At 69.8% G+C, this 55,598-nt stretch carries 60 protein-coding genes and 1 other RNA gene (1 of these 61 only partly in view); 17 read left to right on the forward strand and 44 right to left on the reverse strand.

The genetic code is table 11. The features are described 5' to 3' along the window. Positions 1-146: 146 nt before the first annotated feature. From ACGFNU_RS24325 to ACGFNU_RS24350, 6 genes are all read left to right on the forward strand, one after another. Positions 147-431: a hypothetical protein gene (locus ACGFNU_RS24325; RefSeq protein ID WP_392597038.1), complete on the forward strand. Its 285-nt coding sequence runs from the start codon at positions 147-149 to the stop codon at positions 429-431. After that, positions 428-724 carry a hypothetical protein gene (locus tag ACGFNU_RS24330; protein ID WP_392597039.1) on the forward strand — a complete coding sequence of 99 codons (297 nt, stop codon included), beginning with the start codon at positions 428-430 and terminating at the stop codon, positions 722-724. Before ACGFNU_RS24325 ends, ACGFNU_RS24330 begins: the two co-directional genes overlap by 4 nt. Positions 725-756: 32 nt before the next feature. Beyond that, positions 757-1,023, forward strand: a complete 267-nt coding sequence (locus ACGFNU_RS24335; protein WP_392597041.1) for a hypothetical protein — start codon at positions 757-759, stop codon at positions 1,021-1,023. A 146-nt stretch (positions 1,024-1,169) separates the two neighbouring features. Next, positions 1,170-1,634 carry a hypothetical protein gene (locus ACGFNU_RS24340; RefSeq protein ID WP_392597043.1) on the forward strand — a complete coding sequence of 155 codons (465 nt, stop codon included), beginning with the start codon at positions 1,170-1,172 and terminating at the stop codon, positions 1,632-1,634. Between the two features lie 56 nt (positions 1,635-1,690). Next, positions 1,691-2,500 carry a phosphotransferase gene (locus ACGFNU_RS24345; protein ID WP_392597044.1) on the forward strand — a complete coding sequence of 270 codons (810 nt, stop codon included), beginning with the start codon at positions 1,691-1,693 and terminating at the stop codon, positions 2,498-2,500. 165 nt (positions 2,501-2,665) lie between these two features. Continuing rightward, a complete protein-coding gene (locus ACGFNU_RS24350) occupies positions 2,666-3,094 on the forward strand; it encodes an STAS domain-containing protein (RefSeq protein WP_392597046.1) in 429 nt (142 codons plus the stop codon). A 103-nt stretch (positions 3,095-3,197) separates the two neighbouring features. On the opposite strand, the gene ACGFNU_RS24355 is transcribed toward ACGFNU_RS24350, so the two are convergent. The 21 genes from ACGFNU_RS24355 to ACGFNU_RS24455 form a co-directional block, all read right to left on the reverse strand. Further along, a complete protein-coding gene (locus ACGFNU_RS24355) occupies positions 3,198-3,470 on the reverse strand; it encodes a hypothetical protein (protein ID WP_392597048.1) in 273 nt (90 codons plus the stop codon). Between the two features lie 48 nt (positions 3,471-3,518). Further along, positions 3,519-4,262: a peptidoglycan-binding protein gene (locus tag ACGFNU_RS24360; RefSeq protein WP_392597049.1), complete on the reverse strand. Its 744-nt coding sequence runs from the start codon at positions 4,260-4,262 to the stop codon at positions 3,519-3,521. Then, positions 4,262-4,384: a hypothetical protein gene (locus tag ACGFNU_RS24365; RefSeq protein ID WP_392597051.1), complete on the reverse strand. Its 123-nt coding sequence runs from the start codon at positions 4,382-4,384 to the stop codon at positions 4,262-4,264. The genes ACGFNU_RS24360 and ACGFNU_RS24365 overlap by 1 nt, the downstream gene beginning before the upstream one ends. A 15-nt stretch (positions 4,385-4,399) precedes the next feature. Further along, positions 4,400-4,759 carry a hypothetical protein gene (locus ACGFNU_RS24370; RefSeq protein WP_392597052.1) on the reverse strand — a complete coding sequence of 120 codons (360 nt, stop codon included), beginning with the start codon at positions 4,757-4,759 and terminating at the stop codon, positions 4,400-4,402. Continuing rightward, positions 4,744-5,256, reverse strand: coding sequence for a hypothetical protein (locus ACGFNU_RS24375; RefSeq protein WP_392597054.1), 513 nt, complete (start codon positions 5,254-5,256; stop codon positions 4,744-4,746). The genes ACGFNU_RS24370 and ACGFNU_RS24375 overlap by 16 nt, the downstream gene beginning before the upstream one ends. Positions 5,257-5,266: 10 nt before the next feature. After that, on the reverse strand, positions 5,267-8,596 hold the full coding sequence (locus ACGFNU_RS24380) for a hypothetical protein (protein WP_392597056.1): 3,330 nt from the start codon (positions 8,594-8,596) through the stop codon (positions 5,267-5,269). A 1-nt stretch (position 8,597) separates the two neighbouring features. Further along, entirely contained in the window at positions 8,598-10,370 is a 1,773-nt protein-coding gene (locus ACGFNU_RS24385) for a hypothetical protein (protein ID WP_392597058.1), read from the reverse strand. Positions 10,371-10,563: 193 nt separating this feature from the next. Beyond that, positions 10,564-10,977, reverse strand: coding sequence for a hypothetical protein (locus ACGFNU_RS24390; RefSeq protein WP_392597059.1), 414 nt, complete (start codon positions 10,975-10,977; stop codon positions 10,564-10,566). 29 nt (positions 10,978-11,006) lie between these two features. Next, positions 11,007-11,510, reverse strand: coding sequence for a hypothetical protein (locus ACGFNU_RS24395; RefSeq protein ID WP_392597061.1), 504 nt, complete (start codon positions 11,508-11,510; stop codon positions 11,007-11,009). 12 nt (positions 11,511-11,522) lie between these two features. Next, complete coding sequence (locus ACGFNU_RS24400) at positions 11,523-11,933, reverse strand: hypothetical protein (protein WP_392597063.1); 411 nt, start codon at positions 11,931-11,933, stop codon at positions 11,523-11,525. Positions 11,934-11,939: 6 nt separating this feature from the next. Beyond that, on the reverse strand, positions 11,940-12,677 hold the full coding sequence (locus ACGFNU_RS24405; protein WP_392597064.1) for a hypothetical protein: 738 nt from the start codon (positions 12,675-12,677) through the stop codon (positions 11,940-11,942). A 1-nt stretch (position 12,678) separates the two neighbouring features. Beyond that, positions 12,679-13,125: a hypothetical protein gene (locus ACGFNU_RS24410; protein ID WP_392597066.1), complete on the reverse strand. Its 447-nt coding sequence runs from the start codon at positions 13,123-13,125 to the stop codon at positions 12,679-12,681. An 8-nt stretch (positions 13,126-13,133) separates the two neighbouring features. After that, complete coding sequence (locus ACGFNU_RS24415; protein ID WP_392597067.1) at positions 13,134-13,736, reverse strand: hypothetical protein; 603 nt, start codon at positions 13,734-13,736, stop codon at positions 13,134-13,136. Positions 13,737-13,745: 9 nt separating this feature from the next. Next, positions 13,746-14,021 carry a hypothetical protein gene (locus ACGFNU_RS24420; RefSeq protein WP_392597069.1) on the reverse strand — a complete coding sequence of 92 codons (276 nt, stop codon included), beginning with the start codon at positions 14,019-14,021 and terminating at the stop codon, positions 13,746-13,748. A gap of 78 nt (positions 14,022-14,099) precedes the next feature. After that, positions 14,100-15,500, reverse strand: a complete 1,401-nt coding sequence (locus ACGFNU_RS24425) for a phage major capsid protein (protein ID WP_392597071.1) — start codon at positions 15,498-15,500, stop codon at positions 14,100-14,102. Between the two features lie 170 nt (positions 15,501-15,670). Continuing rightward, positions 15,671-16,339, reverse strand: coding sequence for an HK97 family phage prohead protease (locus tag ACGFNU_RS24430; protein ID WP_392597072.1), 669 nt, complete (start codon positions 16,337-16,339; stop codon positions 15,671-15,673). Beyond that, positions 16,336-17,550, reverse strand: coding sequence for a phage portal protein (locus ACGFNU_RS24435; protein WP_392597074.1), 1,215 nt, complete (start codon positions 17,548-17,550; stop codon positions 16,336-16,338). The genes ACGFNU_RS24430 and ACGFNU_RS24435 overlap by 4 nt, the downstream gene beginning before the upstream one ends. Positions 17,551-17,561: 11 nt before the next feature. Then, on the reverse strand, positions 17,562-19,097 hold the full coding sequence (locus ACGFNU_RS24440; RefSeq protein ID WP_392597076.1) for a hypothetical protein: 1,536 nt from the start codon (positions 19,095-19,097) through the stop codon (positions 17,562-17,564). Then, positions 19,063-19,320, reverse strand: a complete 258-nt coding sequence (locus tag ACGFNU_RS24445) for a hypothetical protein (protein ID WP_392597077.1) — start codon at positions 19,318-19,320, stop codon at positions 19,063-19,065. Before ACGFNU_RS24445 ends, ACGFNU_RS24440 begins: the two co-directional genes overlap by 35 nt. Positions 19,321-20,055: 735 nt before the next feature. Beyond that, the gene (locus tag ACGFNU_RS24450) at positions 20,056-20,346 is read right to left on the reverse strand and encodes a hypothetical protein (RefSeq protein WP_392597079.1); all 291 of its coding nucleotides are present in this window, start codon (positions 20,344-20,346) and stop codon (positions 20,056-20,058) included. A 281-nt stretch (positions 20,347-20,627) separates the two neighbouring features. Then, a complete protein-coding gene (locus ACGFNU_RS24455; protein ID WP_392597081.1) occupies positions 20,628-20,993 on the reverse strand; it encodes a hypothetical protein in 366 nt (121 codons plus the stop codon). Positions 20,994-21,238: 245 nt separating this feature from the next. Here ACGFNU_RS24455 and ACGFNU_RS24460 point away from each other — a divergent pair, with 245 nt between their 5' ends. The 3 genes from ACGFNU_RS24460 (at position 21,239) to ACGFNU_RS24470 (ending at position 22,543) form a co-directional block, all read left to right on the forward strand. Continuing rightward, positions 21,239-21,763 carry a hypothetical protein gene (locus ACGFNU_RS24460; protein WP_392597082.1) on the forward strand — a complete coding sequence of 175 codons (525 nt, stop codon included), beginning with the start codon at positions 21,239-21,241 and terminating at the stop codon, positions 21,761-21,763. A 130-nt stretch (positions 21,764-21,893) separates the two neighbouring features. Next, positions 21,894-22,154 (forward strand): hypothetical protein, encoded by a 261-nt coding sequence (locus ACGFNU_RS24465; RefSeq protein WP_392597084.1) that lies wholly within the window; start codon positions 21,894-21,896, stop codon positions 22,152-22,154. Positions 22,155-22,171: 17 nt separating this feature from the next. After that, the gene (locus tag ACGFNU_RS24470; RefSeq protein WP_392597086.1) at positions 22,172-22,543 is read left to right on the forward strand and encodes a helix-turn-helix transcriptional regulator; all 372 of its coding nucleotides are present in this window, start codon (positions 22,172-22,174) and stop codon (positions 22,541-22,543) included. Here the strand turns inward: ACGFNU_RS24470 and ACGFNU_RS24475 are convergent. The 8 genes from ACGFNU_RS24475 to ACGFNU_RS24510 all read right to left on the reverse strand — a co-directional run bounded on the left by ACGFNU_RS24475 (position 22,540) and on the right by ACGFNU_RS24510 (position 27,367). Next, positions 22,540-22,761: a hypothetical protein gene (locus ACGFNU_RS24475; protein ID WP_392597087.1), complete on the reverse strand. Its 222-nt coding sequence runs from the start codon at positions 22,759-22,761 to the stop codon at positions 22,540-22,542. The two genes, ACGFNU_RS24470 and ACGFNU_RS24475, sit on opposite strands and share 4 nt — an antisense overlap. Then, positions 22,758-23,456 carry a hypothetical protein gene (locus tag ACGFNU_RS24480; RefSeq protein WP_392597088.1) on the reverse strand — a complete coding sequence of 233 codons (699 nt, stop codon included), beginning with the start codon at positions 23,454-23,456 and terminating at the stop codon, positions 22,758-22,760. The genes ACGFNU_RS24475 and ACGFNU_RS24480 overlap by 4 nt, the downstream gene beginning before the upstream one ends. A 68-nt stretch (positions 23,457-23,524) precedes the next feature. Continuing rightward, positions 23,525-23,698 carry a hypothetical protein gene (locus ACGFNU_RS24485; protein WP_392597089.1) on the reverse strand — a complete coding sequence of 58 codons (174 nt, stop codon included), beginning with the start codon at positions 23,696-23,698 and terminating at the stop codon, positions 23,525-23,527. Between the two features lie 229 nt (positions 23,699-23,927). Next, on the reverse strand, positions 23,928-25,502 hold the full coding sequence (locus tag ACGFNU_RS24490; protein ID WP_392597090.1) for a YfjI family protein: 1,575 nt from the start codon (positions 25,500-25,502) through the stop codon (positions 23,928-23,930). Continuing rightward, positions 25,499-26,428: a bifunctional DNA primase/polymerase gene (locus ACGFNU_RS24495; RefSeq protein WP_392597091.1), complete on the reverse strand. Its 930-nt coding sequence runs from the start codon at positions 26,426-26,428 to the stop codon at positions 25,499-25,501. The genes ACGFNU_RS24490 and ACGFNU_RS24495 overlap by 4 nt, the downstream gene beginning before the upstream one ends. Beyond that, on the reverse strand, positions 26,425-26,652 hold the full coding sequence (locus tag ACGFNU_RS24500) for a hypothetical protein (protein WP_392597093.1): 228 nt from the start codon (positions 26,650-26,652) through the stop codon (positions 26,425-26,427). The genes ACGFNU_RS24495 and ACGFNU_RS24500 overlap by 4 nt, the downstream gene beginning before the upstream one ends. Before the next feature lie 125 nt (positions 26,653-26,777). Beyond that, complete coding sequence (locus ACGFNU_RS24505; protein ID WP_392597094.1) at positions 26,778-27,089, reverse strand: hypothetical protein; 312 nt, start codon at positions 27,087-27,089, stop codon at positions 26,778-26,780. Next, positions 27,086-27,367, reverse strand: a complete 282-nt coding sequence (locus tag ACGFNU_RS24510; protein ID WP_392597096.1) for a helix-turn-helix transcriptional regulator — start codon at positions 27,365-27,367, stop codon at positions 27,086-27,088. The genes ACGFNU_RS24505 and ACGFNU_RS24510 overlap by 4 nt, the downstream gene beginning before the upstream one ends. Before the next feature lie 569 nt (positions 27,368-27,936). Between ACGFNU_RS24510 and ACGFNU_RS24515 the strand changes: the two genes are divergently transcribed. Then, complete coding sequence (locus ACGFNU_RS24515) at positions 27,937-28,695, forward strand: helix-turn-helix transcriptional regulator (RefSeq protein WP_392597097.1); 759 nt, start codon at positions 27,937-27,939, stop codon at positions 28,693-28,695. Between the two features lie 2 nt (positions 28,696-28,697). Then, positions 28,698-29,906 carry a tyrosine-type recombinase/integrase gene (locus tag ACGFNU_RS24520; protein WP_392597099.1) on the forward strand — a complete coding sequence of 403 codons (1,209 nt, stop codon included), beginning with the start codon at positions 28,698-28,700 and terminating at the stop codon, positions 29,904-29,906. A 72-nt stretch (positions 29,907-29,978) separates the two neighbouring features. Here ACGFNU_RS24520 and ssrA read toward each other — a convergent pair. From ssrA to ftsE, 6 genes are all read right to left on the reverse strand, one after another. Beyond that, positions 29,979-30,351, reverse strand: a transfer-messenger RNA (tmRNA) gene (gene ssrA, locus ACGFNU_RS24525). Between the two features lie 346 nt (positions 30,352-30,697). After that, the gene (locus ACGFNU_RS24530) at positions 30,698-32,647 is read right to left on the reverse strand and encodes a penicillin-binding transpeptidase domain-containing protein (protein WP_392597100.1); all 1,950 of its coding nucleotides are present in this window, start codon (positions 32,645-32,647) and stop codon (positions 30,698-30,700) included. 9 nt (positions 32,648-32,656) lie between these two features. Then, complete coding sequence (smpB, locus tag ACGFNU_RS24535) at positions 32,657-33,130, reverse strand: SsrA-binding protein SmpB (protein ID WP_392597101.1); 474 nt, start codon at positions 33,128-33,130, stop codon at positions 32,657-32,659. 4 nt (positions 33,131-33,134) lie between these two features. After that, a complete protein-coding gene (locus ACGFNU_RS24540; protein WP_392597103.1) occupies positions 33,135-34,343 on the reverse strand; it encodes a S41 family peptidase in 1,209 nt (402 codons plus the stop codon). Between the two features lie 111 nt (positions 34,344-34,454). Next, positions 34,455-35,360, reverse strand: coding sequence for a permease-like cell division protein FtsX (gene ftsX / locus ACGFNU_RS24545; protein WP_392597104.1), 906 nt, complete (start codon positions 35,358-35,360; stop codon positions 34,455-34,457). Between the two features lie 60 nt (positions 35,361-35,420). Continuing rightward, positions 35,421-36,110 (reverse strand): cell division ATP-binding protein FtsE, encoded by a 690-nt coding sequence (ftsE, locus tag ACGFNU_RS24550; RefSeq protein ID WP_344546665.1) that lies wholly within the window; start codon positions 36,108-36,110, stop codon positions 35,421-35,423. 393 nt (positions 36,111-36,503) lie between these two features. On the opposite strand from ftsE, the gene ACGFNU_RS24555 reads away from it, so the two are divergent. After that, the gene (locus ACGFNU_RS24555) at positions 36,504-36,647 is read left to right on the forward strand and encodes a hypothetical protein (protein WP_392597106.1); all 144 of its coding nucleotides are present in this window, start codon (positions 36,504-36,506) and stop codon (positions 36,645-36,647) included. An 8-nt stretch (positions 36,648-36,655) separates the two neighbouring features. On the opposite strand, the gene ACGFNU_RS24560 is transcribed toward ACGFNU_RS24555, so the two are convergent. Continuing rightward, positions 36,656-37,702, reverse strand: a complete 1,047-nt coding sequence (locus ACGFNU_RS24560; protein ID WP_392597107.1) for a hypothetical protein — start codon at positions 37,700-37,702, stop codon at positions 36,656-36,658. A gap of 114 nt (positions 37,703-37,816) precedes the next feature. Here ACGFNU_RS24560 and prfB point away from each other — a divergent pair, with 114 nt between their 5' ends. Together prfB and ACGFNU_RS24570 are read left to right on the forward strand one after the other, a co-directional pair. Further along, the gene (prfB, locus tag ACGFNU_RS24565; protein ID WP_392597109.1) at positions 37,817-38,932 is read left to right on the forward strand and encodes a peptide chain release factor 2; all 1,116 of its coding nucleotides are present in this window, start codon (positions 37,817-37,819) and stop codon (positions 38,930-38,932) included. A 426-nt stretch (positions 38,933-39,358) separates the two neighbouring features. Next, complete coding sequence (locus ACGFNU_RS24570) at positions 39,359-40,255, forward strand: hypothetical protein (RefSeq protein WP_392597111.1); 897 nt, start codon at positions 39,359-39,361, stop codon at positions 40,253-40,255. A 260-nt stretch (positions 40,256-40,515) separates the two neighbouring features. On the opposite strand, the gene ACGFNU_RS24575 is transcribed toward ACGFNU_RS24570, so the two are convergent. Continuing rightward, on the reverse strand, positions 40,516-45,360 hold the full coding sequence (locus ACGFNU_RS24575; protein ID WP_392597112.1) for an NAD-glutamate dehydrogenase: 4,845 nt from the start codon (positions 45,358-45,360) through the stop codon (positions 40,516-40,518). A gap of 205 nt (positions 45,361-45,565) precedes the next feature. Further along, positions 45,566-47,224, reverse strand: coding sequence for a serine/threonine-protein kinase (locus ACGFNU_RS24580; RefSeq protein ID WP_392597114.1), 1,659 nt, complete (start codon positions 47,222-47,224; stop codon positions 45,566-45,568). A 342-nt stretch (positions 47,225-47,566) separates the two neighbouring features. Between ACGFNU_RS24580 and ACGFNU_RS24585 the strand changes: the two genes are divergently transcribed. From ACGFNU_RS24585 to ACGFNU_RS24595, 3 genes are all read left to right on the forward strand, one after another. Then, positions 47,567-48,379, forward strand: a complete 813-nt coding sequence (locus tag ACGFNU_RS24585; protein WP_392597116.1) for a C40 family peptidase — start codon at positions 47,567-47,569, stop codon at positions 48,377-48,379. Between the two features lie 54 nt (positions 48,380-48,433). After that, complete coding sequence (locus ACGFNU_RS24590) at positions 48,434-49,033, forward strand: hypothetical protein (protein ID WP_392597117.1); 600 nt, start codon at positions 48,434-48,436, stop codon at positions 49,031-49,033. Between the two features lie 79 nt (positions 49,034-49,112). After that, a complete protein-coding gene (locus ACGFNU_RS24595) occupies positions 49,113-49,637 on the forward strand; it encodes a PepSY domain-containing protein (protein ID WP_392597119.1) in 525 nt (174 codons plus the stop codon). Here the strand turns inward: ACGFNU_RS24595 and ACGFNU_RS24600 are convergent. From ACGFNU_RS24600 to ACGFNU_RS24625, 6 genes are all read right to left on the reverse strand, one after another. Then, on the reverse strand, positions 49,630-50,043 hold the full coding sequence (locus ACGFNU_RS24600; RefSeq protein WP_392597120.1) for a nuclear transport factor 2 family protein: 414 nt from the start codon (positions 50,041-50,043) through the stop codon (positions 49,630-49,632). The genes ACGFNU_RS24595 and ACGFNU_RS24600 overlap by 8 nt on opposite strands. 50 nt (positions 50,044-50,093) lie before the next feature. After that, positions 50,094-52,061 (reverse strand): acetoacetate--CoA ligase, encoded by a 1,968-nt coding sequence (locus ACGFNU_RS24605; protein WP_392597122.1) that lies wholly within the window; start codon positions 52,059-52,061, stop codon positions 50,094-50,096. Between the two features lie 190 nt (positions 52,062-52,251). Next, positions 52,252-52,977, reverse strand: coding sequence for an HAD family hydrolase (locus ACGFNU_RS24610; RefSeq protein WP_392597123.1), 726 nt, complete (start codon positions 52,975-52,977; stop codon positions 52,252-52,254). 263 nt (positions 52,978-53,240) lie between these two features. After that, positions 53,241-54,869, reverse strand: a complete 1,629-nt coding sequence (gene pruA, locus ACGFNU_RS24615; protein ID WP_392597125.1) for an L-glutamate gamma-semialdehyde dehydrogenase — start codon at positions 54,867-54,869, stop codon at positions 53,241-53,243. Positions 54,870-55,028: 159 nt separating this feature from the next. Then, positions 55,029-55,538 carry a DUF6912 family protein gene (locus ACGFNU_RS24620; protein ID WP_392597126.1) on the reverse strand — a complete coding sequence of 170 codons (510 nt, stop codon included), beginning with the start codon at positions 55,536-55,538 and terminating at the stop codon, positions 55,029-55,031. 38 nt (positions 55,539-55,576) lie between these two features. Continuing rightward, on the reverse strand, positions 55,577-55,598 hold the 3' end of the coding sequence (locus ACGFNU_RS24625; RefSeq protein ID WP_392597128.1) for an HAD family hydrolase. It continues 614 nt past the right edge of the window; only the last 22 of its 636 coding nucleotides appear in the window; its start codon lies beyond the right edge, outside the window — the gene reads right to left on this strand; the stop codon is at positions 55,577-55,579.

A 55,598-nucleotide genomic window follows, 5' to 3' on the forward strand; every position in this document is an offset into this window, starting at 1 on the left:
GGGGGGGTGTGGCGCCCCCCCGGGGGGCCGCCCCCGGGGGGGGGGGGGGGGGGGGGGCGGGGGGGGGGGGGGGGGGCGGCCCCGCGGGGGGGGGGGGGGGGGCCCCCCCCGGCCCCCCCCCCCCCGCCCCCAGCAAAGGCAGCGCCATGACCACTGAGACCACCAGTTCGTATGTCGGTGAGCCCCGGTATGCGTGGGACGTTCACTTGGTCGATCAGGCCGACCGGTCCGAGGCGGGCGTGAGCCGGAGTCAGGCTGAGGCGGTAGCTCACGTCCAGAAGGCATTGCGTCGGGCTGCGGCTGGCGCCTTCGGCAAGGTCCGGAAGGTCGCCGTCAACGGTGCGGGAAACGGCCCCTACGTCGATCTTGAGGTCATCGGCGAAGCCGAGCAGACCGGGACCGGAGTCGCATGGCGGGGGGCGGGGCGATGAGTCCGGACACGCGCCCGGTCAGGGACGCCGATGGCGGCTGGCGTCTGCCGATCCCCTACAACCCGAGGCGGTTGTACTGGACGCTGTTGGAGGTGTCGGATCCGGTGCGGGTGCTGGACCGGACGAGCGAGTCGGAGATCGAGCCGGTTTACGAGTTGGCGACGCGCCGCGGGGTGTATCTGATCCGGCGCACCAGCCATCCCGGTTGGCCGTGGGTGCATGAGACGCCCCCGACCAGCCACAAGATCGCGCTGAAGTGGTGGCGTGAGATCTTGGCCGGGAGGGCGCGGTGATGGCCCATTTTTCCGCGGAGCCGCCTAAACCGGTGCTGCTGCCGATCGAGGAGGTCAACCGGAGGCGGCGGCTGGTGCGGCTGCTGACCGACGAGCTGAGGGCGCGTGGTCGGCACGTGTCCGACCGCGGCACCGCGATATGGGCCGCAAAGCAATTCCTGGGGCCTGGACGCGAGATCACTGTCATCGGCGGCGACTTCGTCTGGCAGCAGGGGAGCTACATCGGGGCGCCGATCGCACCTGTGAAAGACGTGCCGCATGCGGCGGACTTGATCGACAAGGAGCTTTCCGCCATGTAGACCCCCGCGATCTCGGGCGAACTTCCCCGTCCCCGAGGTCGCGGGCAAGGCGTGTGCCAGTCGCGGGTTCGTCCCCAACAGACCGCGACCTCCGCACCCGCCCCCAACAAGAAGGGACCACCCGGTTCCGTGAGGAGGAGTCTCACATGACCATCGCCCCTGAACGGGTGACCACCGACCAGAAGAAAGGCCGGGATCTGGTCACCCCCGAACTGTTCGAGACGCTCTCCGCCTACGTGGAGAAGCACCAGGCCATCACCCGCCCGTACGCCGAGAGCGTGATCGAGCAGACGCTCGTCTGGCTCAACGCGTGCGCCGAGTACCCCACCGTCCGGCTGGGAATGAGTGAGTCGGTCGACCCTGGCTGGCATGCGTTCATCCTGCACAGCCAGGAGTACACGGCGTTCTGCCAGGAGCGGTTCGGCTGCTACTTCCACCACGTCCCGCCCGCGCCCGGGAACGTCATGGACGCCGAAACGATCGCGCGCACGCTCCCGGCCCTGCACGCCACCGGCTACGAGGTCGAGGAGTCGTTCTGGACCGGGGCCCTGTACCCCTGCTGTCCGCCCGACCCGTGTCTCGCCGCCACCCAAGAGGAGGACGTCAGCTAGGACACGGAGCGTTGTACGTGCCTGGTGAATCACGATCGGATGGCAGGCTCTCCCACATGGACCGAATCGAGTGGGGGAGCCTGCCGCCGACGCTGCACGATGCGGTACAAGACCACATCGGCCCAGTGATCAAGGCCGAGCCCAGCCCTGAAGGGCGGCGGTCAGCCCTCGCTGCCACCGTCCACACCCGAGCCGGACAGCGCCTGTTCCTGAAGGGCGCTCCGATCGACAATGCGCGGTCGGTCGGGGACCTGGACCGCGAGGCCGCCATCGCTCCGTATGTGACCGCTATCGCGCCCGAGCTGGTGTGTGACGTCACCGCAGCGGGCTGGCGGCTTCTGGCCTTCGACTACGTTGAGGGGCGGCGCGCGAACTACGCGCCAGGCTCCCCGGACCTGCCTGCGGTAGTAGAAGCGGTTACGGCCTTGGACACTTTGTCGTGCCCGGATGAGGTCCCGTTGAAGTGGTTCGACGCCCGCTGGTCGACCTATGCAGCCGACCCCCGCCAACTTGCGGTCCTGGCCGGCACCGCCGTCTTGCACACCGACCTCAACCCCGGCAATCTCCTCGTCGGCCCGCAGACCGTCACCGTGGTCGACTGGGCCATGGCCAGCCGCGGCGCGGCCTTTGTCAACCCCGCCGACCTCGTGCTCAACCTGATCGCCTGCGGACACGCACCGGCCGAAGCCGAGGCCGTAGTTCACGAAGTGGCCGCGTGGCGTGACGCCGAACCGGAAGCCGTTGACCACTACGCCCGGACGGTCGCGGTCGCGTGGCTGCAAGCCTTCTGGTCCTACACCCACCCATGGGCCCGAGCAGTCGTACGGGCTGCCCAGCACTGGGCCCTCTACCGGATGGCGCGCTGAACGACGAAGACGGCCCGCTCTCCCCGAAGGAGGAGGGCCGGTTTCGGTTGCGGAGTCTTATCGAGCCTATGGTCAGGGTCGGGAACAGGAAGAGCGGAGATCTGCCTGAACTCGATCTGATTAGATGGTTAGGCCAGTGACCGCAAACGGGTGACGGGATCGGGTATGGCGTCGCGGTGCGTGGTGCAGTGCGAGGACCACGGCTCGTTCACGGTGATCGCGCTGGTCGGGGAGCTGTGGCTGCCCACGGTGGAACAGGCCGAGCTCGACATCATGGCCCGGCCGGTTAAGCACGGCGAGTACCTGATCTTGGATCTGGCGTTCCTGACGTTCCTGGACTCGGTAGGGCTGAATCTGCTGCTCAAGGTGTACCTGAGCGCCGAAGCCCGAGGTGGCAGCGCGTGCCTGTCCGGCCCGCTGGCCCTCAACGTCGCCCGCGTCTTGCGCATCACCAACCTGGATCAGCGCCTGACCATCCACCTCACCATGAAAGAGGCCCTGCAAACACGGCCGCCACCCCCCGCCCGACCCCCAGCGCCACACCCGACGCCCCGCGACGGTGGTATCGAGACCGGCCAGCCGGCACCGGAATGACGAAACGGCCCGCCCTCCCAAAGGAGGACGAGCCGCTCCGGCCAAGACCGCGAAGTCATGGCGGCTCGCCGGTCGGGCTTCCCCACCCGCCGACGATCACAGGTTACCGGCGGACGTACACCGGCGTGCCCTTGGCCATCCCTAGCGACAGCACGACCTTTCCCGCCGTGGGGAACCGCTGCTCGATGACGCGGCCGAGCACGTAGTACGCGACCTCGACGAGGCCGACCACCGCGGCGGCCAGGACGACGGTGAGCATCTCGGTCAGGTGGGCGGGGACGACGACGCCGACCGCGAGGGCCAGGCCGAGCAGCGCACCGACGACCTTCGAGACCACGGTACGGATGATCGAGTTGAGCATCATGCCTCCAGACATGCGAAAGCCCCGGACCGATCGGCCGGGGCGACAGGGGGTTGGAGCGGGTCAGGTGATGCGGGCGGTCCAGGCCGCGGCCCAGGTAGCCGGGCCGACGACGCCGTCCACGGTGAGGCCCTTCTCGGCCTGGAAAGCACGGCACACAGCCTCGGAGTCCGGGCCATACGCGCCGTCGGCTGTGAGGCGCCAGCCGCGTTTGCGCATCTGCGTCTGCCACGTGCGGACGTCTGAGCCCGTCATGGTGGGTGGCTGGGTGATGTTGCGGCCCGGCCAGCGCGGCGCCTTGTCCGCGGGCTTGGGCGGTTTGCTCGGCATCGGCGCGTTGTCGTAGGCGGGCCGGCCGTATCCGGCGATCGAGCTGGCGGAGCGGACGCGGCGGCGGCACGAGTCGCTGGTGTTGCCTTCGATGGTCTGGACCCGGCCGTCGGGCAGCACCCTCTCGACGATGCCGACGTGGTCGATCGCGTCGAGTTGGTTGGTGGCTCCCCAGTCGAAGAACACGATGTCGCCGGGCCGGCACTTGGCGACGTTCGCGGCGGTGCCGCCGTACCAGCGCCTGGCCTTGCGGAAGTCCTCGGCGTGCCAGACGGTGTACGCGCGGTCTCCGACGGGGAGCACGGCGTCGGCGTTGCCGGAGCGGCGGGCCCATTCGGTGACCGCGATGTCGCACCAGGCGGCGCGGAGGAACGCGTCGCCGTGGCGTGACGCGTATGCACGGGTGAGTGCGTTGGGCCGGCCGGAGGTGCCCAGCCACTTACGAGCCTCGGCGATCATCGCCGCAGCGGTGCCCATCAGGCACCGTCCCCGCGGAATACACCGTCCTCGTTCGGCTCGCCGTAGAGCTCGACGAGGACCTGGTCCTCGTCGAGCTCGGTCGCGGGCGCCTCGGGGTCGGGGAGGTGGATTGAGGCCATAGAGGGGTCTCCGATCTAGTTGGCGATGATCGAGATGACGGCGATGCCTGCGGTCAGGGCGCCGAACACGATCGTCAGGACGATGGCCGTGATGGTCAGGCGGCGGCGGGCCTGCTCGTCGAGCCGCTCCTGGAGGCGTTTGTCGCGCTCGTCGAGCTCGTCGCGGGTGATGGTGATGCGTTCGAGGTTGTCGAGGCGTCCGTCGAGGCCGTCGACCTTGTTGTCGAGGGCGTCGGCGCGTCGGTCGCCGGTCTCGGCGCGCTGGAGGAGGAGACGCACGTCGCCCTCGATGCGGGCCAGGCCGATGCCGACCTCGCGCCGGAACTCGCTCAGTGCCAGGGCGGCGTCGGGGTCGGGCATCAGGCGGTCCGCCACAGTGTCAGGTTCGAGTTGGCCAGCACGGTGGCGTTGGTGCCGGCCGCGGCCGTGCCTTGGGCGAAGCGGAGCTGCAGGTTGCCGCTCACGCCTGGGGTGATCAGGATGTTTTCGATGGCGACGCGGTGGACTGCGTCGGCGCCGCCGAGGGTGAATTCGGTGGCGAACGACCCGGATACGCGCGATTGCGCGGCGATCAGGCTTACGCCGACGCCTGAAGTCGGATCCGGGCCGATCAGCCCGCGGCGGCCGATCGTGCCGGCGGGCACGGCCCAGGCATAGTCGAGGTCGCCGGTGTCCTCGGCGGAGTAGTAGAGGACCAGCCGGCCGCGGTAGCTCGCGCCGCCCACCAACGGCAGCGCAAGCTGGGTGTCGTCCACCAGGACCACGCTGTTGGTGACGACCTGGTCCGAAGTCTTGATCGCCTCCAGCGGCTGCATCGCGGCGAGCAGGGCGGCGGTGAGGCGCTGACCGGCGGTGAATGTGGGGTAGGGCAAGGGTCGCCTCCTACAGGGCCACGATCGTGGGGTGAGCCAGACGCACGTCGGCGTCGGTGAGGTGCGCTTTGGCGATGCCGTTGACCGACCGGGTGACCGTGAGACGCTGCGGGTTGTGCAAGCGCACTTCGGTGATCTGGAAGGTGACCGGGAACGCGTTGGTGTTGGCTGCCGGCACGTAGCAGTGCAGCCCGGCCATCCCGGCGGCGTAGGTCGTGTCGTAGGCGCGCATCTGCCAGTCCGGCTCAGCCGAGGGCGCCGACCACACTTTGGCTGACACCCATCCGTCCTGCACGGCCAGACGCATCCTGTACGTCGTCCCGGCGCCGACGGTCAGCCCCGGGATCACCATGTCGGCGGCGAGTACGGTGATGGCTGGGTCGCGGCGCTCGATCTGGAGGCTGATCGTGCCTGTGGTGCGCAGCACGGCGCGGCATGTGTAGTAGTTGGAGATGGTCGGACTGACGCACGCCATCAGCAGCACGTACAGGTGATCGCCGGTGATGGTGGCCGCGGGCGAGGTGAACGCGATCTCGATGTCCTGGCTTTCCCAGCCGCTGGGCAGGTGGGCGAACCCTGCCGCGTCCCGCGCCGATATGGCTATGCGCCCGGCGTCGGACGATACAGAGGTCGCAGCACTCGACCCGAAAGTCGTCCAGGCCAAGCCCTCGGGGGTGCTGCCCCAGCCGGACGCGACGGTCCGGGCGAACCCGTCGACCACTCCGTCTGCGACGCCGGTGACTGTGCACTTTTCCCCGCCGATCTGGATGTCGAAGGGGACGTCGGCAGGGTCAGCACTCCAGTACCCGCCAGCGGTCGTGGACACCAGCAGGGTCGTGTCATCGGTGTCGACGGTCGCTGCGAGGTGGCTACCGCCGGTGTCCAGTCGGCCGAGCAAGGGATCGTCCAGGACCCCGATCGTCCACGGCCCAGCGGGGACGGTGTTGTAGGCGATAGTCCACTCGTGCATGCCCAGGACCTCGGTGTAGCCGTCGACCAGCAGGTCGACGTCACCGGGCGGCATCCCGGCGGGCAGGCCGGTCACCCGGATCGGTGACCGGATGTCAACCGCAGTAGCGGGCTCGATGAGGTCAGGGTCGCGATGCAGCCAGACGCCAACGACGGGGTAACGCAGCTCGTCCCAGGTGCCCAGGTGCACCCGCCACCCGGCGTGGTCACGCAGCACCGAGTCATCGGCCAGGTTGAGAGTGAGCGCCTCGTCGTACTTGCCGACGCCGGCGGGCGGAGGCTGGATCGACAGCGGCCCGTCCTCCCGGACCACCTGGGCCGACGACCCACCCTCGCGGCTGATCGTCATGTCGTTGCGGACGGTCTGGTCATCGTCGTCCGGCTCGAACGGCGCGGCCAGGTTGGTGAGGAAGTCCAGCGTGAGCAGCGGGACGCGGTTGTAGTCGCTGGCGCGGGACCGGTACCGCAACGCGGGCCAGTCTCGTTGCTCGTGCAGCGTGCCGCCGTCGGCGTCGCCGGACTCCTCCAGCAGGTCCAGTACCGGCCGGGGCCGCTGCGGCCCGAGCAGCGCGGTGTCGCTGGCGGTTCCGATGAGGCCGACGGTGATGCCCTCCTCGCGCGCCAGGCGGCTGATCCGGGTGGCGGTCTGCTCGGCGGTGTAGCCGCGCCCGGCAGCGACGTGGCCGAGGATGGCGTTCTCGCGCGAGCGCGGCGCGACGATCAGGTGCGTGACGATCCCTGCTTGGTCGAATCCGGCCGAGGACGTCGACATGTTGATGCCGGCGGCGGTGATGGGGGCGATGGTGTCGCCGGCCGAGGCCGCGGAGAAGTCGTTGACGCCGTCGACCTTGACCGTGGCGACCACGTCGGCACCGACTTGGGCGCCGCTGACCAGTACCTGGACGGGGCCGCGGCCGCGCAGGTCGGTGTTGCCGCCCGCGCTGATGACGATGCCGCCGCCGACCTGGCCCGACTCCAGCAGCAGTCTGCCGTTGATGGCGGTGCCGGTGTAGATGGACCAGGCCACCGAACCGGGGCTGCCCGGCGTCCGCCATTGCAGCACCGGGCTCAGTCCGTTGGCGCCCATGTCGGCGGGCAGGTCCAGCCACACCGCGATGGTCCACTCGGTCATCCCCGTGCTGGGCACGGCGCCGAACAGCCTGCCGGTCTCGCCCACCGAGATGCCGGTGCCGATCGCGCCGGTCAGCTCCTGCCCGAAGTTGACCTCGCCGACCATGCGCATCGGTGCCAAGCGGGGGTAGCCGGGCGCGGCCTGGGTCGCCTCGGCGGCGTCCTCCAGCGGCCACCACGCCGAGTAGGCCGGGCTGGCGCCGCCGATGGAGCGGCGCAGCGCGGTTGAGATCGGCTTCTTGCCCTGGCCCAGGCGGCGCAGGATTCCGGCGGCCACGATGGGGACGTACTTGTCCTCCCCTGACACGTCCCAGCGCGGCGGCCACGACGACACCTCGCCGTGGAAACGGTACGCGCGGTCGGTGATCGCGGCGTCGCCGGTCAGCGACCAGACCCGCCCGGCCGAGTCGGTGAACGACGTCGCCCCGGGCGGCTGGGCAGAGAACACCGGCGCGGCGACCAGGGCGCCGTTAATGCCGGAACGGACCTCGGCGGCCTGGACGTGGCTGCGGACCTCGGCGCCCAGCAGCTCGCCGACTTGGAGCGGCGCCGTCGAGGAGAAGATGGAGGTGACGCCGGCGCCGGTGACTGCGGCGCCGAGCTGGGTCCACGAGCCGCCGATCGTCGCCGCGGTGTAGAAGGTGCACGTCCACCCGCCGGAGCCGTTGTTGACGTCCAGGGTAGCGCGCAGGGCCTGGTGGCGTAGCTCAGCCGGGACTCGCACGGTCGAGGTAGCGGCGAGCACGTTGACGCCGGTCGTCGACCAGAAGAGCGTGAGGGTGCCGTTCTCGTTGAGCCACAGCGTCCATGACAGCTGGCCGCCGTCGAGCCACTTGGACACTAGCCCGGCGCTGGTGTTGCCCCACTCCTCGACGGTGGCCTCGACGCGTACGTCCAGGTCTCCGACGATGTCGAGGGAGGCATGGTCGGGGGTGGTGGCGTTCCCGGTCGTCCCCGGCAGATACAGGGCGGTGCCGGCGGCCGGGACGCTGACCCGGATCGGCGTGTTGCGGCCGATCTTCCCGAAGTACGGGCTGAGCGGGTTACGGGCGCTGTACTTGCCGTGCCGGTTGTTGATCGTCAGCGTGCATGACCCGGGGCCCACGCGGCTGCCCTCGTCGGCGCGGCCCCGCCCGATGGTGATCAGGTCCCGCAGGTACACGTCTTCGGTGATGTCGGTCCACTGGCCGCCGATGGACAGCTCGACCAGTACATCCAGCGGATCGGCGGGGAAGGCCACGTCACACGCTCCCCGTGCCGAACGCCAGCTGCACGTTGCCACGGCCCTCGATCCGCACCATCTTGCGCAGCAGCCGCAGCAGTTCGGCGTCGGCGCCGCGGGTGTCCAGCACGACGCGGACCATCCCGCCGCCACCGACCCGGCCCAGCGGCCGCACCGCCGCGCCCTGCGGCAGATGCACCATCTCCGGACCGGCCTCTCCGACGACGGCGAACCCGGCGCCGGTGATGTGCCCGCCCTTGGCCAGGTAGGGCAGTTTCGGCATGGAGAACCCGGCGCCGCCCATGCCCGGCACCCAGAACGACAGCCTGCCGACGGTGTTGTTCCACAGCCACGAGATCCCGTTGAACCCGGCCTTGAACGGCGCCATGATGATCGATCCGATCTGGGACAGCGCCCCGCCGATCTTGTTCGGCAGGGTCTTGATCCAGTTCCAGACGGTGACGCCGCCGTTTTTGATCTTTCCCCAGTTCTTGACGATCGCCAGGGTGGCCCAGCCGATCGGGCCGGCGAGGATCGCCAGCAGCAGGGGCCAGTTCTTCTTGGTCCAGTCCCACACGCCCTTGATCGCTTGCCACACGATGTTGAAGGCGCCCTTGACGATGTCGCGGAACGTCTCCGACTTCTTCCACAGCAGCACCAGCCCGGCCACCAGCGCGACTACGGCGATGATGATCAGCCCGATCGGGTTGGCTGCCATGGCGGCGTTCCATGCCCACTGCACGCCCGTGGCGACCGTGGTCGCGGTGGTGGCGATCGCCTGGTAGAGCGCCCACAGTTTCAGGCCGATGGTGATGACACCGAGGATGGCCGCCAGCGTGGTGAGCACCGGGACCGGCACCGCGGACACGATCTTGGCGAGCGTGAGCGCGACGGCGGTGGAGGCGCCCAGCAGCGGCGCGAGCGCGATCAGCAGCTGCCCGGCCGCGAGCGCGAACGTGCCCAGTTCTTGGCCGCCCTGGCGAGCCAGCTCACCGAACTTGGCGAACCCTTCGGAGTGCTTCAGCCCGGCGCCCCATTTCGCGAACGCCTCCGAGCCGGCGACCATGCCGCCGGTCAGGTCTCCCATGCCGGTGTTGGCCGGCAGCAGCGCGGCCACCAGGCCGCCGAGGCCGATGGCGAGGTTCTTGACGGTGGTCAGCAGGTTCGTCAGCGCCGGGCCCGCAGCCTGCGACATATCGGCCGTCCACTCCTTGAACCCGGCCGACTGCACCCCGGTCCGTACTTCGCCGAGGAAAGAGTGCATGGCGCCGGCGGCGGCGTGCACGAACGGCGTGAGGGTGGGCAGCAGCGACCGCAGCAACTGGATCCCGGAGGTGACCACCGGCATCGTCTTGGGTGCCAGCGAATCCGACCATTGCTTGTAATCGTTCTTGAGGCCGACGAACGCCAGCGCGGTGGCGCGGGTCGCCGGCGACATGTCCGCCAGCGCGTTCTTGTACGCCTTGGTCGCCTCGGCGGCCTTCTTGCCGCCCTCGGCCGCGGCCTCCTGTGCCTTGGCGTACAGGTCGGCCGCCTCGGTGACCGCGGTCATCTGCGGCTGGACCGCGAGCTTGAACGCTTGCCCGGCCGCGCCGGCCGCGGCGAACGAGGCGGCCACTCCAGCGAGCGCGACGGCGGCGGCACTGGCCGGCGCGATTCCCGCCGACAACCCGGCGAACGCCTTGGTGGCGACGGTCCCAGCGGTGGCGAACTTGTCGCGGACGTTCTTGAGAACGCGGCTGACCTTCTCCTTGGCGATCAGGTTGAAGATCAGGGAGGTGTCCGAGGCCACCAGGCACCTCCCTCTGATCTGCAGTTATGTAGGACGGCGCTGTGTGGTCAGCGCTCCATTTCTTCCTGGGCCTTTCGCATCTGCTCGCGGTAGGCGTCCAGCCAGGCCAGCAGTTGCTCTTCGTCCTCGACGGTCAGCAGCCGCCACTCCCATGGGCGGACGCCGAGCAGATGTGCCGCATCGCCGAGCGCGTTCAGCCGACGATCGGCAGCCGGGCTTTTCCCGTCTCCTCGATCTCATCGTCGTAGGCGTCGGCCATCTCGGCGTCGATCTGTTCCAGCGCCGCGGCCAAGTCGGCGCCGGTCAGCTGCCCGGCGATCGCCTCGCGCATCTCGGCGTACTCCCCGCGGGAGAACTCCAACCGCAGCTCGTCCCACGCGAAATCCACGTCGTCCCACTTGGTGGTGGGATGGTCGCGCTTGAGGAACATGAACAGCAGCGCGCGGCGGCTCAGCGCGCCGCCCTTCACCACGTCCTGGGTGAACTCGGCGAAGTTGCGGCCCGTGCGGCGCTCGAGCATTTCCCGCTCGGCCGACATGAGCTTGTTGGGGTTGTACCGCCAGCGGGTCGGCTCGTCGGACCCTTCGGGCTGGTAGACCAGATACAAGGTGGGTCTCCTCTGCTGGGTTGGGAGAATCAGCCGCGTGCTCGGGCGGCGATCCGGGCCGCCATGTCGTCCAGCGCCTGCTGGCACGCGCGCCGGTAGCTGTCGGCGTCGGCGGCGACGGCGCGGTCGAACCACTCGACGCGGCCGAACTGGACGCGCCAGTTGTCACGGCCGAAGGTGTCGGTGCGCCAACCTTTACGGCTTTGGGTGCGCTTGGGGGCGTTGGCGAACCCCCGGATGTTGGGGGTCTTGCGGGCCTTGATGCGCGCGCCGGTCCACCGGCCGCCGAGCTTGACCTCGGGGCGGATGCGCTTGGCGATCGACGGCCGCAGCGCGGGTGAGGTGCCGGGGCCCGCCGACGACATCGCCATGATCCCGGATTTGGCCTGAGCCGCCGCAGGCTTGAGCGTGTCGCGCAGCTCCTTGGCCAACTCGCGGCGCAGCTGCTTGCCATCCTCCTCGGCGCGGATCGCGGTGACCAGCCACTCCAGCCCCTCGTGCTGAATCCGCATGCTGATCGCGTCGCGAGGCATGAGCCGAGCTGCTCAGGCGACGGCGCGGGTCACGACGCCCGACGTCGGGAAGGACATCTTGGCCGACGCGTCGTCGCCCACCGACCCCTCCAGCGGGTTCCACCCCTTGATCAGGATGGAGCCGGTGTACTTGGGGTTGGAGGCGCCGACGGCGGCTTGGTCAGCCCGCACCTCGAACGGCACCACGGTGCCCAGCAGCGGCCACATGATGCTGTCGAGCTTGGTCGCGGCGAAGTCCTGCTTGAACTCGCACGCCAGCTCTGCGCTCTTGAGTCCGCCCAGCACCTCCTTCCAGCCGAGGCTGGCGTAGCTGGTGATGTCCTTCTCTTCCACCTCGACGCTCAGTTCGGCCTTGTTGCAGTACTCGGCCAGAGCGTTGGCGTTGATGCTGAGGTACTGCGCGAGCAGGACCATCTTGGCCATGGTTGATCACCTGATCCCGATTGAGGAAACGAACATGAACGACGGCGTGGTGCCAGAGATGGTCCAGGCGACCCGCCACCAGGTGTCGGTGATAGCGGTCCCGTCGGTGCGCAGCGTCTGCCCTCCCGCCGCGGTCGCCGCGGTGAACGTCAGCCTGGTGGTGGGCGAGGCGAACCCTGGCCCGTCGTCGCTCTCCACCCGGGCCGTAATGGAGGGGGTGGCGGTGCCGGCCACCGACAGCACATGCAGCGCCGCATACAGCCGCTTGCCCGCGGTGACGGCGCCGAGATTGAGCGCGGTGCCGCTGCCCGAGGAGGTGCGCGCGGTGCCGGGCGGATGCGCGAACTGGCCGCGCACCAGTGGCCAGGCCGAGGACGCCTTGCCTTTCCACGGCGCGACGTCGCCGATCTGCCCGCCTAGTGAGTAGTCCGCGCGCAGCGCCTGGGTCAGGTAGGCCAGGCTGCCGACGGTGTCACCGGCAGGCCCGACCGTCCACGGCCCGATCCCGCCCAGCTGCGCCCAAGAGGCATCGTCGACCAGGCTCGGGTCGCCGGCCTCCCACTGCCCTTCTCCAGTGAGCTCCGCTGACGCCAACCCTGCCAGGACCTCTTTCCACCCGCCCGAGCGGTAGTTGGTGACGTCCTTGACCTCGTGCTCCCCGGAGATCTCGACCTTGTTGGAGGCGCCGGACAGGTCGGCGCCGACGGCGAACAACCTGACGTCGGTCAGTACCTGCTTGGCCATGTCAGCTCCCGTCTCCGATGACCTTGATGACCAGCTCGGCGCCGACGTACTGGGTGCCGGCGTGCTCGTACCAGCGGTAGCCCTGCACCCGCATCACGTGCAGGTCGTCGGCCAGCCCGCCCAGCGCCGCTCCGCCGGGCGCGCCGCGGGCTGCCTCGATCGCGGTCTTGAGCGACGCCGGACCCGACCCGGACAGCAGCGCGTCCAGGATCTTCTGCGCGGCCTGGTCGTCGGCGCGGCCGACCAGCACCCGGCACGTCAGCTCGATCTGGTCCAGGCCGCGGCCGAACGCCTTGTCGTACTCGACGCTGTATTCGGCCGTGAAGAAGTGCGGCTCGGTCACGTCGTCGGGCACGAACCCCGAGGACGTCAGTTTGCCGACCCCGGCGGGCAGCACCACGGCTCGGGCCGCGTCGGCGATCGCCTCACGTACGGCGGAGATCTGCACGGTGCCCCCTATCCGAACCCGGGCAGGACGTAGGGCTCGATCAGCGCCCACACGTCCGGGTCACGGCGCGACAGCCGCACGACGCCCCACTCCGCACTACTGGTGACGCCCTCGGGGCTGTCCTTGCGCTTGAACAGCCGCCCGGACTGGATCAGGGCCGCCTGGACGATGGGGTCGGGGAAGGCGGGCCAGCCGAACCGGGTGGTGACCCGCACCCGCGTGCTGGACGCCAGGCCGCTCCAGCCGCCCGGCCGCCGGCGCAGCCCGGTCACAGCCACGCCGTCGGCCAGCGCGTTGTCGGGCTGGGTCTCGACGTCGGTGACCGCGGTCCAGGTGCCGCCCGATCCGACCTCGACGACCAGGCCGGAGGTGTCGCCGATGTCGTCGACCAGCAGCAGGTCCCCGTCGTCGTTGCACGCCACCCGCCCGGCCGGGGTGTAGACGCGCTGCACGGGGCCGGGGTCGAGCCAGAACCGGCGGCCGGTGGCCTGGTCGATCGAGCGGGACGCCGACGCCCGCGCCTGGTTCAGCAGCAGGTCGCGGGTGTTGTCGTCCAGCGCGATCTTCAGCGCCACCTTCAGGGTGTCCAGCTCGATGTACTCGTTGGCCACCGGGCAGCCCTACGTGGTGGCCTTGCCCGGCGCCTGCCGGCCCTTGGGCTGCGCCGAGCTGGAGCGCGAGCCCTTGCCCGTCTTCGCCGGGACAGCGGGCGGCTGGTGGCCGCGGATCCGCAGCTGCTCGTCGACCTGGGCGACCCGGTCATCCATGCCGCGCTGCACGTAACCCTCGCGTTCCCGCAGCAGCGCCGCGACCATCGGGTCCAGCGCCTGGGGCTCGTCCTGCGGTTCGGTGTCCACCTCGGCGTGAGTGTCCGGCGGAGTCGGCTGGTCGGTCATCGTGTCCTCCCTGTGGGTGGCGCACCGGGGCCCGCCGCGGTACGGCGGGTCCCCGGCGCTGGCTGGATGGGCGCCGGATCAGGCGCCGGTGAAGGTGGGCGCGACCAGGCCGGTGCCGCTGATCTTGCGGGCGTGCGGCTGACGCTGGAAGGTGAAGGCGTAGTAGCCGTAGACCACGAGCACGACGCCGAGCGATTCGACCTTGGCCTGCTCGGCGCGGATGTAGACCGGCGCGTCCGGGTCTTCCCACAGGTGGCATTCCTGCCGGTCCACCAGGTAGATCTCGTCCTCGTTGGTGTTGGCGCCGAGGTTCACCGCGATGTTGTTGTCGACGATGACCGGGGTGCCGTTGGGCAGAATGCCGCGCACGCCGCGGCCGTAGGCTTCGGCGTAGTTGGCGCCCAGGGTCTGGGCGACCACGCCCGGCTGAGTGATCAGCGGGTAGGCGGTGCCCATCGCGTTCTGCATCCAGTACCAGCGCCGCGAGTGCATGACCGCGAGGTTGTCGCCGGACGCCTGGTCCAGCAGCGCGCCCTCGACTCCCGACAGGCCCTCGATCACCTTCGGGTACAGCTCGGCCGTGGTCGGGGTGCCGTCGGTGTAGGTCACCACCGTCGCCGCCGCCGACAGACCGACGGACGCGACGTTGATCATCGTGGTGTCCAGCCGCGAGCCGTAGGCGCGGAACAGGTCGTCGAGGATGACGTCCTCGACGCCGGTGCCACGTTCGATCGACTGCCGGGAGGCGGTCTGGCGGCCCGCGGCGGTGCGCACCGGGATCGACAGGGCGGTGTCGTCCATGTCTTGCTCGGCGACGTTGGTGTTCTCCGACGCCTGGTTGTCGACGTTGGTGCCGGTCGTGATGCGGGAGATCTCCACCGTCATGCCCGTGGGCGGCAGCACATGGCGGCGGCAGGCGTCGGCGAACGGCCGGTTCGCGCGCGCCAGCGGCGCGTACATGTCGGTGAGGTACTGCGGGATCACCAGGCCGCCGAACGCGCCGGTGCCGACCGCGCGGGTTTCCTGGCGGATCTGGTCGCCGCGTTCGGTGCGCTCCTCGCGCATGTGCCGGGCCAGCCGGTCACGGGCGTCGTAGTCGCCCAGGAACGCCGCGGCGACGTCGCGCTGGAAGGCGCCGCCGCGCGGGTCCTCGTCCGGCCGGTAGGTGCGCTCCTCGGCGCCGACCCGGGCGACCCGGTCATAGGCCGGGGTGCGCTGCCCGGTGGGCGTGGTGCGAGCCTGCAGGGCGGCGATCTCGGCCTCGCGGGTCTGCTCGGCCTCCAGCTCATCCAGCGCCTGCTGGCGGCGGGTGACCTCGGCGTCCGCGGCGTCGCGGCGGGCGACCTGGGCAGTCACGGCCTCCTCGGTCAGGTTCTCCTCCGAGCGCAGCGCCATCAGCGCGTCCTGCTCTTGGGTGCGTGCGGTGATCGCGGTGTCCAGCGCGGTGCGCGCCTGGGCGATCAGTTCGGCGAGCGTCACGGCTCGTCCTCCCTTGGTCGTCGTTGTCACTCAGGCGCCCCGGTCCAGACAGACGGCCACCCGAGGCCATGGCGCCGGGTGGGCTCGTGCGCGCAGAGCGCAGGGCAAACAACCCGCACACCGGTGCGGGTGGTCAGTGGGACCGGCCTGCGGAGGCCGGTCGGGGCCGGTCAGCGGGCGAGCGCGATCTCCAGCAGCGCGCGGGCCCGGCTGGACGGCGCAGCGGGCTGCTTGCGCAGGGCGGCGTCGGTGGCGGGGTTGGCGCCGTACCCGACGATCGCGACGTCGCCGCGGTGGATGTCGTAGCGGGTGATCCGGTACTCCATGTAGTCCGGCGACCATTGCCCGGCCTCGATCCGGAACGCGAAGCTCATCTCATCGATGAGGCCGGCGCGCAACTTGGGCGCGATGTAGGCGACGTCATGGTCGGCGGGGTCCAGCTGCGGCGCGTGCACCGACAGGCCGGTGTCGTCCTCGGCCAGGACCAGGGTGCCGGTGGTGGTGCGGGCCATGCGGCGCAGCTGGTCATGCCCGAGGACGAACGGCACGTCCAGGTCGGCGCGGGCCAGCGACTCGGCGCCGGCGCCGGCCGACACGATCTCGGTGTACGGGCCGTAGTAGTCCCACATCTCATAGCCCTGCTCGTAGGCAGAGGCGTGCCCGACGAACTCCAGCAGCCCGCCGTCGCCGGCCTCGCGCAGCTCGATTCGGGCGCGCACCCGGGCGACCGCGCGGGAGGCCGGCGGCTCGGCGGAGCGGCGCTGCGAGGGGCGGTCGGCGCGCTGGCGGATGTGCTGGGCGCGGGCGGCCGCCGCGGCGGCACGCGAGGTCGCGGTCATGAAGCGGCTCCCGAAGAGGTCGCGGTCGTGGGCTGGATGCGCGGCGCGCCGAACAGCACGTCGAACTCGGCCAGTTGCTCGGGCGTGAACGGCGGCAGGTCCTCCAGTGCCCGTGCCTCCGATGGCGCCAGCGTCCGGGAGGCGATGCGGGTCTGGATGGTGCGGGCGCGGGCCTCGGGGTCCATCGCCAGCAGCGCCGACCGGTTGAGCTTGACGTAGCGGGGACCGGGGGTGAGTCCGCGGCTGAGCGCGGTCTCGCGGCGGCTGACCGCTGGACCCAGGTTCATGATCAGGAACTGCAGGTTCCGCTGGGTGATGCTGGCGTAGGTGATCGAGCCGGTCGACACGGCGGCGTCGATCATGTCGGCGGGGCAGCCGAAGAACCGCGCGATGTCGGTCAGCCCGAACTCGCGCGCTTCGATGAACGCCGACTGCTGCGCCACCGCCTGGATCGGCTTGTACTCCCAGTCGACGCCGTGTACGAACAGGTCGCCGGTCTGCACGGCGGCCCGAAAGTTGTCCTTGGCGATCTTCGCCTCGGCCTTGTTGATGGTCTTGGCGGTGTTCTTCAGCTCGGCCAGCGGGACGGCGCCGCCGCCGAACCACTCGCGCGCGAACTTCTGCGCGTTCAGCGACTCTTCGATGGACCACGCGGCGTAGGCCACGGGCGACAGTCCCATCGGCAGCCCGGCGACGGTGAACTGCTTCTCATGCCACACGTCCCAGGGGTCGTGTTCTTTGCCGGCCACGACGTACTTGGTGATCTGCGCGCCCTTGGCGCGCACCGCCACATCGCCCAGCGACAGCAACTCGATCCGTCCCGGCAGCCCGCGGCCGTCCGGCCCGACCACCCCGGACCGCTCAGTGATCAGCCCGAACGCGTTGCCGGCGCGGTCCAGGTCGACCTGGGTGGAGTACAGCCACTCCTGGATGCCGACCGTCTCACCGCCGGGGGTGACCAGCACCGGCGGTGTGGGCACCTGGACCTGGATGCCGTTGACGCGCCGGTAGACGTCCACCGGCATCGTCGAGACCAGGTCGGCGCGCAGCCGCAGGCACGCCCAAACCGCCGAGTGGCGCAGTGCCGTGTCGCGGGTGACGGCCACACCGGACTGGGTCCGCAGTGCCCGCTGGGCCGCCAGCAACTCCTCGGGGCTGGTCAGCTGGGCCTCGCGGGTGAACGCGGTCCGCACCTTCGACCACCAGGTCATGTGTCCACCCCTCAGCCGAACGAGTCCGCGACGTCGTAGTCGTCCTGCAGTACCGCCAGCCGGGTCAGCAGCGCCCACCGCGCGAGGGTGACGGCGACCAGCGGGGAGATATCCACCTGCGCCGAGCGGCGATGCCAGGCCCACGCGTCCCCCAGGGGCCGGGTGCGGGCCCCGTTGACGGCCGCCGTCAGCGGCACCTGATCCAGGTGCGCCAGCTCGCCCTGGCGCATCGCGTCGGCGAACTGGCCACACGCCGCGACCACTTCCCCGACCCGCGGCACCGCCAGATCACCACGCTTGGGCTGCTCGGGATCGTCCGGCGGCCTGATGTCCCGCGCCGCCAGGTCGTCCAGCAGCGACCCAACCGGGCCCTTGGCGTCCAGCGCCACCGCCACCGGATCCCACAGCTTCACCAGCCGCTCCAGCGCCGGGACGATCCAGTCCGTCCCCGTCCGCCGGTCGACCAGCTCGACATGGATCCGGCCGTCGGTGCGCAGCGACGCGACGCCGATGGACGCCCAGTCCCGTAGCGGCGCCACGTCCACCGCCAGCGCCAGGTCCTGGCCGGGCTGCGAGGCGGTGTCGACGAGGCGCGGCCAGCGGTCCTTGGGGACGTTGGGGTCCTCGGGCGGCGTCGCCTTGCGGGTGCGGTTCAGGTACGCGCGATCGAACTCGGCGGGGTCCAGCTTCTCCAGCTCGGCGCGGACGATCGCCTCCGACACCGTGTGCCCGAGCGCCGGCATGCACGCCCGCCACGTCGCCGGGTCATCACGCGGCATCTCCTCCGGCGCGAACCACTCGAAGTAGGCCGCGGCCGGGTGCACGCGCGTCTGCCACAGCTCCTCGATCAGCGCTCGACCGGCCGCGCGTTTCTTGTTCAGCCACACCGACTTCTCGGTGCCGCCCGCCGACGCCCACCACAGCTGCGCCATGGGTCGCGTCAGCATCGCCGGAGAGAATGCCTGCTCCAGCCGGTCGTCCTCGTGCGCGAACGCCTCGTCGATCACGCCCAGATCCAGCGGCGGACCGTGGCCGGCCTTCTCGGTGTTGGAGGTGATCCCCAGCTTCGAACGGGTCGCGCGCCACAAGACCGCCTCGTTGCCGTTGGTCTTGCGGACCCGGTACTTGCCGGTCAGTTTCGACTCGTCCAGCGTGACCAGGAACTCGTCTTCCCAGCGGGTGCGCGCCATCCCGCGCGTCTGGGCGGCGTACACCACGTTCTGCCGCGACCAGGCCATCACCCGGTGCACCATCACGCCGAGGATCTGCTGGGTCTTGCCCTGCTGGCGCGGCACCGACAGGCCCACCTCGCGATGCGCAAACAACCCGGTGGCCGGATCGATCTCCAGCGCGACGTCCAGCACGTACCGCTGCCAGGGCATCGGCGGATATCCCAGCGCCTCCATGACCCGCGCGGCCCGGCCGCCCAGCGTCGGGTACTCAGGCCGCCGCGGCGTGCCCCACCGCGGCGGGCACTCCAGGCCGTACAACTCCCGGCACTGGGCGGCGAACTCACTCGGGGGCCGCCAGGTCACCGAGGTCGTCATCGTCCTCCTCCGCGGCCCGGCCCTCCAGCAGCTGCGCGAGCGTCTGGCGCAGCTCCCGATTCAGCTGCGGCAACTGCCGCCCGTCCTCGCCGCCGCCCTGGTCGATCTCACGCGCCAGCCGGTAGGCCATCTCCGACAGCGACGGCTCGACCCCCACCAGGTCGCCCAGCTGCTCGACGTCATCGCGCACGGCCTTCTCGACCGGGCCTGCAACGCTCCCCACAGCGACCCCCGATCATGATCGTTCCCGTGGCATTCGGCCCGGGGGGAGAAAAAGAAAAGCTGGGCGCGAGGCCATCCGGCTCCTCTTGATCAAAAGGCTCCCGTGCAGCGGGCTGCGGTCACGTGCGGTGATCCTTGTGTCTGGCGCGACGTCTCCACCTGACCAGGGCGATCACACTGGCAACCGTTCCAACGCCAGCCACCGCAACTCCGATGGTCGTTAGAACCAAGAACGCCCTACGAACGCTGTCTGATTCGTCGCTGGGGGCCGCATTTTCCCAACGGTCTGTCGAAGTCGGAATGAATGTCGTTGTGGGCCTGAGCCGTGTGGTTCTCGATGGGTTGGGCGTGGGCCGGGTAGGAGTTGGGCGAGCGCTGCGAGGTGTAGGAGTCACGGTCACGGTTACTCGGAGAGGCATCGGGCGGTCGCTCGGCACCTGGCCAACCGAATCGCTGGGGGTGCCGCCGGTGACCATGACTGCGGTCATCAACCCGAATATTCCTGTAATTAATGCGCTGGCGATCGCAGCAACCGCAGCTATCCAGGGCCTGGGCGACAAGTCAGGTGATGACACTGGCCTTCGCCTGCGCTGGTGGTGCAATCGGCTCAGCCGCTCGGAACGCTGGCGGATCGAGCCACGGGCCATGAGCCTGAACCTACGTCACGATGCGGATCCAGAGTCCGTCACAGCGTGGCCGAGCCAGGACACCTCCGTCACCATCAATCCAACTGCAGTCAGGGCAGCGGGCCGTACCAGTCGCGCGAGGTGACGAGCCTGCCCGACATGCCGCCGTCGCCCTTCTCGTTGTTGCACTTGCGCCCGCATGTCGGACACCCGGCCACGCCGTGGATGGGCATCAGGTTGTCGGGATCGTCACGGCTGCCGCCCTTGAGCGGTGAGGTCAGATGGTCAGCGGCATCGGCGCCAGCGTGCCCACACCAGTGGCACACGTCCGACTCGGCCAGCATCTGCGCGCGGCGACGGCGGTAGGGGCGAGATCCCAACTCGGGGCGCCGTACCCCCATTGGCACCCCCTGGACATGCGAAAGCCCGGCGCGCTGGCCGGGCTGTTTCAGGGCATGCTGAAGATGCCTCAGATCATGAGTTATCCACAGGCCCACTGTCAACTGGACTCGTGCGGGTCGGCGCGTACGATGGGCAGTGCCCTCTTGGAGGGTCAATCTGCACGGGGCCGGTGGGTGTCTCACCAGGCGCAAGCCTGTACTCACCGGCCCCAAGCCTTTGCTCGGCTTGGCCACGCTGGAGGGGCGACCGCCCCCGGCTGGTTGCCGGGGGCGGCGGCTACTCACTCCTTACGGAGTATTGCGATCACGGCCTTTCCTGTGCTGAGGATCCGGGTGACCTGGATTTCGATGAAGTGGACCTTCCAGGTCTCGGGGTCTTCTGCGTCGGAGAACATCATTTCGCTGGCTGCGATCCAGTCGACGAGCGTCCTTTTCGCTCCCTCCATCGCATCCTCGTCCATCGGGACGTCTTCGATGACCTGGTGGGCGCGAACGAGGGCCTCGTGAACCTCGTCGGCGAACATGCTGCCCATGAGTTCCGGGAGCGCGATCGGCACCGGCAGTGCCGCCAGGACCTTGAGAATCACGCCGTATGCGGCGATCATCCCCAGCGCTACCACGTCGCGCCGTTCGCTGTTGTCGTCCATTTCGGACTTCCTCTCTGGAGTTGTCAATCTGCGGTTGTGCGGCTCGGGGGTCTCACTCCCCTTGCCGACAACACAAACTCTACCACAGTTCTGTACCGACACAAGGCATCGCAAGGCATTTTTCTTTCATGGAAATTGGTGAAGTAGAGGTACAGAACTGTGGTAGAGTTCTAGATGTCAGGGCGAGGGAGTGAGACCCCGAACCTCGGCACTCGCAGATTGACAACTCCAGAGAGGAACCCGGAATGATGGCGCAACGTGCTCATCACGAAGCATCGCTGGTAGTCCGGCTCGCTGGACCGCACACCGTGATGGTCGAGCTGGTCGGCCGGATGATCCAGGTGATGCTCCCCGGCGCGGTGATCACGCTCACCGACCTGACGGCGGCCAGAGCGCTCTACAGCGCATGGATCGAGGGTCGGCTCATGAGCCGCCGGACGTTCCGCGAGACCTGGCCTGCGCGGTCCTACCAGGCCCCGGCGCAGACGGTCACGGCGGCGGTCCGCATCAGCGGGAAGCAACCCGAGCCGGTGATCTTCGGGAAGGTGCCGGTACACAGCCCGAGCGGACGTGGCCAGGTGGTCGTACGTGTCGGGGCCCTGACGATCGTCTGTGACGATCGGTTCGCCTGGGACAGCCAGTTCCAGGCATGGCGCCAGGCGTATGAGCTGGCCTACCAGCTTTGGCCGGGCGGGTTGGCCCCGGACACACTCGCCGCGCGGGTCGAGGCCAAGGTCGCCAACCGCCAGGACCGCAAGCTGTCGGATTAGCCCCAGGGGGCGGGCGCGAGGCCCGCCCCCTTCTGGGGGTTATCCACAGACCGCGGCGAAGCTTCCCGCCGACGCGCCGCCGGGTTCACAGTGAAGTAACCAACCAGGAAGCAGAACAAGGGAGGTATGCATGTTCGAGGTATGGGACGTGACCGCGTCGAGAGCACTCGCCAGCAAGGCCACGTTCGAGGACGCCCAAGATGAGCTTGATCGCGCGTGTCGCCAGCGCTACCTGCAGACGGTCGCCGACGGCACAAGCCCCGCACAGCGGTACGACTTCGAGATCCGTCAGGAGGGGCAGCCGGTGGCGTGGCTGACCTACACACCCGACGTGGGTCGCCCGTACGAGAGCGTCACGGCGGCCGGGCTCGGCACCGGAGGCCCGCAGTGATCCCGCATGGTCGGCCGGTGGTCGATGGAGCGGGCGCGGCCGCCGTTCTCGGCATGGCCTACCAGACGTTCCGCAACCGGGGCGTCCCGCACGAGGAAGGCTTTCCCGCTCCGGTCAACCCGGGCCGCCGCAAGCTGCTCTATGACCTTGCACAGGTCGAGGCGTACCGCGCCGGGCGGCTGATTCCAGATTTGCCCGCACCGGGTGACGCTGACGACCTGCTCGACGAGCATGAGACGGCCGAGGTCCTCGGTGTCGCCTACGCCACTGTGCGCAAGGACCGCAACGTGGGACGGATGCCGGATGCTGTGATGGTGCACGGACTGCCACACTGGCGCCGGACCGAGGTCGAGGAACTACGCGCCACGCGGCGCGCGCACACCGGCTAGATACGGGGGTCGTCGACGAGCTGGAAGTCCCGGAAGCTGTCGCCGTCGCGGATCGCGGTCAGGCGCCGGCCTGGCAGCTCGTTGGCGGGCAGGCCGGCGTCACGCGCGATGTCGGCGGCCGGCATCCGCAGGGCGTTGTGCGGCCCGTGGTCGGGCGTGGTCAGGTCGGCCTGGTCGCCGAGCAGCAGCAGCACCCGGACCTCGACACGTTCACTCATGACGCCATCCTCTCGTTTCGTTCGATACGGCGAGCGAGCCATTCCCACTCCGCCAGCGGCCAGGCCGGGCAGCCACGCCACCACGTGCCGACGTCCTTGGACGGCGGCTCGCACATCCCGCCCTCGCACACGATCGCGACCAGGTCGCCGGGCAGATGCCGAACACGCCACGTCCACGCACCGCCGGTCGGTACTTGCTCGGTACGGCCGCCGCACCACGGGCACACAAGGCGCAGGTGTTGCCCGTCCGTCATCAGCCCGAGCGTGGCGGCGAGATCGGCAAGCATCGCAGCGGCTTCATCGGCGGCCCACCAGGCAATCTCTGTGCCGTTCTGCCAGCCCGTCACGGCCGTGGGCAGCACCGAGACCGCGCGAGCCAGGTAAGGACGCGGGTCGGCATCTGCTGCGGCCAGAGGAAGCACCGGGCACCATGCCGCACGCGACAGATGCCAGGCCAGGCTTTCAGCCCGCCACAGCACTCCCGACAGCGCGTCGAGGATCTCCGGCCGGGCGGCGTCGGTGTGTTCGCCCGGCGCGTCTGCGACACGTTCGGCTCGCTCGGCACGAGCGGCGTGGTCGAGCTCGGCGCGCTGGTCGGGGGTGAGCGCCGGTTCCCGCCACGGCCGGTAAGCCGCCGGATCGCGCAACAGCGCGAGGCTGGTCACCAGCTCGGCGGCCTCGGCCAGATCCCGCAACGCACGATCCACTGCGGGCAGATTCCGGCGCGCGTCGCGAGCGACCGACCGCGGCCGTTGGTCGAGGCTCACCGGGTGGCCTCCCGCCGGAACCGGTTGTAGGTGGCGCGGGCATGCTCGACGACCCGCGCCATGTGCTTGAGACAGAGCAGGACGTCGGCCGCGGGGTCGGCAGCCTCGCCGGTGCACTGTTCACCGGAGCGGCGCAGGTAGCGGCAGCGAATGATCTGCTTGGTCGTCAAGGTGTCGGTCCTTCCCCTTCTGGGGATCGAGTGACAGAAATGACAGAACCGCGAATGTGCGGTCTGAGCTGGGGCTTTGGTGGATGACAGAACGCTGACGGAACCGTGACAGAACTGCCTGGGAATGACAGAACCTCGACGGCCGAGGCCGGTTACGGCGAGGGTTGTGTCATCGGCTGCAAGTTCTGTCATCGTTCTGTCACCCCTTCTGTCACCGAGTTTTCGCAGGTCACCGGGTTGTGTCAGTTGTGTCAGCGGTCTCGTAAATCTGGGGGTTGATGTCGTAGCGCGGAGAGGCCGCCCGGCCGCCCTTGCTCGACTTCGGCGGGGCGGGTTGCTCGCGCAGGTAGCCGTGCGCGGCCAGCAGTGCGAGAACGGGGCGGACGCTGGCGGCCTTGTCCAGGTGGGACTGCAGCGCACGGTGCATATCGCGCTGGGTCACCACCTCGCGCTTGTCTTCGGGGCGGCGGGTCAGCCACTCCAGGGCGCGCCGGGCGATCCCCAGCCCGGGGTCCTCGCGCATGGTCCCGAACGCGCCGATGGCGTGGGCCTCGTAGTAGCGGCCGATCTCGATGGCGTTCCGGACGGTGGCCTCATCGACGGGGCGGCGGTACCCGTTGTCGAGGTGCTCGGCCAGGTGCAGCAGTCCGGCGATGCGGACGATGGCGCCGGTGAGCTTGCTGGCCCAGTCGCGTAGCGGCTCCAGCGGAGTACCCCGCTGCAGCCGCGGCTCCAGCTCTGCCATGAACTCGGTGACCAGCTTGCGGGCGGGCTCGTCCAGGGTGAGCGTGAACGGTGAGTCCCAGCCGGCCAGCGACAACACCAGGGCCTTCATCTTGGTGTTGTAGGAGGTGCGCACGTCCTCGGCGATCAGCTCGGGCTCGGCAGCGCGGTGACCGACCTTGTCCGGCGGCACCGCGTACAGGAACCGCGCGAGCAGGCCCTGCCCGCGCAGCCGCGGCTTCTCGGCGATGAATGTCAGCACGGCAGGCTGGATGCACACCGCGATCGTCAAGGCGGGGTTCTCGATGTACTCGGCGCGGCCGCGCCGGTTGACCTTCAGCACGTCCCCGGCATGGCCCTCCAGGAACGGCGACAGCGCCGGGGCGCCGTTGGAGTAGCGGCCCGAGATGATGTCGAAGATGTCGCCCTCCGCGCTCTGGATGGCCAGCCTGCCGCCCTGCTCGGCCAGCAGGGTGGAGCACTCTTCGGGGGTGACGTTCTTGGCGATCAGCTGTAGCTCGGCGGGCATCTCGGCCTCGGCCTTCTCCAGTGCCGCGGCGGCCTCCACCGCCTCCACGAGGTTCTCGGCCTTGCCGTCCTTGGCCTTGGCGCGCGCCTCCCGGTCTTCCTTCTCCAACTGGGAACGCCTGATCTCGGCCTCACGCCGTTTGTCCTTGGACTCGGCATTGAGGGCCTTCTCCGCCTCGTACAGCGGCGTGGTGATCGCGCGGAAGTTGGCGGACTTGCGGGTGCCGGGCTCGGCGACGACGGCCAGGAACAGGTTCGTCGGCTCGCTCCAGACGCCTCGCACCCGCACCTCGGCCTTGCCGCCGGCGGCGGTTGCGAGCGCGCCCAGGGCCAGACCTGCCGGGATGTCGGCGGGCACCTGGGTCTCCTCGGCGACGCCCAGCACCATGTCCTTCACCCAGCCGGGGAAGGCGTCCACGGGGAAGGTGGGCAGCGTGCGGCGGGAGCCGAGCGGGACGAGTTCTTCCCACTCGACCGGCTCGTCCTCGACCTCTGGGTCCGGCGGGATACCCGCGTCGGCCGCGATCTGCTCGGCCTCGGCGCGGCGGCTCATGCGGCCGTCCTGAACGCCGAGCCGATCGTGGCGCTTGCCTCACGCTGGCCGAGGCCGATGGACTCGCCCGCCCGTTCCAGCGCCGTCACAGCGGCGGCCTGGTCGACGATGCCCTCGGCGACCATGTCGGCCGCGCGGCACGCGGCCCAGTGCAAGACGTTGTTGCGCTGCCCGTTCGGCGCGGACAGCACGGTGTCGAGCAGCCCGACGAACCTCGAGTGCGGGCGGCCCTCCCCGTTGCTGCGCGCCGGGATCGGGCGACGCACAGCCGGGACGGGTCGCGTCGGCGCGGCCAGGTCAGCGATCCAGCCGGGCAGCGGCATCGGCGGCACGTCGTGAAGCACGGTGTACTGCGCGCCGCCGACGATCGACCCGGCGCCGAGCACGTAACCGCCGCCCGGCTGTCCGTCTGCGTTGGCGGTACCGCGCACGTCGACCATCGGGCCGATCTTGCCCGCCGAGTTGGGGATCGCCCGGTCAGGCGGCGCCTGGAAGTACAGATGCCAGCCGCCCGAGCTCGTGCGGACGGTGTAGGTCTCGAACGGGTACGGCTGCCCGGCCTCCTCGGCCCGGTACGCCAGGACGTCGGCGCCCTCGTGGATACCGCCCTTGGCCGCCCAGTCCGGCGGGATGACGGCGCCGTGCGCGGCCGTGTCGAGGTCGACTACGACCAGGCCGGACGCGCGGCACGCGACGCCGAGGTTCGGGTCGTCCTTGGGCCAGTGGGCGCTGATGACGGCGCGGTCGTTGCTGTTGCGTTCCTTCCACTTCCAACCGCGGCGTGGGGCCTTCTCGGCCTTGCACCGCTCGCAGTCAGAGGCGGAGCCGGCCGGGTGGCCGTGGTCGTCGGTGGGAGTGCCGCAGGGGAATACGGCCCACCCGCGGACGGTGTGGCCGACGGCGCTGGCGCGCCGCGCGACGCTCACCGCACCCGCCCGTCGAGCGCGTCGATGGCGTCCTGCCGGTCGCCTCCGCGACCAAGGACGGCCTTGGCTCGGGCGATCCGGCCGCGAAGGTCGACCAGCTCGGCCAGTTCCTCGCCGAGGAACTTCAGGGTGTTGGCGTAGCGGGCTTCCCGTTCTCGGTCGGTAGCGCGGGCGGTGTTGCGGTCGCGCGCAGGCTGCCGCGGCCCCGACTTCTCGTCGTCCATGAGGCACTCCGTGGTGCTCGATATGTGGGTACGCGGCGGCCAAGCCGGGGGAAGATCCACCGCGCGTCGAAGTAGTTGGGCTCGGGGGTGCGGGGAACCCCCGAGGTCAGACGAGTCGGCTGCGTTCAGGCGGGGCGTGCGCGGAAGGAACATTCCTCGACGGCGGCAGCCTGGACGAGCGCGGCAAAGTCGAGCTGGCCGGGCCCGGAGCCGAGCACAGTGATGTCGTCCGCGTCGGCGAGGGCGGCGCCGAGGTGACGGGCGGCGCCCGCAGAGGCGTTACCGGAGCTGACCTGGCCGCGGATCAGGACGACGGCGGGGCCGCTCGTGGCGGCCAGGCCGAAGCACGTCTGGTAGACGTCGCGCTCGGCGAGGAATCCGTCCCGGCTGGCCTGCAGCTCGATAAGGGTGCCAACCTGCAGCACGGGCGCGTTCATGCGCTGTGAGTCTGGTCCTTGGCGGCCTCGGCCGCGATCCAGGCGTGCAGGTCCCGCTCCCAGCACACGAGGCGGCGGCCGAGTTTAAACATCGGCGGACCTTCACCTCGGTGGCGGAGCCATCGCAGGGTGGCCTCGCTCAATGTGGTGATCTCGGCCATCTGGTCGAGCTGGAGAAGGCGGTCCCCGGTACGGTCGACCTGCGACGAGACGGCGGCCGTGACCCCGACCTCCTCGCTCTGCTGAGCTGCCTTCGGCGAGACCTTGATGTCACCCATGCTGAGGTGGCGTTGACTGGCGTTGGTACCCTTCGGCATGACCTGCCTTAACTGTGAGCACGGTGATGGGCGGTCTTGATGGCCTCGTCAGGAGCCTTGCTTGCCGGCTGACTCCTGGCGAGGCCGCTTTGGTCTAGTAGATCAACAATGACTGACCTCCTGGAGAGCTGCAACGTCGTTGCGCCCCAACGGACGACAGTGTGTTCGATGGGTTGAGGATGGCTGAGGCGCTCCGCAGCCCGCAACGTGATCTGTGGAGAGAGCTGTGGATCCCCTGTGGACCACGGATGCGGTTTGACCGTTTTGACCCTGTAGACAACCAGCACCTCCAGATCTTTCCTCCCAAAGTTGCAGTTCAGAGCCTTGTGCACCTTGCTGAGAGAAGAATCGAGGCGTGGACACGCCTCCATCCTTGCCTTCACATAACGTGATACAGCAGGCACAACAAGTATCGATCCACTCACCCGATCCTGGTGTGGCCAGGCGGCCTCCCTACACGATCAGAGTGTCACAACGTCCTAGCGTTGGCAACCGTTGGCCCTCACACCAAATTGTTGTAGCGTGCGACCATGCCAGAAGAACCACCAGAGGAAGCCGTCGAAGGGGAGCCCGAGATCCCCACAACCACGCCAGACGAGCGGTTCGCCACCAACCTTCGTCAGCACCGAGAGCGCCGAGGATTGTCCCAGGCTGAATTGGCCCGACTGATGTCTGAGGCTGGCTACCCCATGCACCAGCAGACCATTGCAAAAATCGAATCCGGCTCTAGGCCGGTACGCCTAGCCGAAGCCGTGCAACTAGCGCGCGCGCTTGATACCACCATAGATATGCTGATTCTCTCCCCCCGTGACACCCGACACGCCTATGCAATTCGCCATCTAGGGCGGGAGAACAGCGCAGCCTTCCGGAACGTCATCAAAAGCATTCACGAGCTATGGATGATACGAGGCCGCCTTGAGCGAGAGCTTGACTCCGCGCAACGTGCCCTGTACCTACACCCCGAACTGGATGGGGATGTCATCCAGCGAAGTTGGGATTTTGGTCGGGGTCAGCTACAGCGGACGGCTCTCGACCATGCAATCGAGCAGGCAGCCCTCAGCTTTGAAGGCAAATCGAGCAGGCCGCGTCCAGGTTCTCTTGCCCAAACGGAGATCGAAGGAATCAAGAGAAGCCAATGGGAAGCTCTTCAGAGAGCCACGGAGATGATTAAGCGCTATCAGGGGAGCTCCGAGTCGAGCACGGAGCCTGAGGCGCATCTACATCGGCCATCCGATTCATCCGGCCACGATTCGTCAGAGGCCACTTCTAGCGCGGACAAAAGGGAGTAGCCATGGGGCGCCCCCCTCTCCCCGTGGGCACCGCTGGAAAGATCCGCTTCCAGAAGCTCGGGAAGCAGCGCGTACGTGCCCGGGTAAACGTCCGTGACTACGACGGCGAGACCCGCGAGGTCACCAGGTTTGGCCCTACCCAGACCGCAGCCGAGCGTCGGCTGAAGGAAGCGCTGCGCGACCGCTCTGGCCCGCCGGCTGACGGCGAGATCACCGCAGACACCCGGCTCCGTGACGCATCGGAAATGTGGTGGGCGGAGATCAAGGACGCCGAGAACCTGTCCCAGCAGACCAAGGAGATCTATGAACGCGCGCTGGCGCGGGTCGTGAAGGCCCTGGGCGGTCTCCTCATGCGCGAGCTCGACGTCCCCACGTGTGACCGCTTCATCAAGGCTGTCCGGAAGGCTCACGGCCCCTCAGCCGCCAAGACGACCAAGTCTGTACTCTCCCTCCTTCTGGGCCTAGCGGTGCGGCACGGCGCCCTGGACACCAACCCTGTGCGTGAGACCGCGAAGATCTCGACCGGACGGCGGGCACGGCCACGGGCCCTCACGGCCGCAGAGGAGACGGCCATGCTGGCGAAGGTCTCGGGGGACGAACTGGCACGCGAAGCTGATGTCCCGGACCTGGTGGAGTTCTTGGACGGCACCGGGATGCGCATCGGCGAGGTGCTCGGTGTACGGGCCGATGTCGTCGATCTGGAGGCCGGAGTCCTGGAGGTCAACGCGACCGCCATCAGGCTCAAGGGCAAGGGCACTGTGTTGCAGCTGCGGCCGAAGTCGGAGGCGGGCTGGCGGATCATCGCCCTGCCCGGCCATGTCGTCGAGCTCTGCCGCCGACGCATCGCGAAAGTCTGGCCGCACGGCGATCGCCCGATCACCATGGTCACCGCCGACGGCATGGCCTACGAGCAGAAGGCTGGCGAGGTGGGCCTGCTCTTCCCGGGCCTGCTCGGAGGCGTGCGGAACCCAAGCAACGCCAACCGGGACGTCCGGGAAGTCCTCACGCGTGTGGACACGGAGGCGTTTGGGTGGGTGACGACGCACACGTTCCGCAAGACGGTGGCGACCCGGCTCGACGATGCCGGCCTGAGTGCTCGGGCGATCGCCGATCACCTCGGGCACGCCAAGCCGTCAATGACCCAGGACGTGTACATGGGGCGCAATGTGGCGTCCGCCCAGGCGGCCGAGATCCTCCACCGGGAGGCGTGAAGAGTGGGCGTAAAGTGGGCGCAGACGCCAGGAGCCGCCGACCAGAACTTGCCTGGCCAGCGGCTCCCTAGATCGTGGAGGTGGCGGGAATCGAACCCGCGTCCTTCGATGATGAGTCAGGGCTTCTCCGGGCGCAGCCTGCTCGTCGTTTTCTCAGCCCCGGCACTCACGCAGGCAAGTCGCCGACGGGCTCAGCCACTGTTAGATGTTCCCGTAATCCCCGCGGCCGGGATTACAGGTGGAGTCTCCTAGCGATGCCAGACCCCGGGGCGGAGACTCACCCGGGCTGACAGAGTCGCTACTCGCCTCAGGCGGCGAGAGCGAACTCGGACTGCTTCTTGTTGGCAGTTATTGGTTTGCTGTCACAGGATTTACGAGGTCACGACAGCAACCCTCGACCCGCTTCCCCTGGCTCGACCTACCGAAGTCGAAGCCGGTCACCCCCATGTTGAGTTGTCAAACGGACGCCTGGACGTCCGTAACAAGACGCTACATGGATAACGCGGGTGATGCCAACGTGATTCCCGGGGGGCCCAGGGGCCGGAAAGAAGTGACGCCCCGGTGGGCGACGATCTCGTCGCGCCCACCGGGGCCGACCGGCAGGGTCGGGCCGGTCCGGACGGCAGAGCCTCCCCCGAGACGAGGCTCTGGTCTCATCACGGCGACTGAGTCCGCAACCCCCCCAGCGGTGTCTCAGTCACCCATAAAGACGCACGGGGGGTAGGGGAAGGTTGCGGCCTCGATGTAAAGAGATAACAAAGCTGTAACGTTCTGTGGCGGCGGGGGCTCGATCAGGGGGCGGCGCGGTTCAGGCCGGGGATCGTGGCGGCGGGCGCCAGGAACCGCTTGACCAGGGCGGCGGCGTCGACCCTGCCTTCGACGGCGATCGCGAAGGCGTACTCGGTGCGGGAGCCCACGAACCACGAGACGGTCTTGCCGTTGACGGTGACGGTGGCGCCGACGCCGGACACGCCGCCGACGTTGGCCGCCTTGGCCGGGCCGCGAATGATCGAGGAGCGGAGCAGGGACTTCAGGTCGAGGACCGCGGTGGCGGCCAGCGGCGGGACCGTGACCCCGCCCTGGGTGTCCCTGGGGTTGGTCAGCGTGAAGCCGGGACGCCAGTAGCCGTTCGCGGCGGCGCTCGCGGCCAGGGCCATGGACAGCGGGCTCACCTGGAGACCGCCCTCGCCGATCATCATCGAGGCCTTGTCGGCGTCGTTCGCCGGAACGGGCACCGAGCCGGGGAATCCCGGGACCGCCATGCCCCAGTCCTTGCCGAGACCGAACCTCGTGGCCGCGGCGGTGAGGGCCTGGGCGTTCAGGCGGGTGCTGAGGGCGGCGAGCGTGGTGGCGCAGGAGGCGGTGAAATTCGACTCGAACGTGCCCTTGCCCTGGGCGGGGTACGGGTTGGTGAACGTGCGGCCGCCCACCTGGACCGAGGCCGGGCAGTCGGTCTCGGTGTCCTTGGCCACGCCGCTGTTGAGCAGCGCCTCCGCGGCGACGATGCCGAAGGTGAGCCCGGGCGGGTAACGCCCTTCGAGGGCCCTGTTCTGGCCGCCGGTGCGATGGTTGGCGACGGCCTGGACGGCGCCGCTGGCCGGGTTGACGACCGCCATCGAGGCCACGTACGGCAGTCTCGCGAGGGCGTGGTCCGCCCGTGCCTGAACCCGCCAGTCCAGCGTCGTCTGGACGGGGTCCGAAGGGGAGCCGGGCCAGGCGCGCAGTTCCTCCTGGTCGCGGCCCGTGGCGTCCTGCGCGATCACCCGGACGGTGGGGGTGCCGGCGAGCCGGCGCTGCATGAGGAGCTGCAGGCCGCTGACGCCGATCGTGTCGCCCGGCTGGTACGGGGCGCCGACCTGCTGGAGCCGGTCGTTGGTGGCCGGGCCGAGGCTGCCGACGAACTCGGGCGCCGCCACGGGGTCGATGGCCGCCTTGGTGGGCTTCACCTGCAGCCCGGAGACCTGGCTGAGCTGGCTGAGCTGCTGGTCGACGACACCCGCCGACGACGTCTCCATCGTGAGCAGCGGCAGGAACTTCTCCGGCGGCGCGGACCGGATGCGCCCCAGGAGCCGCTGGGTGTCGAGGGTCCGGTTGGCACCGAACCGCAGCGATCTGACCATCTGCTGGACGGTCTTCTGCGGGTCGGCCAGCTGGCCGGGGACGACGCCGATGATGCTCGTCGGGACGGTGCGCAGCATCGACTTGCCCCGGGAGTCCTGGATCGGGCTCCGCCGGGGCGTCTCGGAGACCACGGCGAGCCGCTGGCCGGCCTTGAGCCGCGGGTGGATGATCGACGGATCCCAGACGACCTTCCACTTCCCCTTGACGCGCCTGAGCTTCATCACGCCGGTGTAGGTCCAGGGCTCGCCGTTCTCACCCAGGTCGATCTTGACCGCGAACCGGGCCTCGGCGGTCTCCCCGTTCTTGACGATGGCCCGGCCGGGCTTCTTGCCGGCCGGGACCGGCTGGCCCAGCGCCAGCTTCATCGAGGCCGCGTCGAGCTGGTTGCGCAGCCCGGCGAGGGCGCGCGCCACCTGGGCCTGGTCGGCGCCGACCGTGTGCTTGGCCGCGGCGTCGTAGTTCTCGACCTGCCAGGCGACGAGGAAGTCGCGCACGGTCGGCATCGCCGACTGCTCGGCGAAACAGGCGGAGGTACCGGCGCCCACCAGCACCACGCAGGCCGCCACCGAGATCACTCGGCGCCGCACCGTCGGCACGCCCTTGCGGCCTCGGTTGCTCATGGACACCCTTCACCGTCTCCTGAACCGGGCCGAGTTCGCGCGCTGCATCTCCCGGTCGGCTTCCCGCTTCGCGATGGCCTGCCGCTTGTCGTACGACTTCTTACCACGCGCCAGGCCGATCTCGACCTTGGCCTTCCCGTCCTTGAAATACAGGGCCAGCGGGATCAGCGTCCAGCCCGGCTCCTGGGACTTGATGATGATCTTCTGGATCTCGCGCTTGTGCAGCAGCAGCTTGCGCGGGCGCTTCTCGGCGTGGTTGGTCCAGGTGCCCTGCACGTACTGGGGAATGTGCACGTTGTCGAGCCACACCTCGCCGTCGCGCACGGTGGCGTAGCCGTCGACGAGGGAGGCCCGGCCCGCGCGCAGGGCCTTGACCTCGGTGCCGAGCAGCACCATGCCCGCTTCCCACGTGTCGTCGATGTGGTAGTCGTAACGGGCACGCTTGTTCTGGGCGATGTTCTTCCGCCCTGTCTCACGTGGCACGCAATCAGCCTCGGTCTCTATCTGTCACGCCGCCCGAGCCCACCTCTGGCAGCGTCGCCAACAACCCCCGCAGCACCGCCTGAGCCCGCTGCTCGGCCGCCAGGGGCGGACGGTCGGCGGAGACCGCCACATCCGGGTCGATCCCGACACCATCGAGGTTACGGCCGCTGGGGGTTCGGTAGCGACCCACGGTCAGCTCGATGGCCGAACCGTCGGCCAGCCGGATCGGCTCCTGTACCGACCCTTTCCCGAACGTACGCGATCCTACGATCACCGCGCGGTCGCGGTCGCGCAGGGAGCCCGCGACCACCTCCGCGGCGCTCGCCGTGCCCGCGTCGACCAGCACGACCAGCGGGGTGCGCGTGTCGCCGGCCTCCGTCACGGTCATCCGCTCGGCGGGGCGGCCCTGCCGCTCGTACGTCACGACGAGACCGTCCGGCAGGAACGCCGAGGCCGTCTCGACCGCCTCGCGCAGCAGCCCGCCCGGATTGCCGCGCAGGTCGAGGAGCACACCGCCGCGATGCCGGTCGGGTGTCGCGGTGAGGGCGCCGCGCACCTGGCGGCCCACCCCGCGGGTGAACGCGCCGACACGGATGATCTGCATGTGGTCGTCGAGCGGCGCCGCGGACACGTCGCCGTTGCTCACCGCCGTCCGGACGAGGGTGAACCGGTGCTCCCGGCTGCCGCGGTCGACGGTCAGCCGCACCCCGGCGTCCGGGGCGCCGCGCAGCGCCATCGCGACCCTGGTGACGTCCCAGCCCTCGACCCGGTCGTCGCCCACCCAGGTGATCACGTCGCCGACGCGGACGCCCGCGCGGGCCGCGGCCGAGCCGGGCTGGACGCTGGCCACCCGGACCCGCTTGTCGGTCGCCTTCGCGTCGTCGGCGGCGCCCAGCCAGAGCCCGACGCCGCTGTAGCGGCCGTTGAGCCGGCCGCGGAAGTCGTCGTACTCCCGGGCCGAGTAGTAACGGGCCCATTTGTCCCCGAGGCGCCTCAGCATGGCGTCGATCGCGGCGTCGTCGAGCTCGCCCGGATCGACCGGCTCCGCGGCCTCCTGGCGGATCTTGGCGGCCGCCTCGTCCAGCAGGGATCGCCCGACGGGCACGGTGCGCTCCTCGGCTCCGCCACCAGTGATCACTCCGGCGGCGTACGCGCAGATGACCGCGACGGTCACGACGGCGGCACGCAACGCACGACCGCTGAACCGGAACATGCGGCCAAGTGTAGACACCGCCGCACCGGCGGGGGCGCGGCCTTCGTCACCCGCACAGGCGCTCTCATGGGCACTCGCATGGACCGGCGGGCACGGGCTCGGAGGACGTCCTCAGATGCGCAGGTAGCGGCGCAGGGTGAGGAACGAGGCCAGGGCGCACAGCAGCACACCGAAGCAGATCGTGGCGACGATCACGAGGACCACGGTGCCCCAGTTGAGCTGGCTGGCGAAGCCGATGTTGCCGGCCAGCCGGTCGATCAGCAGTACCTTGCTGCCGACCAGGAGGAACGCCGAGAACAGGCCACCGATCAGGCCCGCGATCGCGCCCTCCATGATGAAGGGCAGCTGGATATAGGTGTTGGACGCGCCGACCAGGCGCATGATCCCCGTCTCGCGGCGGCGGTTGAAGGCCGACAGCCGGACGGTGTTGGCCACCAGCAGCACCGCGGCGACCACCTGGATGAGCGCGATCATCAGCGCGGCCCACTGCAGCCCACCGAGGATCTTGAAGAACTTCTTCAGGATCTCCTGCTCGTTGATGACCTGGTCGACGCCCTGCCGTCCCAGCACGGCCTGCGCGACCTGCTTGTACTGCTCGGGGTCCTTGAGCCGGATCCGGAACGAGTCGGGGATGTCGCCCGACTTGGCGCTCTGCACGAAGCCCGGAGTGCTGGCGAACCGGTCCTTGAACCGCGCGTACGCCTGCTCCTTGCTCTCGTACTCGACCTTCGCCACCTGCGGGAGCTTGTCGAGGTCGGCCTTGAGGGCGTCGCGCTGCTGCGACGTGATGTCCTTCCGGCCACAGGTGGGGTTGGAGCTCGTCTTGGCGCACAGGAAGACCGAGACCTCGATCTTGTCGTACCAGTAGCTCTTGGAGGATTCGACCTGAGTCCTGAGCAGCAGACCCGTGCCCAAGAGCGCCATGGCGATGGCGACGGTGATGACGAGGGAGATCGTCATCGTGAGGTTCCGGCGGAGACCGATCCAGATCTCCTGAAGAACGAACTGTGCGCGCATGCCTCGCTGTCCCTTGGTCGCGTGTGCCCCGGCTGGAGCGTGATAACTGGGGGGCCGGCCTCAGTAGGCCTGGCCGTACACGCCGCGCGACTGGTCGCGGACGACCCGGCCGTCCTCCAGTTCGACGACGCGCTTACGGAAGGCGTCCACGATCGCGGCGTCGTGGGTGGCCATCACCACGGTCGTTCCGGTGCGGTTGATCCGGTCGAGGACCTTCATGATGCCGATCGAGGTCGCCGGGTCGATGTTCCCGGTCGGCTCGTCGGCCAGCAGGATCATCGGCCGGTTGACGAACGCGCGGGCGATGGCGACGCGCTGCTGCTCGCCGCCGGACAACTCGTCCGGCATCCGGTTGGCCTTGCCTTCGAGCCCGACGAGATCGATGACCTCGGGCACCACCTTGCCGATGAAGCGGCGCGGCTTGCCGATCACCTCGAGGGCGAACGCGACGTTCTCGAAGACGTTCTTGTTGGGGAGGAGCCGGAAGTCCTGGAAGACGCAACCGATCCGGCGCCGCAGGTGCGGCACCTTCCAGTTGGTCAGCCGGCTGAGGTCCTTGCCCGCCACGTGCACGTGACCCTGGGTAGGACGCTCCTCCTTGAGGACGAGGCGCAGGAAGGTCGACTTGCCGGAGCCCGACGGACCCACCAGGAACAGGAACTCGCCCTTTTCGATGGCGACGTTCACGTGCTGGAGGGCCGGCCGGTTCTGGGTCTTGTAGACCTTGGTGACGTTGTCGAAATGGATCACGGCTGCATCACGGCGGTTCAGTCTAGGGGTCTGAGAACGGTGACGCCGGGAACCCCGGACGGATCCGGGACGGGAGCGACTCCGCTGCGCCATCCGGCCGGGTGACCAGGTGGCTTCCGAGCACTATAGAGGGGACGGTCGACTGCCCCGACCCGTACGAGGCGGTCTGACGGGGCCGGAAGCGCCATGGGGCACGGCGTGTCGGCCCCGGAGAAACGAGTGCCTTCCATACCTGACGACTCCCGACGTACGCCGGTTCGTGCCCTTTGAGCTCTCGGACTTGCCGGAACGACCATACAGTCCGGCTACGCTGGATGATGGCGAATTGCACGGAGATAGGGGCCCACTGAGATGAGCTGCGAACATCTGATCTGCGCTCGATGCTCGGGCCCGGTGGTCGAGGGCAGGTGCCCGACCTGCCGGATCGCCCGGGACGAGATGCACCGCCACGGGCCGTCCGTGCCACCGGCCCTCGTGCTGGCGGGCCTGGTGGCACTCCTGTTCGTGGCCCTCGTCCTCCAGCGCGTGGCCGGCTGACCGGCTCGTCACTTGGGGGGCGGGGTGGCGGCGCGGGCCAGGGCACCGGCCTCGGCCATCACGTCCGCCTTGCCCTGCGCCTTGCCGTCCCCGCCGGCCTTCACCGGGTCGTAGGCGGCGAACTGGAAGATGTCCGTGGTGTGGATCTCGGAGCCCTTGACGGTGCCGTCCAGCAGATGCGCGACGTCGGGCGGGATGGGCGGCTTGGCCTTGTCCTTCTCCTTGCCCTTGATGACGCTGTTGCGCGACAGCGCGTAGAGCACCAGGCCGCTGCCGTTCTCGGTGCGCAGCGGGAAGAAGGGGAAGGGCGTGGCCACGAAGACCGCCTCCAGGACGAGGCCGTGGTCCTTGCCCTTGCGGCGGTCCTTGCGGGTCTGCGAGTAGTAGCCGGTGGTGAACGGCCCGGCCTTCATGACCTTGGCCGCCACGCTGTCGGGGCCCTCCGCGGCGAGCGTGGCCTGGATGCCGGGCAGCGCCCGCGGCTGGATCAGCACCGACGAGTCGGTCGTCGCCAGGGCCGTCGCGTAGCCCTCCGCGTCCAGGGCCACCCTGGGCGCGCGCGCCTTGGGCGCGAGCAGCGTGCTCAGGCTCAGCTTCCAGCCCTCGGCGGGGCCGCGGCGGACGAACGCCAGATAGGCCTCGCGGGTGCTCTTCTTGTCGCCCTTGACCGTCCGGGGCACCTGGACCACGAACCAGTGGGGATAGGACGTCAGCTTCGGCACGTACAGCTTCGGCTTGCCGTACTCGTACTCCCGGACGGGGTCGCCGTCGAAGACGGCCCGCCGGTATTCGGCGGCGGTGAGCATGGACTGGCCGTCGGTGACCCAGCTCAGCGCCAGGCGCTCGTCGCCGGCGGCCCTCGCCACGTTGTCGTCGATGGTGAACGTGCGGAACTGGCGTTCGGCGGCCTGCGGGGTGAGCGGCTCGGGGGCCGGCGCCGCGGTCGTGACCGTCGCCTTGGCCGGCCGGGCCGCGGGCTCCTCGCCACCGGCGCAGCCGGCGGCGAACGGCACGGCCAGCAGCAGCGCCGCCGCCGTCCGCGAGACCCTCAGCACCCGCCCTCGCCCCCTGGATCCTTCTCGAGCATCTCTTGCTGACCCGTGATTCTGCCATCAGCCGGGGTATGACCGGGCGTTCGGGCACTACCGGGACGGCGATAAGCTCGACGTGTGGCAGGCATCGAACCCGAAGAACAGCTCAAGGAGCTCGGCTCGACCCTCGCCGGCATCGAGCAGGTGCTGGACCTCGACGGCATGCGGCGCGACATCGCCGAGCTGCGCGAGCAGTCGGCCGACCCTGACCTGTGGAACGACCAGGAGCGCGCCCAGTCCGTGACGCGCCGCCTGTCGTACCTCGAAGCCGAGCTTGGCAGGGTCGAGGGCCTTCGCCAGCGGCACGAGGACGTGGTCACGCTCTACGAGATGGCCGCGGAGATGGACGACGAGGACACCCGCAAGGAGGCCGGCGACGAGCTGGCCGCGCTCGACAAGGCCGTCCAGCAGCTCGAGGTCCGGACCCTCATGTCGGGCGAGTACGACGCCCGCGAGGCGCTCGTCACCATCAACGCCCAGGCGGGCGGGGTCGACGCGGCCGACTGGGCCGAGCAGCTGCAGCGGATGTACCTGCGCTGGGCCGAGCGCCACGGCTACCCGACCGAGGTCTACGAGACGTCCTACGCCGAAGAGGCCGGGATCAAGTCGACCACGTTCACGGTCAAGGCCCCCTACGCCTACGGCACGCTGCGCGGTGAGCACGGCACGCACCGGCTGGTGCGCATCTCGCCGTTCGACAACCAGGGCCGCCGCCAGACGTCGTTCGCCGGCCTGGACGTGGTCCCGGTCGTCGAGCAGAGCGACCACGTCGAGATCGACGAGAGCGACCTGCGGATCGACGTCTACCGGTCCTCCGGGCCCGGCGGGCAGGGCGTCAACACCACCGACTCGGCGGTGCGGATCACCCACCTCCCGACCGGCATCGTCGTCTCCTGCCAGAACGAGCGCAGCCAGCTCCAGAACAAGGCCACCGCGATGAACGTGCTGCAGGCCAAGCTGCTGGAGCGCAAGCGCCAGGAAGAGGCGGAGAAGATGTCCGCCCTGCGTGGCGAGGGCACCAGCAGCTGGGGCACGCAGATCCGCAACTACGTGCTGCATCCGTACCAGATCGTCAAGGACCTGCGCACCGGCGTGGAGGCCGGCAACCCGACCTCGGTGCTGGACGGCGACATCGACGACTTCATCGAGGCCGAGATCCGCTGGATGCGCCAGCAGGAGACGGCGGGCTCCTAACCGCCCGTGCGAGAGTCGTCCCGCGCCCGTTCCGCGCCTGCGAGCACGACCTGGCACACATTCCGGATTCGCTGCGTGACCTTGCGGTCACCCTGCGATGATGAAAGCGATCGCACCACCACCCTTCTTCCATGGGATCCACCATGTCCGTGCGCGACCTCGTCCTCCCGCCGCCTGTACGCTGGTACGCCGCGCGGCGGAGCGAGGCGTACTCCCCGCCCAGGCGGGGCAGGGTCCCAGTGACCGGTGATCTTGTCGGCCCGGCCGCCAGAGCCGCCTCGGCGGCGGCTTCCTGATCTCCGTCGGGTGCCGGAGCGGTCCCGCTTCTTCCTGACCGCTGCAGTGGGACCGCTCCGGCACCCTTCGGACCTTCACCGTCTTCTACACTGACGCGGCATAGTTCCGAATCGTCCGCCGAGGTGGGAAGTGCTCCGACTGCTGGCCCTGGTGCTCGCCGGGGGCGCGCTCGCCACGGCCTGCTCCGCCAAGTCGGAGATCCCGGCGGCCCGGGTCGAGCCCGGCGACAAGCCCATGGTCACCGCGGCCGAGGCCGACAGGATCCTCAGGGACTGGACGGCCCGGCACAACAAGGCGGTCACGTCCGGGGACGAGCGGCTCTGGCGGGCCGCGGTCACCGGCGGCCTGGCGGCCCCGGTCAGCGCCCGGGTCCGCACGTACGGGCGGCTCCCCGCCTCGACGCGCATCACCCTGCTCAACCCGGTCCTGTACGTGCCGAGACAGACCGGTGACGCCAAGTGGTTCGCGGTCGCCGCCCTCCAGCGGTCGGGCGGCAAGGAACAGCAGATCCTCGCGCTCTTCGTCCGTCCCGCCGCCAACGACCCGTGGCGGGCCGCCCACTGGCTGACGTTCAAGGGCAAACCACCCGAACTGGCGTACGACGCGCAGGGTTACGCCATCCCGGCGCCCGACCGCGGCCTGCCCGCCGCCCACGCGGCCTTCCTGACCTCCGGCGACCGGTCGGCGTTCACCCCCGACGCCTACACCCTCCGGGCCCGCACCGCCTCGTACGGCGACTGGAAAGCCGGCGCCGGCCGCATCGCGCCCGGCCCCGGCACCTCCTGGGCCCTCCGCACCAAGGACGGCGGCTCGCTGGTCTGGTACGGCCTCACCCAGCAGCGCAGGCTCACCGGCGGAACCGAGCGGTCGCTGCCCACCGACGTCCGCAACTACCTGACCAGGGCCAAGAGAAACCCCGGCCGCACCGTCGAGGCCGGCTGGCAATGGCTGGCCATCGGCTACGCCCCCGCAACCGGCAAAGGCACCGTCCTCGGCGAATCAGTCTCCCTCACAACCGCCCGCTGACTGTGTTCATGGCTTTCGCGGCCTCAGCCCCTCGCCTGGAGGCTCGGACCTGAACCGCAAAAGCGGCGAGCGCGACATCGCTTCGCGATCTCTCGTGAAGCTTCGCCTTCGGCTGGCTTCACGACCCGTTAGCGCGCTCGCGTGCGGGCTGGGCCTGTTGAGCTGCCGCGCGAAGGCCAGGGTTGGCAGGTACGTGCTCGTCAGTGGGTGAGGGGATAACACACTGCCCCCGCGCCTGATGGCTCGGGGGCAGCTGTTGATTACGCTTCGGTGCTTGGGAGGGCGCTGGCGGTTACCAAGGTGCGGATGGCGCCTAGGGCTACCGACAGGGTGGCCAGGTCGAAGCTGTCGCTCTCCCAGATTTCGGAGAGGGTCTGCTGGGCGCGGAGGACGGCGGTCTGGTTCTTCTGGACCCAGTTGGCGAGGCGCTCCTCGGGCTGGGCGCCGGGCATGCTGGCGACCAGGACGTCGCGGGTGAGGGCCGCGTGCGCCGCGTACAGGTCGTCGCGGAGCGCGGAACGCGCCATCGAGCGCCAGCGGTCGTCGCGCGGGAGCGCGATGATGCGCTCGCGCAGGCGGCTGAGCTGGAGCCGGTCGGCCAGGTCGAAGTAGACCTCGGCCACCTCCTCCACCGCGCGCCCGGTCTCGTGCGCGACGCTGACCAGGTCGAACGTGGAGTAGGCGGGCACCATCATCGCGGCCCGCTCGGCCAGCTCGTCCGGCACGCCGCGTTCGGCGAAACCGTCGCGGCGCTGCTCGAAGCCCTGCAGGTCGAGACCGGCGAGCAGCTTGGGCAGCTGGGCGCCGAGGGTGTAGGCCCCGGCGGCGAAGAAGTCGATCGAGTCGCGGATGTCGAACGGGGGCCGCCGGTTGTGCAGCAGCCAGCGGGCGCCGCGCTCGGTGAGCTTGCGCGCCTCCAGCAGCATCGCGATCTGGGTCGACTCGTCCACCTGGTAGGACAGGGCCTCGACCGACTGCCAGAACCGCGGCATGTCGAAGACCTCGCGGGCGACCAGGTAGGCGCGCGCCACGTCCTGCGGTGAGGCGCCGGTCTCCTCGTTCATGCGGAACATGAACGTGATGCCGCTGTTGTTGACCACGTCGTTCACCACGGTGGTGGTGATGATCTCGCGGCGCAGCGGGTGCCGGTCCATGTAGTCGCGGAACCGGTCGCGCAGCGGGGTCGGGAAGTAGTCGACCAGCCAGGACCGCAGGTACGGGTCGTCGGGCAGGTCGGAGGCGACCAGGTCCTCGTCGAGGGTGAGCTTGGAGTAGGCCAGCAGCACCGAGAACTCGGGCCCGGTCAGCCCGCGGCCGGACTGGCGGCGTTCGGCCAGCGCCTTGTCGGCGGGCAGGAACTCCAGCCGTCGTTTGAGCCGTCCGGCCCGTTCCAGCTTGCGCATGTAGCGGGCGTGGACGTGCAGCATCGCGGGCGCCTGGGCGCGGGCGCCGGCGAGGGTCACGTTCTGCGCGTAGTTGTCGTTGAGCACGAGGTCGCCGACCTCGTCGGTCATCTCGTACAGCAGGTTGTCGCGCTGCTTGCCGGTCAGCTCTCCGTCGCGGACGACCTGGTCCAGCAGGATCTTGATGTTGACCTCGTGGTCGGAGGTGTCGACCCCGGCCGAGTTGTCGATGAAGTCGGTGTTGACCAGGCCGCCGGCGCGGGCGTACTCGATGCGGCCGAGCTGGGTGACGCCCAGGTTGCCGCCCTCGCCGATCACCTTGCAGCGCAGCTCGGCGCCGTCCACCCGGACCGGGTCGTTGGCCTTGTCGCCGACCTCGGCGTTGTTCTCCGCCGCGGCCTTGACGTAGGTGCCGATGCCGCCGTTCCAGAGCAGGTCGACGGGCGCGAGGAGCGCGGCGTGGATCAGCTCGAACGGGGTCATCGCCATGACGTCGCCGGCGATGCCGAGGGCCGCCCGGATCTCCGGCGTCAGCTTGATCGACTTCTGCGTGCGCGGGAAGATCCCCCCGCCGCGCGACAGCAGCTGGGTGTTGTAGTCGCCCCACGAGCTGCGCGGCAGCGCGAACATGCGCTCGCGCTCCCGGAACGACACCGCCGGGTCGGGGTCGGGGTCGATGAAGATGTGCCGGTGGTCGAACGCGGCGACCAGCTTGATGTGCTCGCTGAGGAGCATCCCGTTGCCGAAGACGTCCCCGGACATGTCGCCGATGCCGACGACCGTGAAGTCCTCGTTCTGGATGTCCTTGCCGAGGGAGCGGAAGTGGTACTTCACCGACTCCCAGGCACCGCGCGCGGTGATCCCCATCGCCTTGTGGTCGTAGCCGACCGAGCCGCCGGAGGCGAACGCGTCGCCGAGCCAGAAGCCGTACGAGGCGGCCACCTCGTTGGCGATGTCGGAGAACGTCGCGGTGCCCTTGTCGGCGGCGACCACCAGGTAGGTGTCGTCGCCGTCGTGCCGGACGACGTTGGGCGGCGGCACGACCTTGCCGTCGACCAGGTTGTCGGTGACGTCGAGCAGGCCGGAGATGAAGTCCTTGTAGCAGGCGATGCCCGCCTGCATGAACGTCTCGCGGTCGGCACCCGGATCGGGCAGCTGCTTGCCGACGAAACCGCCCTTGGCGCCGGCGGGGACGATGACGGTGTTCTTGACGGCCTGCGCCTTGGCCAGGCCGAGGATCTCGGTGCGGAAGTCCTCCCGCCGGTCGGACCAGCGCAGACCGCCGCGGGCCACGGCGCCGAACCGCAGGTGCACGCCCTCGACCTTCGGCGAGTACACGAAGATCTCGTACTTGGGCCGGGGCAGCGGCAGGTCCGGAATGCGCTCGGGGTCGAACTTCAGCGACAGGTAGGGCTTGCGCTGGTAGTGGTTGGTGCGCAGCGTCGCCATGATCATCGACAGGTAGGCGCGCAGGATGCGGTCCTCGTCGAGGCTGGCGACCTCGTCGAGCTTGCCGCCCAGCTCCTCGGCGATGCCAGCGCTGCGCTCCTCCTCGCCGCCCGCCAGCGCCGGGTCGAGCCGGCTCTCCCAGAGCCGGATCAGCAGCCGGGTGATCGAGGCGTTGCCGAGCAGCACCTGCTCGATGTAGCGCTTGCTGAACGTGGTGCCCGTCTGGCGCAGGTAGAGCGCGTACGCGCGCAGCACCATCGCCTGCCGCCAGTTGAGGCCGACGTGGAGCACCAGGGCGTTGAAGCCGTCGTTCTCGATGTCGCCCCGCCAGAGCGCGCTGAACGCGTCCTGGAACAGGCCCTTGATGTCGTCCTCGGCCACGCCCGCCGGCGGCTTGTAGCGCAGGCCCAGGTCATAGATCCAGTAGGACCGGCCCGGCTCGCTCGTCTTGATCTCGTACGGGCGCTCGTCGACGACCTCGACGCCCATGTTGGTCAGCAGCGGCAGCACGCGCGACAGCGAGATCGGCGGGCCCAGCCGGTAGATCTTGAGGCGGCGCTCGCCCGGCTCGGCGCTGAACGGCTCGTACAGGTTGATGCACGTCTCGCCGTCGGCGGTGAGCTCCTCCAGCCGCTTGAGGTCGGCGACCGCCGTGCGCGCCGGGAAGTCGGCCTTGTAGCCCTCGGGGAAGGCGTCGCCGTAGCGGCGGGCCAGGGCGCCCGAACGCTCCTCGCCGCACTGCTCGACGATCGCGTCGGCCAGGTCGTCCTCCCACGAACGGGTCGCGGCGGCGAGCCGGGCCTCCAGTTCGTCGGCGTCGACGTCCGGGAGGGGACGGCCGCGCTCGCCGCGCACCACCACGTGCAGCCTGGCGAGCATCGACTCCGTCACGTTCGCGCTGTAGTCGACGCTCACGCCGTCGAACGCCCGGCGCAGTATCTCCTGGATGCGCAGCCGCACCTTGGTGGTGTAGCGGTCGCGCGGCAGGTAGACCATGCACGACATGTAACGGCCGTACATGTCCTTGCGCAGGAACAGCTTGAGCTGGCGGCGCTCGCGCAGCCGGAGCACGCCCAGCGCTATGGGCAGCAGATCGTCGACGGAGATCTGGAAGAGCTCGTCGCGCGGGTAGCTCTCCAGTATCTCGATGATGTCCTGGCCGTCGTAGCTGTCGGGGGTGAACCCGGCGAGCTCCAGGACCTCTTCGAGCTTGCGCTTGAGCACCGGGACGTGCGCGATCGACTCGCTGTAGGCCACGTGCGTGAACAGGCCGAGGAACCGGCGCTCGCCGACGACCTCGCCGCCGTCGTCGAACTTCTTCACCCCGATGTAGTCGAGGTAGAGCGGACGGTGCACCGTCGACCGCGAGTTGGCCTTGGTGAGGACCAGCAGGTGCTTCTCGGTGGCCTTCTCCCGCACCTCGGGCGGCAGCGCGGCGAAGCTGTCGGACTCGCGCTTGTCACTGCGCAGGATGCCGAGGCCCGTGCCCGGCTCGGGACGCAGGACCGTGCCGTTCTCGGTCAGCGTGTAGTCGCGGTAGCCCAGGAACGTGAAATGCCCGTCGGACAGCCAGTCGAGCAGCTCGACGCCCTCGGCGAGCTCCTTCTCGGGCAGCGGCGGCTCGGTGTCGCGGATCTCCAGCGCGATCTCGCCGGCCCGGGAGCGCATCTTCGGCTCGTCCTCGACCGCGACCCGCACGTCCTGCAGCACCCGCAGCAGATCCTGCTCGACCTGCTCCAGCCGGGCGCGGTCGCTCGTGCGGTCGACCTCGATGTGGATCCACGACTCGTCGATGTCGGTGTCGCTGTCGAGCTTGCCGCGGAAGGCCTTCATATGGCCCGCCACGTCGCGGTCGACGCCCAGCAACGGGTGGACGATCAGATGGGCCGTCAGCTCGTGCCGGGTCAGCTCCATCGTCACGCTGTCGACGAGGAACGGCATGTCGTCGGTCACGACCTGGACGACCGTGTGGCCGGGGTCCCAGCCGAACTCCTCAAGTGTGGGCGTGAAGACCCTGACCTTGGCACGTCCCTGCGGACGCTCCTCGCCCAGCACCCGGTGCGCCATCGCGGGGCCGCAGATGTCGGCCGGGTCGCGGGAGAGCAGGTCCTCGGGGGCGACGTGCCGGTAGTACAACCGGAGGTACGCGACCGCCTCCTCGAGGTCGCCGCCACGGGCGCCGGTCCCCTGTGCCCATGTCTCCGCCGCCCGCCGGAGCAGGTCGTCCTTCGCCTGATCGAGCTTGCCGCCCATCAATACTCCCCTAGAGACCCTTCGCCACCTCTTTGTGGCGCCGCTCACTGCGTCAGCGTAGCCAGGAATCGCCGCAAAGCCGACCGGCGGGGGCCGCGACCCGGTCGCGGCGTCGCCTACCGGCCGGCCAGCCGGCCGGTGCGCGATTCCGCTGCTGATTTTCCCTGCTCGACGCCCCCGCCGTCGGCTTCTTCGCCCAGAAAGATCAGTTCAGTGTCCGGGGCCGGATCATGGTGCCCGCGGCCGTCCCCGTCGTCTTCCCGCCGGTGTCGCCCGGGTCGGCCGACGGGGTGGTGGGCGGCGTCGTCGGCGGAGTGGTCGGCGGCGTCGTCGGCGGGGTGGTGGGGGGCGTCGTGGGAGGCGTGGTCGGCGGGGTGGTGGGGGGCGTCGTCGGCGGCGTGGTCGGCGTCGACGACGGGGAACGGGTCGGCGACGGGTCGGTGGTGCGCGTCGACTGCTGCGGGCGCGGCACCGTGCGGGTCGGCGACTCGTCCGGAGTGCCGGAGTCGGCGGGCATGTCGGCCGGGATGTTCTCGGCGGGGTTGCTCGCCGGGTTGGCCGGGCTCTCACCGCCGCCGAGCGCGAGGGCGATCGAGGTGACCGCCACGGCGATCAGGACGGCCGCGACGGCGCACAGCGCGGCGGCCTTGGCGGGCACCCTGCGCAAACCCTGCGGGCTCCGGCGCTTGGCCGTGGCCGCCACACCACCGGGAGCGCCCGGGACGGTCCGCTCGCCGAAGGCCGCCGCGTTGTCCGCGATGAACTCGGCGGGAGTGGGCAGGCGCTCCGGGAGCCGTTCCGGCACGGGCTCCGGCCGAGGCGCCGGCGTGTACTCCGCCTCGGCCCCCTCGGGCTCGTCCTCGATGATCTGTACGGCCTGGGTCTCGGCGGGCTCGTCCGCCACCGTGGCGGCCTCGCCGTCGTCCGCTCGTCCGGTCGCCGGCTGCCCGTCATCGTCGCCGAGCTCGGCGGCCAGGACGCTGCCCACGGCCAGGATCGCGGTGCCGTCATCCTCCTCGACGGCGGGATCCGCGACGATCGGGGTGGGGCCGGTGATCTCCTCATGGCCGAGCAGCCGCATCAGCACGTGGCGCGCCTGCGGGCGGGCGGCCGGGTCCTTGCTGAGGCAGTCGCTCACCAGGTCGCGCAGCGGCCCTTCCAGGGGTCCCAGCCGGGGCTCCTGGTGCAGGATCCGGTTGATCACGGCGGGGATGGTGTCCTGGCCGAACGGGGCCTCGCCGGTCGCCGCGAACACCAGAGTGGCCGCCCAGCAGAACACGTCCGCGGCGGTGCCGATCTCGTCGCCCTGGAGCTGCTCGGGCGCCATGTACGAGGGGGTGCCGATGACCTTGCTGGTCAGCGTGGTGGAGCCGCTGATGGCCCGGGCCACACCGAAGTCGATCACGCGCGGGCCGTCGGGGCCGATCAGCACGTTGTGCGGCTTGAAGTCACGGTGAATGATCTTCGCCTGGTGGATCGCGGACAGCGCGGTCGCGGTGCCGACGGCCAGGCGTTCGAGGGCGGCGCCGCCGAGCGGGCCCTCCCGGGTCACCAGCTGGTTGAGCGAGGGGCCCGGCACGTACTCGCTGACGATGTAGGGACGCTCGCCGTCCGCGTCGGCGTCGATGACCTGCGCGGTGCAGAACGGCGCGACCCGCTTGGCGACCGACAGCTCGCGCAGGAATCGGGCGCGCGCCTTGTCGTCGGAGGTGAGCTCGGCGTGGAGGAGCTTGATGGCGACGCGTTTGCCGTCGTCCGCCGCGCCCAGGAAGACGGTGCCCTGACCACCCTCACCGACGCGGCCTATCAGGGCGTACGACCCCAGTCGCTCCGGATCCCCGGATCGCAGCGCCCCAACCTCCATGCGTGGAACAGCCCCTCTCTGATCTGGTCGGACCAACCGGGCCGCGCGCCGAAACGGCGCAGACCGACCTCCCGCTTGTGGGACGCCCCAAACCCAGGAAAAGTTGACCCGGCTCAGCGACCCTACGGTGTGATCTGCCCGGGCCGCTCCCTCTCCGGTCACATTTGACGCGGACGGCCAGCCTAGTCCCGTACACCCCTTCCGCGATACCGGCACGAAGCATCCAAAACACGCGAATCCGCAGGCAGGAGCGCGGTTTTTCGCGAATTTCATGAGTGTGTTTCGGCCGCGCCGGGTAGATCGCCGCCTGACGATCTTCGTTGTGAGGAGGGTTAGACAGGCATGTCCATTCCGTTAAAGACCGCCTGTTGCGCGACCACGGTCGCGCTCGCAATGGCCCCGGGCATCGCCGAGGCGGCCGAGCACTCAGACAAGATCCCGGCTCCGGTCGCGCCCGGCGGGGTCCACCCCGCCCTGGCCGCCGACCAGGTCGGCGCCGTCGAGGCGTCCAGCCGGCTGACACTATCCAACCAGGTCGCCGAGGCACGGGCCACTACCGAGCTCGGCGTGGCCCGGGCATCGAGCCAGGCGCGCATCCCGGCGCGAAAGCAGCGGGTTCCGAAGCGGGAGCAGGCCGCCGAGGCCGCCGGCCGGCCGATGGGCGGACGGCAAGGCGGCACACGCCTCGGCAAAGCCGAGCTCCTGGCGTCGATGCAACAGGCCGTCCGCGCGAAGCGGGCGCGGATGGAGGCCCAATGGCAACAGCGGGCGAACCGCGCCGTCAGGTTCGCGCTCGACCAGCGTGGCCGTCCCTACGTCTACGGCGACACCGGCCGCCGCGGCTTCGACTGTTCCGGTCTCGTCCAGCAGGCGTGGCGCCGCGCGGGAGTGTCCGTGCCGCGCGTGGCCGCCGCCCAGTACCAGAGGATCCGCAACCGGGTCGCGCGCAACAAACTGCGGCCCGGAGACCTGGTCTTCTTCCACGGGCTCGGCCACGTCGGCCTCTATCTCGGCAAGTCGCGGTTCATCCACGCGCCGCGCACCGGCCGCCGGATCAGCGTCGAGCGGCTGAGCGGCCACTACCGCGCGAGCTACGTCGGGGCCGTGCGTCCCGCGTGGAAGCCGCTGCCGGCCATCCCGGAAAGGATCCACTGAACAACGCCGGACGTGCGCCGGACCGGGCCGGCGCACGTTCGGCACAATGACCGCATGACCACTCTCGACGGGCGCCGCGTCCACACCCGCGCCGACCTCATGGAGGCGTACGGCCTCGGCCGCAGCACCCTGGAGAAGTGGTATCGGGAACGCGCCTCCAACGGCCACCCCGAACCCGCCGGAACGATCGGCTCCCAGCTCGCCTGGGACGCCGAGGACTGGGACCGCTGGTACGCGTCCCGCGGCGACGGTGTGCCTCCAGGCCTCGTCACGCGCGACGACCTGATCGCCAAGCACGGCTTCTCCCGCCATACCCTCAAGAAGCTCTGGACCGACCGCGCCGGCAACGGCCATCCCGAGCCCGCCCACCGTGCCGGCAAGGCCCTCTACTGGAACGAGTCCGAGTGGCTCGCCTGGTACGAGTCGTACGCCGCCCAGAGCCCGGCCGAGGATCCCGACGACCTGGTCACCCTCGCCGAGGCGGCCCGCATCCTGGGCCTGGCCCAGTCGAGCGCCACCGTCTACGCCAAACGCCCGCCCGCCGGCTGGCCTCAACCCGCCGAAGAACAGCCCTTGGCAGGCGGCCGGGTCCGCCGCCTCTACCGCCGCCGCGACATAGAGACCTACGGCGCAACCAAGGACCGCACCCCCTAGAGCCCTATGCGGTATCCGATTGGGTACTTGTAGTAATCGCGGCAGGGTAAGCGGGTTGTGGGCCGGGTAGGGCTGGGTCATGAAGATCTCTGCGTTGATGCTGGTTGCGGCGGTCTCGGTCGGGGCAGGCGCATGCGGGAGCGAACCCGAGGCCATGTCGGTGGCGCCCGTCCCGGAATCGGCCGTCGCGCTGGCCGGGCGCCTAGAACCGGCGGCGAGGACGGCGCTGAAGACCGTGCCGGGCGGCACGCTGACCTCCATCGAGACGGAGGGGCCCGGCTGGGAGGTCCAGGTCGTGACCGCCGACGGCACCGAGCATGAGCTGATGGTCAGCGCCAACGGGGACCGGGCCGTCCGGAACGACGTCAAGCGGGAAGGCCCGGCCGGCAAGGACGAGCACCGCAAGCGCGTCAAGGCCGCCAAGCTGGACTATCGCGCCGCCGCCAACCAGATGCACTCGGCGGTGCCCAACTCCTCCATCGCCGAACTCAATCTGGACACCTACCGTGGCACCACCGTCTGGGAAGGCGATCTGGAGGACTCCGGCGGCGCCAAACGCGAAGTGAAGATCGACGCCGCGTCCGGCAAGGTGCTGATCAGCTGAAGACCATGCGGTGCCCGCGTGCGGTGTCCATGTACTCGCGGACGCGATGGATCAGCCCCTCCCGCAGTTCGAAGACGAAGCAGTAGTCGTTGGCGTAGGTGTTCCCGCTTGCCAGCGTCGCGGTCATCGTCTCCTCCACGACCACGCGGTCACCGTCCGCGTAGACGCCGTGGAAGGTGATCGTGACGTCTCGTGCGAAGAGCCGGGGGAAGTCCTCGGCGATGAACGCGGCGATCGCCCTCTTGCCGACCATGTGATCGGGAACGCCCAGCGCCACAGCGGTCGCGTTGCCCGGTGGGGCCAGCCACTCGGCGTCCTCGGTGAAGAAGGCCGCGATCTGGTCGGCGTCGTGGCCGGCGAAGACCCGCCACGCGTTCTGGACGACGTCCCGGTTCTCTTGAGTCACATCGGTGACGCTAGGCAGGCCGGTGTTGTGAGGCTGGCGGAAATGCGACCTCACCCGTCCAACGGGGTGTAGTGGCGGAGAACGTCGGGGTTGGCCATGGAGTCGGGATTGGCCGCTTGGTCGACGGGGGTGCCCAGGAGGATCTTGCGGACGGGGACTTCGAGCTTCTTGCCGGAGAGGGTGCGCGGGATGCCGGGAACCTCGTGGATCTCGTCCGGGACGTGGCGCGGGGAGAGGGCCGAGCGGAGGGACGACCTGAGACGGCCGACCAGGTCGTCGGTCAGGGTCGCGTTCTCGGCGAGCTGGACGTAGAGGAGCAGGCGGCCCTCCTGGCCCAGCCGGCCGGTGTCGATGACCAGGCTGTCGGCGATCTCGTCGAAGGCCTCGACGACCCGGTAGAAGTCGGAGGTCCCCATGCGGATGCCGCCGCGGTTGAGGGTGGAGTCGGAACGGCCGTAGATGACGCAGGAGCCGTCGTCGAGGATTTTGATCCAGTCGCCGTGGCGCCAGATGCCCGGGTACATGTCGAAATAGGACTCGCTGTAGCGCGCCTTGTCCGGGTCGTTCCAGAAGAAGACGGGCATGGACGGCATGGGCTCGGTGAGGACGAGTTCGCCGACCTCGTTGAGAACGGCCTTGCCGTCGTCTCCGTAGGCCTCGACCTTGGCGCCCAGGCCGCGGCACTGGATGACACCGGCGCGGAGGGGCTGGAGTACGGAGGGCCCGACGAAGCCCGTGCAGATGTCGGTGCCGCCCGAGAACGAGCCCAGGAGGAGGTCCTTGCCGATCGCCTCGTAGACCCAGGTGAAGCCTTCGGGCGGGAGGGGGGAGCCGGTGGAGCCGATGCCTCGCAGGGCTGACAGGTCGAGAGTCTTGCCCGGCTCCTCGCCTGCCTTGAGCGACGCCATGATGTACGGCGCGCCCACGCCGAAGTACGTGACGTTGGTGTCGGCCGCCAGCTTCCAGAGGTCGTTGGGCGCGCCGTCGTACATGACGATGCTGGAGCCCACGAGCAGGCCGCCGATGAGGTAGTTCCACATCATCCAGCCGGTCGTGGTGAACCAGAAGAACACGTCGCCGTGGCCGAGGTCCTGGTGGAACGAGAGCGCCTTCAGGTGCTCCAGGACGACTCCGCCGTGGCCATGGACGATCGGCTTGGGGAGGCCGGTCGTGCCCGAGGAGTAGACCACCCAGAGCGGGTGGTCGAACGGGACGTCCTCGAAGGCGAGGGGATGGCCGTCGCGGGGCAGGTCGCTGTAGGCGACGCCCACGCGCAGGTCGTCGGGCGACGAGGCCGGGTCGAGGTAAGGGATGAGGACGGTCGCGGCGAGGGTCGGGAGCTGGTCCTCGATCTCGCGGACGGTGTCGAGGCGGTTGAAGAGCTTGCCGTTGTAGGCGTAGCCGTCGACGGCGATGAGGACCTTGGGCTCGATCTGCGCGAAGCGGTCGATGACGCTGGACGAGCCGAAGTCCGGGGAGCAGGACGACCAGATGGCGCCGAGCGACGCGGTGGCCAGGAAACAGATCAGCGCCTCGGGGATGTTGGGCAGGTACGCCGCGACCCGGTCGCCCTTGCCGACGCCCAGCTCCGCCAGCCCGGCCCGTACCTCCGCCACGTGCAGCGCCAGCTCGCGGTAGCTCAGGATGCGGTGGCCGCCCGCCTCGGAGCGGAAGACGACGGCGGTCTCGTCGGGGGTCTCGTCGGCGCGGCGGAGGGCGTTGGCGGCGTAGTTGACGGTGGCCCCGTCGAACCAGCGCAGCCCGTCCACCGGCATGCGGCCCTCGGAGCGGACCGGGCCGTCGCCGCGGTGGCCCACCACCTTGAAGTAGTCCCAGATCGAGTCCCAGAACGCGTCGACCTCGGTGACCGACCAGCGCCAGAGCTCGTCGTACGTCTCGGCGAGAATTCCGCGATCCCACAGCCAGTGCAGGTAGTGCGTCACCTTCGCGTTGGCGACCACTTCTTCGGACGGCTCCCAGAGCGGAGCTCCCTCGGGGGTCAGCTCGTCTCGCGACATTGGACCGGCCTCCTCATTCGTTCCCGCGCCGCGGGGTTTCCCCAGCATCAGGCCAGCATGCACGCCGCTGCAACCCGGCTCGAAACCGGGGTCGGCGAAGCCGATCGCCGCGTTCACCTGCGGCCACGGAGTGGTCCGCGGCCCTACGCCGCCGCCGGTTTCTGTGTCCGTCAGGACGGTTGACACGGACCTAGCGCGCTGCCGCGGGCCCCTCGGCCAGGGCCGTCACCGCGCGCAGTACCGCGTCGGTGTCGCCGAGGGTCGGCAGGACCACCTCGGCGCCCGCGGAGCGCAACTCGGCCTCGGTGGCGCTGCCGGTGGCCACCGCGATGATCGGCGAACCCGCGATGTGGGCGGCCTGGACGTCGCGCGGGGAGTCGGCGATGAAGACGCTGGTCGACTCGGTGAAACGGGCGCCGTGCTTCTCCCCCGCGCGGGTGCGTGCCAGCTCCAGCAGGGCGGCCTTGCTGTAGACACCGTTCTCGTAGCCGCCGACCTCCAGGTCGAGGTGATCGGCGAGGCCGAGCTCGGTGACCTTCAGGACGGCGTTCGGCTGGATGGAGCCGGTCAGCACGGACTGGACGGTGCCGGGGAGCCGGGAGAGGGCGGCGAGGGCCTCGCGGGCGCCCGGCAGCACCCGCCCGTGGGCCTTGAGGTCCGCGCGCCGCGCCCCGAAGGCCTCGGCGAGCGCGGACATGAACGCGGGGAGGTGATCGTCGGTGGTGACGATGTCGTTGAACGCGAGCGTCTCGAAGATGATCTCCGACTCGGTCCGGCCGGGGGTGGGGGCCAGCCTTACCAGCGGCCGGCCGGTGGTGCGCTGGAACGCCTCGGCGTAGGCCTCCCGCGTGAGCCGCCCCACGTCCACCAGCGTGTGATCGATGTTCCACAGCACCAGGCGGTTCAGCGTTGCCATCCCGTTCCTTGCTCGACGTCGGGGGACCCGTCGCACACGGTCCGCCCGCCGGTGCGGGCGAGCTAATCGTCGGCCCTCCGCCCCGTTCCCCGCAAGCCGACCGGCCACCGTCCGTGCCCAGCCCTCGGTGGCGGCGAGGACACGCTCGCCTCCCCGGTCCGGCCACGCACGGCATGGCTGATCGCCTTACCGATCACCTGGCGGGGCCCGCCCGGCGGGGCCGTGGGCGGCGGCCGGGCGGGCGGTGTCGCCTCCGCGGGCCGTCAGCCCATGTGGGGGTAGCGGTAGTCCGTCGGGGGGACGAACGTCTCCTTGATCGACCGGGTGTTGACCCAGCGGATCAGGTTGAAGATGGAGCCCGCCTTGTCGTTGGTGCCGCTGGCCCGCGCGCCGCCGAAGGGCTGCTGGCCGACGACCGCGCCGGTGGGCTTGTCGTTGATGTAGAGGTTGCCTGCCGCGAACCGCAGCCTCCGCGCCGCCGCGGCCGTCGCGGCCCGGTCCTGCGAGATGATCGCGCCGGTGAGCGCGTACTCGGCGATGCTCTCCATCTGGCCGAGCATCGTGTCGTAGTCACGGTCCTCGTAGACGTGCACGCCGAGGATGGGACCGAAGTACTCCTTGGTGAAGAGGTCGTCGGCCGGGTCGGCGGACTCCAGCACGGTCGGGCGCACGAACCAGCCCTCGGAGTCGTCCACGTCGCCGCCCGCCAGGATCTTGATCGAGTCGAGGCCGCGGGCCCGCTCGATCGCCTCCCGGTGCTTGGCGAACGCCCGGTCGTCGATGACCGCGCCCATGAACGCCGACAGATCCTCGGCGACGTTGCCCATGGTGAGCGCCTCGACCTCGTCGCAGAACTCGTCGCGCATCCGCTCCCAGATCGACCGCGGCACGTACGCGCGCGAGGCGGCCGAGCACTTCTGGCCCTGGTACTCGAACGCGCCGCGCACCATCGCCGTCCTGAGCACCCCGATGTCGGCCGACGGGTGCGCCACGACGAAGTCCTTGCCGCCGGTCTCCCCCACCAGGCGCGGGTAGCCCTTGTAGCCGGAGATGTTCTCGCCGACGGTGCGCCAGAGATGCTGGAACGTCCCGGTGCTGCCGGTGAAGTGGATGCCGGCGAGCTCGGGGTGGGTCAGCGCCACGTTCGACACCGCCTGGCCGTCACCGGTGACCAGGTTGATCACGCCGGGCGGCAGGCCCGCCTCTTCGAGCAGCCGCATCGTGAAGTGCGCGGAGAACTGCTGGGTCGGGGACGGCTTCCAGATCACGACGTTGCCCATCAGGGCGACGCAGGTGGGCAGGTTGCCCGCGATGGCGGTGAAGTTGAACGGGGTGATCGCCAGCACGAAGCCCTCGAGCGGGCGGTACTCCATCCGGTTCCATACGCCGGGCGAGGAGACCGGCTGCTGGGTGTAGAGCTGCCGCGCGAAGTCGACGTTGTAGCGCCAGAAGTCGATCATCTCGCAGGCGGCGTCGATCTCCGCCTGCTGCGTCGACTTGGACTGGCCCATGACGGTCGCGGCGTTCAGCGTCGCCCGCCACGGCCCCGCCAGCAGGTCGGCCGCCTTGAGCAGGATCGCGGCGCGGTCGTCGAACGACATCGCGCGCCAGCCGGGGGCGGCCTCGCGCGCGGCGTCGATCGCGGCCCGGACGTCGTCGTCGGTCGCGTTCTTGAGCTGGCCGAGCACGTGCGCGCGGTTGTGGGGCTGCACCACGTCGATGGGCGCGCCGCCGCCGAGGCGCTGCTCGCCGCCGATCGTCATGGTCAGGTCGATCTGCTCGCCGCCGAGTTCCTTGATCTTGGCTTCGAGCGCGGCCCGCTCGCCGCTGCCGGGCGCGTAGCCCTTGATCGGCTCGTTCACCGGCACGGGGACGTTGGTGACGGCATCCATGTGATCGCTCCCAGAAAATCCGACATCGTTGTCGATACGCACCGCATCGTCGCATGGGACGAGGTCTTGCCGTGGCCTCGACCATCGAGATCTACCCGCTGGACGGCGGCGCACTATCAGCAGCGTAGGGGAACTTGCCCAATTCGCCTGATTCGGCGATTAGATGGTCAGATCGCCCAGCTCTTGCGTGGCGTACCACATGAGCTCGTGCCCCTCGGCGCCGTCGACCGTGAACCGGGCGTCGTCGTCGCCCGCGTCGGCGGCGGACAGTGCCCCGGCGGCCGCGCGGACGTCGGCCTCGGCGTCGGGATCGTCCACGTGCCCGGAAGCGATCTTCTGCCAGGGAACGGCCGCGGTGACCCGGACCAGCGCCCGGGAGTCGTCGGCGAGGGAGGCGTCGCCGCGGGCCCATTCGACCTGCTGGTCGGGCACCTCGGCGGCCAGCACCACCCGGCGCGCCGGCAGGCCGGGAGCGTCGGCGAGCAGCCGCAGCGAGGCGCGGGCCGCGGCGGTCATCGCCGCGTACTCCAGCTCCTCCAGGTCGCCCCCGGCGTACCACTCGCGGAGGCCGGGCGTCACCGCGTAGGCGGCGAGCGGCGCGGGACCGGCCTCGCGGGCCTCCAGGAGGCGGGCGAGTCCGGCGAGGGTGGACGGCAGGTAGACGCGCATGACGATCAGCCAGTCTGCCAGACCCGGGACGCCCGGGGTCAGACCGACAGGCCCAGGCCG

The organism is Spirillospora sp. NPDC048911, assembly GCF_043198015.1.
In the GTDB taxonomy this organism is placed as follows: Bacteria; Actinomycetota; Actinomycetes; order Streptosporangiales; family Streptosporangiaceae; genus Spirillospora.

Coding starts and splice junctions, on each gene's coding strand:
- ACGFNU_RS24325 (WP_392597038.1), top strand. CDS start 147: ATGACCACTGAGACCACCAGTTCGTATGTCGGTGAGCCCCGGTATGCG.
- ACGFNU_RS24330 (WP_392597039.1), top strand. CDS start 428: ATGAGTCCGGACACGCGCCCGGTCAGGGACGCCGATGGCGGCTGGCGT.
- ACGFNU_RS24340 (WP_392597043.1), top strand. CDS start 1,170: ATGACCATCGCCCCTGAACGGGTGACCACCGACCAGAAGAAAGGCCGG.
- ACGFNU_RS24345 (WP_392597044.1), top strand. CDS start 1,691: ATGGACCGAATCGAGTGGGGGAGCCTGCCGCCGACGCTGCACGATGCG.
- ACGFNU_RS24350 (WP_392597046.1), top strand. CDS start 2,666: ATGGCGTCGCGGTGCGTGGTGCAGTGCGAGGACCACGGCTCGTTCACG.
- ACGFNU_RS24355 (WP_392597048.1), bottom strand. CDS start 3,470: ATGTCTGGAGGCATGATGCTCAACTCGATCATCCGTACCGTGGTCTCG.
- ACGFNU_RS24360 (WP_392597049.1), bottom strand. CDS start 4,262: ATGGGCACCGCTGCGGCGATGATCGCCGAGGCTCGTAAGTGGCTGGGC.
- ACGFNU_RS24365 (WP_392597051.1), bottom strand. CDS start 4,384: ATGGCCTCAATCCACCTCCCCGACCCCGAGGCGCCCGCGACCGAGCTC.
- ACGFNU_RS24395 (WP_392597061.1), bottom strand. CDS start 11,510: ATGCCTCGCGACGCGATCAGCATGCGGATTCAGCACGAGGGGCTGGAG.
- ACGFNU_RS24400 (WP_392597063.1), bottom strand. CDS start 11,933: ATGGCCAAGATGGTCCTGCTCGCGCAGTACCTCAGCATCAACGCCAAC.
- ACGFNU_RS24405 (WP_392597064.1), bottom strand. CDS start 12,677: ATGGCCAAGCAGGTACTGACCGACGTCAGGTTGTTCGCCGTCGGCGCC.
- ACGFNU_RS24420 (WP_392597069.1), bottom strand. CDS start 14,021: ATGACCGACCAGCCGACTCCGCCGGACACTCACGCCGAGGTGGACACC.
- ACGFNU_RS24430 (WP_392597072.1), bottom strand. CDS start 16,339: ATGACCGCGACCTCGCGTGCCGCCGCGGCGGCCGCCCGCGCCCAGCAC.
- ACGFNU_RS24435 (WP_392597074.1), bottom strand. CDS start 17,550: ATGACCTGGTGGTCGAAGGTGCGGACCGCGTTCACCCGCGAGGCCCAG.
- ACGFNU_RS24440 (WP_392597076.1), bottom strand. CDS start 19,097: ATGACGACCTCGGTGACCTGGCGGCCCCCGAGTGAGTTCGCCGCCCAG.
- ACGFNU_RS24450 (WP_392597079.1), bottom strand. CDS start 20,346: ATGGGGGTACGGCGCCCCGAGTTGGGATCTCGCCCCTACCGCCGTCGC.
- ACGFNU_RS24455 (WP_392597081.1), bottom strand. CDS start 20,993: ATGGACGACAACAGCGAACGGCGCGACGTGGTAGCGCTGGGGATGATC.
- ACGFNU_RS24460 (WP_392597082.1), top strand. CDS start 21,239: ATGATGGCGCAACGTGCTCATCACGAAGCATCGCTGGTAGTCCGGCTC.
- ACGFNU_RS24465 (WP_392597084.1), top strand. CDS start 21,894: ATGTTCGAGGTATGGGACGTGACCGCGTCGAGAGCACTCGCCAGCAAG.
- ACGFNU_RS24475 (WP_392597087.1), bottom strand. CDS start 22,761: ATGAGTGAACGTGTCGAGGTCCGGGTGCTGCTGCTGCTCGGCGACCAG.
- ACGFNU_RS24490 (WP_392597090.1), bottom strand. CDS start 25,502: ATGAGCCGCCGCGCCGAGGCCGAGCAGATCGCGGCCGACGCGGGTATC.
- ACGFNU_RS24500 (WP_392597093.1), bottom strand. CDS start 26,652: ATGGACGACGAGAAGTCGGGGCCGCGGCAGCCTGCGCGCGACCGCAAC.
- ACGFNU_RS24505 (WP_392597094.1), bottom strand. CDS start 27,089: ATGAACGCGCCCGTGCTGCAGGTTGGCACCCTTATCGAGCTGCAGGCC.
- ACGFNU_RS24510 (WP_392597096.1), bottom strand. CDS start 27,367: ATGGGTGACATCAAGGTCTCGCCGAAGGCAGCTCAGCAGAGCGAGGAG.
- ACGFNU_RS24515 (WP_392597097.1), top strand. CDS start 27,937: ATGCCAGAAGAACCACCAGAGGAAGCCGTCGAAGGGGAGCCCGAGATC.
- ACGFNU_RS24520 (WP_392597099.1), top strand. CDS start 28,698: ATGGGGCGCCCCCCTCTCCCCGTGGGCACCGCTGGAAAGATCCGCTTC.
- ACGFNU_RS24530 (WP_392597100.1), bottom strand. CDS start 32,647: ATGAGCAACCGAGGCCGCAAGGGCGTGCCGACGGTGCGGCGCCGAGTG.
- ACGFNU_RS24540 (WP_392597103.1), bottom strand. CDS start 34,343: ATGTTCCGGTTCAGCGGTCGTGCGTTGCGTGCCGCCGTCGTGACCGTC.
- ftsX (WP_392597104.1), bottom strand. CDS start 35,360: ATGCGCGCACAGTTCGTTCTTCAGGAGATCTGGATCGGTCTCCGCCGG.
- ACGFNU_RS24575 (WP_392597112.1), bottom strand. CDS start 45,360: ATGGGCGGCAAGCTCGATCAGGCGAAGGACGACCTGCTCCGGCGGGCG.
- ACGFNU_RS24580 (WP_392597114.1), bottom strand. CDS start 47,224: ATGGAGGTTGGGGCGCTGCGATCCGGGGATCCGGAGCGACTGGGGTCG.
- ACGFNU_RS24585 (WP_392597116.1), top strand. CDS start 47,567: ATGTCCATTCCGTTAAAGACCGCCTGTTGCGCGACCACGGTCGCGCTC.
- ACGFNU_RS24590 (WP_392597117.1), top strand. CDS start 48,434: ATGACCACTCTCGACGGGCGCCGCGTCCACACCCGCGCCGACCTCATG.
- ACGFNU_RS24595 (WP_392597119.1), top strand. CDS start 49,113: ATGAAGATCTCTGCGTTGATGCTGGTTGCGGCGGTCTCGGTCGGGGCA.
- ACGFNU_RS24605 (WP_392597122.1), bottom strand. CDS start 52,061: ATGTCGCGAGACGAGCTGACCCCCGAGGGAGCTCCGCTCTGGGAGCCG.
- ACGFNU_RS24610 (WP_392597123.1), bottom strand. CDS start 52,977: ATGGCAACGCTGAACCGCCTGGTGCTGTGGAACATCGATCACACGCTG.
- pruA (WP_392597125.1), bottom strand. CDS start 54,869: ATGGATGCCGTCACCAACGTCCCCGTGCCGGTGAACGAGCCGATCAAG.
- ACGFNU_RS24620 (WP_392597126.1), bottom strand. CDS start 55,538: ATGCGCGTCTACCTGCCGTCCACCCTCGCCGGACTCGCCCGCCTCCTG.